The following is a 55,938-nucleotide window of genomic DNA, read 5'->3' as shown; positions in this document are numbered from 1 at the left end:
ATTGTTCAACGCGATCACATCCCGCTCGATCACGCGGGTGCGGAACGAAATGACGTTGCCGTCCCTCCACATCTCGGTACGCAGGGTTTCCCCGGGATAGACAGGTGCTGAAAAACGCAGCTTCAGCGCGCGGAACCTGCTGACGTCATAATCGCAGAAGGCGCGCAAAATGGCATGCCCGGCAACTCCGAGCGAGCACAGTCCGTGCAGGATCGGTGCATCGAACCCTGCCGCCTTGGCGAATTCGGGATCGGCGTGCAGGGGGTTCGGATCACCTGACAGGCGATAGAGCAGGGCGGCTTGCGGGATGGTCTTGAAGTCCCACGTTTGGTCCGGCTTCCTTTCGGGCAGGGCATGTGGCGCTGGCTGTGGTCCGCTTGGCCCTCCACAGCCGCCATTGCCCCGTGCAAAAGAAGTGCTTGAAAGCGTGGCATGTTTTTCGCCGGTCTCGGCGTTGATCAGGTCACGTTCCGTGAAAATCAGTGCGCCCTTGCCTTCGCCCTTGTCGATCAGGCCGGTTACACGCGTACGTGCCCTGAGCGTTGCTGCAGGCGGGAGGGGCGTGTGTATGACCATGCCTTGTTCGCCGTGCAGGATCTTTTGCCAGTCAATTCCCGTTGCAGGTTCACGCACCCAAAATCCCGGCCCCGCCAGAACGGCCGCCATGGTTGGCACGGCTGTCATGTCTGCCTCTTCGAAGACAAAGGGCAACTGACCGGCGTCGTGCGATGCCTGCCCAAATCCAACCCCGAGTGCGTAGATGATCGAGTCCTTCACTGTGTAGCTTTGTGTGACCTCTTCAAAAGGCCAGTTCATGATGGTGTCAGGCGAAAATGTCATCATGAGCCTCAGACCGGATCCCAGTTGAAGATTTCTGGCGAACGCTCGAGCGGATACATGGTGCTCTCAAGCGCCGGGAAGGCGTGGTTGATGACGGTTTCCGGCGTCCAGCCTTCTTCGCGTTGCATTCCACGCAAGGGGCGTGACTGGCCCATGAGGAAGATTTCGTTCGAGCGCACACATAGTATCTGGGCCGTAATGTGCTGTGCCGCATCCGAAGCCAACGCCACCACGGGCGGAGCGATTTTGTCCGGTGTCATGGTTTTCATCCGCTCGACGCGGATACGATCCGCCTCCGAGTTCACGGGGATCGTGCCCACGAGACGGCTCCAGGCAAAGGGGCCGATACAGTTTGACGTCACATTGTAGCGCGCCATGTCCAACGCGATGCATTTGGACAGTGCCGTGATCCCCATCTTGGCCGCACCATAGCTGGCCTGGCCATAGTTGCCGATCAGCCCGCTGGTCGAAGTCATGTGGATCATGCGGCCCGATTCCTGTTGGCGAAACACGGTCGCCGCATGGCGGGCGACGTTGAACGACCCCTTCAGGTGGACATCTACCACCATGTCCCAGTCGTCTTCGGTCATCTTGTGGAAAATCTTGTCACGCAGGATACCGGCGTTGTTGACCACAATATCCAGTCCCCCCAGTTCATCCTGCGCCTGTTCCACCATTTCCGCGGCAGCGCTGAACGAAGTGACCGAATGAAAGTTGGCCGCGGCTTCGCCACCAGCAGCCCTGATTTCCCTGACCACCTCATTCGCAGGGGACATGTCCGCATCTTCGCCCTGGGGGCTGCCGCCGAGATCGTTAACCAGCACTTTGGCGCCGCATTTTGCCATCAGCAGCGCGATCTCGCGCCCAACGCCTCGGCCTGCTCCGGTGATCAGGGCCACTTTTCCGGCCAGCAAATCCTGTGATGGCATCATTACCTCGAGTTTGGTTGTGTTCAGTTATTCGGCTATTGTTCGAATATACGCTAGACCCTACTTGGATTCTCGGTATTATCAATCGGAATCTTCGGGTCAGGTCTCGGGATGGCGCGAAAAGGGGAGGAAATGGCAGTGGTAGGCATACACCGGTTCGGGGGATATGTGCCGCAGTCGCGTTTGTCGCGCGAGGTGATCGCCGGGGCACATAGCTGGTTCTCGCCGTCTTTGCAGGGGCTGGCCAAGGGCGAGCGCAGCATGGCCAACTGGGACGAGGACACCGTCACAATGGCTGTCGAGGCGGGGCGTGATTGCCTTGCTGGTACGGCGCGCGACGGAATTACGGCGCTGGCGCTCGCATCAACGAGCTTTCCTTTTCGGGACCGCCAGAATGCCGGGGTCGTCAGCGATGCCTTGTCTCTGGGGCGTGATTTGATGACGCTGGACCTTGCGGCGTCGCAACGTGCGGGCACATCGGCCCTTATGGTCGGGTTGCAGTTGGGTGCACGGGTTTTGGTCATTGGTTCGGAAAAGCGCAAAACTCAGCCAGGACACCCGTTGGAACTGACCACAGGGGATGCGGCGGCAGCATTGTTGCTGGATCAGGGTGACGGGATTGCGCGGTATCTGGGCGGGGCTTCGCACAGCGTGGACATGGTTGACCATTTCCGAGGCGAGGAAAGCACGTTCGACTATACTTGGGAGGAACGCTGGGTCAGGGATGAGGGATACCTCGGGATTCTACCCGCCGCTGTCGGGCAGGCTCTGGAGCAAACGGGTTTGCATGCATCGGATATCACCACGTTTTGCTGCCCGTTGCCGTCGGCACGGGTCGGCGCGGCCGTCGTGCGAAAACTGGGACTGTCCCCGGACGCGCTGGCCGACACCTTACAGATGCAGTGTGGCGATGCGGGGGCGGCGCATCCGCTGGTTTTGCTCTCACGCGCATTGGAAACCGCCAGTTCAGGCGACATTCTGTTGGTGGTAGGTTTTGGTCAGGGCTGCGACGCACTGATCTTTCAGGTGACCGATGCCATCACGGCAGACCGTGAAGCGCGCGGCATTTCCGGCTGGTTGGATCGGGGCAAACCGGAAAAAAACTATCACAAGTTTCTCGCTTTCAATCACCTGATCGACATGGATCAGGGCATTCGGGCCGAGGTCGACAAAAACACGGGCCTGACCACGCATTATCGCAACAAGGATATGACACAGGGCATGATTGGTGGGCGCTGTAAGGAGTGCGGCACCAATCAGTTCCCCAAGGCTCGTATCTGTGCCAACCCCGACTGCGGTGCCACGGACAGTCAGATAGACGAACCCTTTGCGGACAAGCCTGCGGTGCTGAATTCATTCACTGGCGATGCGCTAACCTTTTCACCAAACCCGCCAAACTACTACGGCATGGTCCAGTTCGAGTGCGGTGGTCGCCTGATGAGCGACATGACCGATATCACACCTGACACGGACCTGCGTGTTGGCCTGCCGATGCGCATGGTGTTCAGGGTCAAGGATTATGACCATCAACGCGGGTTTCGTCGTTACTTCTGGAAGGCGGCTCCGGCCTGAGTGGCCGGTTCGTGTTTCACGCCAAATAGGGATTGCATCATGGCAACAGGGATCAAGGACAAGGTCGCCATTCTGGGCATGGGATGCTCGCGGTTTGGCGAACGCTGGATGGACAATGCCGAAGACCTCATCGTCGAGGCCTTTACCGAGGCATTGGAAGATGCAGGCATCGAGAAATCCGAGATCGGGGCCGCATGGTTAGGCACGGGCATTGATGAGCAGCATCTGGGCAAGGGGGCTATCCCCTTGGGTACGACCCTGCGGTTGCCCTATATCCCGATCTCGCGCGTCGAAAATTTCTGCGCCAGCGGGACCGAAGCGCTGCGCGGGGCGACCTATGCCGTGGCCTCGGGCGCTTGCGACATTGCGCTGGCCGTGGGTGTCGAAAAACTGAAGGACACCGGATATGGCGGTTTGCCGCAACGCGGACGTGGCTCGTTCAATGATCTGTACTGGCCCAGCCTGTCGGGTCCGGGTGCATTTGCGCAACTGGCCAGTGCTTATTCCGCCAAACATGGCGTGGGTATGTCTGATCTCAAGCGCGCCATGGCGCATGTGTCGGTCAAGAGCCACGCCAATGGGGTCAAGAACCCCAAGGCGCACTTGCGCAAGGAAATCACAGAAGAGGCGGTTTTGAACGCGCCAATGGTGGCGGAGCCGCTGGGTCTGTTTGATTGCTGCGGCGTCAGTGACGGGGCCGCCTGCGCCATCGTAACGACACCCGAGATCGCCAGATCGCTGGGCAAATCCGACCTTGTAACCATCAAGGCGCTGCAGCTGGCGGTGTCTTCGGGGGCGGAAGCCCAGTTCAATGACTGGGACGGTAGCCATCTGGTGACCACCCGTCAGGCCGCCAAACGTGCCTATGCCGAGGCGGGAATCACCAATCCACGCGACGAGGTCAGCCTGTTCGAAGTGCATGACTGCTTTTCCGTGACCGAACTGGTGACCATGGAAGACCTCTTCATCTCGGAAGAAGGGCGCGCGGTGAACGATATCATGGATGGTTTCTTTGATGCAGATGGCAAGGTGCCCTGCCAGATCGATGGTGGTCTCAAGTGCTTTGGCCATCCGATTGGCGCGTCAGGCATTCGCATGGTCTATGAGATGTATCTGCAGTTGCAGGGCCGCGCCGGAGATCGTCAGTGCCAGCAGGATCCGGTGTTCGGCATGACCCATAATCTGGGCGGCTTCCCGCATCAGAATGTGGCTTCGATCACAATTGTCGGACGGAAAGGGGCCTGAACCATGGAGGTGCGTCTCGCAGGCTGGGCCCACACGTCCTTCGGGCGTCTGGACGGGCGATCCATGGAGAATCTGATTGCAGAGGTTGCGGGTGCCGCGATTGTCCATGCCGCGATTGCACCCGAGGCGATTGACGAGGTGATCGTCAGCAACTTTAACTCTGGCATGGACCCGCAAGGGTTTCCGGCCTCCCTGCCGATATCCTCGGTGCCAGAACTGCGGTTCAAACCCGCGATCCGGGTTGAAAATGCCTGTGCCAGTGGGTCGGCAGCTGTGCATCTGGGGGCGCGGGCCATTGCGTCGGGACAGTCACGGGCTGTTCTGGTGATTGGCGTGGAAAAAATGACGGCGGCCGCTGGTGAAGATATTCGCAAGGCGCTGATATCAGCCAGTCATGTCGCGACCGAGGCCGGACCGCAGGACAGTTTCGCGGGGCATTTCGGCACGATTACACAGAGCTACTTTGCCGAACATGGTGATCAATCCCGGGCACTAGCCCTGATTGCCGCCAAGAACCATGCCAACGGGGTGCACAATCCTTTGGCGCACATGCGCAAGGATTTGGGCTTTGATTTTTGCAACACGGCCACGAACAGCAACCCCTATGTCGCGAAACCGTTGAAGCGCACGGATTGCTCCATGGTGAGCGACGGTGCGGCGGCGATGGTTATGACTTCGCCCGCCATTGGGACGCCTGTCGCGCCTGATATTCGGTTCCGGGCCATGGCACAGGTGAATGACGCCTTGCCCATGGCGGGCCGCGACATGACGCGCTTCCAGGGGTGTGCTCTGGCATGGGCCCATGCTCTGGATCAGGCGGGACTCACGCTGGATGATCTCGACTTTGTTGAAACCCACGACTGCTTTACCGTCGCCGAGTTGATCCATTACGAAGCAATGGGGCTGGCCGAGGCCGGTAAAGGTGCCACGCTTCTTGAAGAAGGCGTTACCCACGCGGGAGGTCGTCTGCCGGTCAACCTGTCCGGGGGGCTCAAATCCAAGGGGCACCCCATCGGGGCTACCGGTGTTTCAATGCATGTCATTGCGGCCATGCAACTGGCCGGAGATCCTGCCGGACTGGCCGCTGCGGACCCGAAACTTGGTGGCATCTTCAATATGGGCGGGGCTGCTGTGGCCAACTACTGCTCTATCCTCGAACGCCGCTCCTGAATTCCTGAAAGGACCAATCATGCCTCAACGCCCTAGCTGGATGACCGAAGAGCTGGATATTCTCAGCGATCACGCGGCCCGTTTCTATGCAGCGGAGATGGTCCCGAACGAGGCCCGCTGGCAAGAGCAGGGTCACGTGGATCGCGACTTCTGGCGCAAGGCGGGCGCGGCAGGCATCCTCTGCGCGTCGGTCCCGGAAGAATACGGCGGTGCGGGTGCATCTTTTTTTCATGAGGCCGTTCTGATCACGGAACAGTTCCGCGCCACCGGCGTGTCGGGTTTTTCCAACAGCGTGCATTCCCAGATCAGCGCGCATTACATCCTGAACTATGGCACCGAAGAGCAGAAACGCCGCTGGCTGCCGAAAATGTCCAGTGGCGAGATGGTTGCCGCCATTGCCATGACTGAACCCGGAGCGGGATCGGATCTGCAGAGCGTGCGGACGACGGCCAGGCTGGAAGGCAATGCCTATCGTCTGAATGGATCCAAAATGTTCATTACCAATGGGCAGCTGGCCGATCTGATTATTGTCGTTTGCAAGACCGATCCAACTGAGCGCTCAAAAGGTATCTCGCTTCTGGTGGTTGAAACAGAGAGCGCCGAAGGGTTTCGGCGTGGGCGCAACCTCGACAAGATCGGCCAGAAAAGCTCGGACACGTCAGAGTTGTTCTTTGACGATGTTCAGGTCAGCCCGGACAATTTGCTTGGGGGTGTCGAAGGGCAGGGCTTCTACCAGTTGATGCAGCAATTGCCACAGGAGCGTCTTGTTCTTGGTCTCAAGGCAGTTGCCGTGATGGAGCGTGCGGTAGAGGGCACCGTTGAATACACGCAAGGGCGCGAAGCCTTTGGTGGTACTCTTTTTGATCTGCAAAACACACGCTTCAAGCTGGCTGAGGCCAAGACCATCGCCCATATCGCCCGCGTATTTATCGATGATTGCGTCGAAAAACACGTGCGCGGGGAACTCGATGTCGCGACGGCTGCCATGTTGAAATGGTGGTGCAGTCAGATGCAGTGCGATGTAATCGACGAATGCCTGCAACTGCACGGCGGCTATGGTTATATGACGGAATATCCGATCGCTCAGATGTACGCTGACGCACGAATTCAGAAGATTTATGGCGGAGCGAACGAGGTGATGAAAGAGTTGGTGGCAAGATCTCTCTAGGGGGCATTGTCAGAGCGATGGTGCTTGAGAGCGGCAGGGCAGTTGCGTAGCGTTGTTTCATCACCAAACGCAGCCCATTTCGCTACTTTAGAGCGTATCCAGAAGTAATCCGCTTGGCCGTGATGATGTATATCCGGTTTCCTCTGTCGCTCAGGAACGCCGAAGATGTATAGCATGACCGCTGGCGTCATAAGGCCAGCAGCCCCGAACACCAAAGCCCGGGCAGGGGTGTCTCTCGTCTCAGTCATCCTGGAAGGTCGCCAACCAGCACATCTAACGGCGAAGTTCTTCGCGACCTTCCTGAGTTGCCGCTGCACTGGAAAAAACAGCGTTAGATTCTTGGGTTTCAACAGACCCGAAACCACCGATAGGTCTCAAGACCTCACGCGAAACTAACGCGCTGAGATTTTCTCCGAAAACAACCGCAAAATTCTCTGATTGGAGCTCAACCTTGAGATTTCTGCCGCTCTGGTTGATCGTGACCTATTGAAATCAAGCCACTATTGGTAGCAATTGAGAAAGCTCAGGTTCATGGGGGAGAAAGTGGTGGGCGACCCTGGAATCGAACCAGGCGTGCGTCTCCGCGAGGGAGTTACAGTCCCCTGCCACACCTTGCGGCCTGTCGCCCACTGTCAGGCGTTGCACCTGACGTGGAGGCGTGATTACTAGCGCGCCAAAGGAGCGTCAACAGGAAAATTCCGCTTTGGCGCAGGAAACTCACTCCAGGGCCCGGAGGCCGATACAGATGAAAAAACCCAAATGGGTCGTGGAAAAAGAACAGGCGCGCAAGGCGGCAGCAACCGACACGGTTTGGCTGTTTGGCCTGCATGCTGTTCGTGACGCATTGATGAACCCCAAGCGGCAGAAAATCCGGCTGATCGTGACGCTTAACGCCAAGGGGAAACTGGATGAAGCCATTGATTTCGCCGGAATCGACCCCGAGGTCGTCGATCCGCGAAAATTCACGGCTCCGATTGATCCGGGTTCGGTGCATCAGGGGGCCGCACTTGAAGTCAGGCCGCTGGACTGGGGCGGGCTGGCCGAAAACTGCATTGGGCGCGAGCATCCGCGTGTCATTCTTCTGGATCGCGTGACCGACCCTCATAATGTCGGTGCGATTCTGCGCTCGGCTGAGGTTCTTGGGGCCAGCGCCGTGATCGGAACCCGGCATCATTCGGCGCCCGAGACGGGGGCGCTTGCCAAGACGGCCAGCGGCGCGCTGGAGCGGCAACCCTACCTGCGTGTTCGCAACCTTGCCGACACTATCGTTGAACTTCAGGGCATGGGGTTTCTCGTGCTGGGTTTGGACGGCGAGGCGGAACAGACCATCGAAGCCGCAGTTGATGGCAGGCGCGACAGTCCGGTCGCTCTGGTTCTTGGGGCCGAAGGGCCGGGTTTGCGGCAAAAAACCAAGGAAACCGTTGATCAGTTGGTGAAAATTGACGCAGCGGGCGGGTTTGGTTCGCTCAACGTCTCAAACGCGGCGGCGATCGCCTTATATGCCTCAAGGAACAAGTGACAGGAGGCGACCATTTCAGGCCCATCCAAGATCGTAACCTGCTGTTATTGCGGCAGCCGCGCGGCGCTGGTACTGCGTGGCCGCGAGCGGCACGAGCTGAGTTGTTCCAGCTGTGGCGCTCCGCTGCACAATCTGAAAATGCTGCCGAAATCCAAAACCGCCAAGAAAGCAGAGCACAGCGTCTCTGCCGGTCGGGGCTATGCCAAGCCGAAGCAGAAAAAGAAGAAGCCGCGCAAAAGCATGTTCTCTCGTTTCGTGGACGAGGCATGGGACACGATCGAGGATATCTTCGACTAAACGGCCAGTGCACACGGTCCAATCACTTCCCTGTCAACGGGGTTTATAAATCTTCCAAAAAGCTGCATTTTACGGGTCTCCAAGTAACTGTACCCGTAATATGATGATCTCAAGACGTTCCCTGCTGGCCGGTATGACGGCCACCCTTGTTCCCCACGTTGCCCGAGCCGAGTCGCCGATGTATTTCACAGATGGCGGTGCGGCGATTCATGGATACGATACGGTATCCTACTTTCAGGCCGGCACACCCGTTCGCGGCGCGCCGGAAATTGCCGTGATGTGGAAGGGGGCGACCTGGCATTTTGCGTCACAGCAAAACCGCGAAGTGTTCGAGGCAAACCCAAGGGCCTTTGCGCCGCAGTTCGGTGGGTATTGTGCCTATGCCGTTGCGCGCGGGTATCTGACCAGTACGGATCCGAATGCCTGGCAGATAGTGGATGACAGGCTGTATCTGGTTCACTCGCAGCAGATCGAAAGGCTGTGGAGCCGGGATGTCGAAGGAAATATCCGCTCGGCCGAAGGAAACTGGCCGCGCGTTCTTAATAAATAACCGGCTGATTTCCGCCAATTGTGATTTGTCATCACATTTTTACTCGACCCCTCTTCTTTTTTCGAAACTTATGCCTAAATGTCACAGTGACCGCGGAACGGAACTGCCGCGGGTCATTTCACTGTCCCTCGTTCCATAACTGGCGCCCAGGATATTCCTGGGCGCTTTTTTCTTGCCCTTCGGGCGGGTAGGGTGCCGACATGTCCGACTATTCCGATACCTTTCTCAAGACCGTATTGCAGCGCACCAAAGTGGTCGCTGTTGTTGGCGTTTCCATGAACCCGGTGCGTCCCAGTTACTACGTGGCACGATACCTTGGGCTTAAGGGATTTCGGGTCATACCGGTCAACCCCGGCCATGCGGGGAAACAGCTGTTTGGGGAAACAGTGCGGGCCACGTTGTCCGAAATCACCGAGCCGGTGGATATGGTCGATATTTTCCGCCGCTCAGAAGCGGTTCCGCCCATCGTGGACGAGGCGCTTGAAGGGTTTCCGGCCCTGCGCACGATCTGGATGCAGATCGGAGTCGAGCACGCGGATGCAGGCGCCAAGGCGCAGGCGCGGGGCGTTGACGTGGTGATGAACCGCTGCCCCAAGATCGAATATCAGCGCCTGTTCGGAGAGCTGCGCATGGGTGGATTCGCCACCGGCATCATCTCATCGAAACTCTGACCGTAACTGGGTCAGCCCGTTGTCAGGGATGCCCGCTGTTTTAGCAGTTTCTGCTCTTTGTTTCTGAGAACCTCTATGCGGGGCGCCCAGTTATACCGCGTGTCCTCTCGAGTCGGCGCCCAATACAGGGCTCCGCCGTTCCGCCACCCGTCCAGTACGACGCCATCATACATGTCATCGCCACGCTTGCTGATGATTGCGGTGCTGTGGTCGATCCGAAACGGGTTTTCGGGGTCGGAAATGGCGCGGTGCATCTGCAATGTGCGGAACTGCTCTTGATTGAGGCGTCTTTCGATGTCTTCCGCCCAATGCCAGCACAGGCCACGATCGCGGAACCCGTTATTGACCTTGGCGTTGTGCACAAGCGGTGAATCGGTGACCTGATACTCCTCGCGCAATTGCAGAGCATAGTCATAGGCGATCCGAGCGGCGCGCTCGGCCTCTTTCGGGTCCACTTCGGGGCCCAGTTGCTGCAACTCTTGCGCAAGCCCGTAGATGTCGCGCTGATCAACTTCTGGCTTTCCCGTGCAGCCGCTGACAAGCACCAGCGCAAGCGCCATCACAGCAAAAGCAAATTTACCGATCATCCAAGTATTCCCGATTGTTCGCGCCCCGGATCAATGTGTCCGTTGGCCATAAAGGTTAACGGCCTGTCATGGGGGATTCAATCGCCCTTTCGGGCTGCCTTCTCCGCGATGCCGCTGATGCCTTGACGTTGAGCGAGTTCTTGCAACACGGCATCCAGTGGCACGTCGCGCGCGGCCAGCATGACCAGCAGATGGTAAAGCACATCCGCCGCCTCAGAGGTCAATCCGGCCGTGTCACCCTTTACCGCCTCGATTATGGCCTCCACGGCCTCTTCGCCGAACTTCTCGGCGCATTTCTCGGGGCCTTTGGCCAGCAGCTTGGCGGTCCAGCTTGAGTCGGGATCGGACCCTTTGCGGTCTTCGATAGTTGCCGCAAGATCGTGCAGGATGCTCATGTCAGCCTCATGGGGATGCCGGCGGCGGCCATATGTTCCTTGGCTTCCTGAATGGTGTATTCGCCAAAATGAAAGATCGACGCGGCCAACACCGCGCTTGCGCCGCCTTTGGTTACGCCATCGACAAGATGGTCCAGATTTCCAACCCCACCCGAGGCAATGACCGGCACGTCGACCGCATCCGAAATGGCGCGAGTCAGTGGCAGGTTGAACCCGGCTTTGGTGCCGTCCCTGTCCATCGAAGTCAGTAGGATTTCGCCAGCTCCTTTGGCGACGACGGTTCTGGCAAACTCGACCGCGTCTATGCCGGTCGACCTGCGCCCACCATGGGTAAAAATTTCCCACTTGCCGGGGCTGACGGTCTTGGCGTCGATGGCAACCACAATGCACTGGCTGCCGAACTGACCGGCCGTTTCCGCCACCACGTCCGGATCGGCGACCGCTGCCGAGTTGAAGCTGACCTTGTCCGCGCCTGCCAGCAGCAGGGCGCGCACATCCTCGCGCGTCCGCACGCCACCGCCAACGGTCAGCGGAACAAAACACTGTTCGGCCGTCCGGCGCACCACGTCAAACATCGTGCCGCGATTTTCGTGGGTGGCATGGATGTCGAGAAAACAAATCTCATCCGCGCCTGCCGCGTCATAAGCCTTGGCCGATTCCACCGGATCGCCCGCGTCGCGCAGGCCTACAAAGTTCACACCTTTGACGACTCGGCCGTCAGCGACATCCAGACAGGGAATGATGCGGGTTTTCAGCATGGGGTATCCTTTGTTGCGGCACTCCTAACGGCAAAGCCTTGCCGATGCCAGACTTGTGATTGTCACATCGGTCAAAGCTGTGAAAACTATCGGCAAATTCATCAGGAGAATATTGCGATGCGCAAACTATTTCTGACAACCGCGTTCATTTTGGGAGGGACCGTCGAAGCAATGGCGGATGATATCATCAAGGTAAACACGGCCAAATCTGTGCCCGAGGCAATGGATGCGCTGGAGGCCGCGGTAGGCAACGCCGGTGCAACGGTCTTTGCGCGTGTCGACCATGCGGCAGGTGCAGAAAAGGTCGGCATGACCATTCCTGCCAACCAGGTTCTGATCTTCGGCAACCCGGCTCTGGGTACGCCCGCCATGCAGATTGACCCGCGCGCTGGTCTGTTCCTTCCCCTCAAGGTGCAGGTCTATGAAGACGCCAACGGTCAGGTTTGGCTGGCCTACGAGGATCCCAAGGAAACCATGGACGAGTTTGACGAGGTCGAGAAATCACCGGTCATCGAAAAGATGCGCGGCGCGCTGGCCAAGCTGACTTCGGTGGCGGCGCAATAATCAAACGAATGTGCCAGAAGCATTGGCCGCTGGCACATCTTCTCCTCCGCAATTTGTTTGATTGCCCGGATTATGCTAAATTCCGGGCATTTCAATCATGTTTTGAGAGGGGCTATCAATGAAACCTTCATTGAAAACAATATGGATTGCAGGCGCATTTTTTGTGGCCGTTGCGGGCGCTGCTCAGGCGCAGAATTTCATGACGCAAAAAGAGCTGCTGGCGACTATTCCGGGTTCAACACTTTACGGAATTTCAAACAACGATGGTAAAACCCAATGGGCTCAGGCCTATGGAAAAGGTCGCAAAAAGGGGAAAATTGCTGGCAACTTTGGAGGCGACAAGTACGAGGCCGAATGGTTTGTTGACGGCGATCAATGGTGCGAGAACTGGGGAAGTGGCAGCGATTGCTGGCAAATGGTGCGCACCGGCAACAAAGAACTGCAACCTTACAAAGGCGGAAAGCCTTTGAAAAATCCTTGGAAAATGAAGTAGCAGTTCTTGTTTGTTGAAGTTCAGATCAGGCTTGGCTTTTCAGAGCTGACAAGGCCTCTTTCAGGTCGATTGCCCCGTCATACAACGCTCGGCCGGAAATCGCGCCGTTCAGGGCGACACCGCAATCGCGCAGGGCAATCAGATCATCCAGAGAGCTCACGCCGCCTGACGCGATCACCGGGATCGACACGGCGCGGGCCAGATCAGCAGTTGCTTCGATATTCGGACCCTGCATCGCGCCATCGCGATTGATGTCGGTGTAGATGATGGCGGCAACGCCCGCGTCCTCGAAACTGCGCGCCAGATCGGTCACCTGAACGTCGGTCTCTTCGGCCCAACCCTTGGTGGCAACCAGCCCGTTCCGGGCATCAATGCCTACAGCGACCTTGCCAGGGAAGGCTTTGGCGGCTTCGCGCACCAGATCGGGGTTTTCCACCGCGACCGTACCCAGAATAACGCGGGCGAGGCCTTTCTCGATCCAGGTCTCAATCGTCGCCATGTCGCGAATGCCACCGCCCAGCTGCGCAGGTACATCACAAGCCTTCAGGATGGCTTCGACCGGTGCGGCATTGACTGGCTCACCGGCAAAGGCGCCGTTCAGATCCACCAGATGCAGCCACTCGCAACCGGCCTCGACAAAGGCGCGGGCCTGAGCGGCCGGGTCTTCGTTGAACACGGTGGCCTTGTCCATCTCGCCGCGCAGCAGGCGCACGGCCTGACCGTCTTTGAGGTCGATAGCAGGATAAAGGATCATGGTCTGGCGGCCTTTTGCTGATATTCGCGGGGGATATGGCACGGCTGGGGCAGGGGATGCAACGCGACCCAAAGTCAGGCTTGCTCGATTCTTCGCCTCCGGTCAGACTGGAGCCAAAATTGGGAGAGTTTTCATGAAGAAGATGACATTTGCAGTCGCCGCGATCTGTTCGGTATTTGCCACGGCGGCTCTGGCGGATGATCCGGTTGACGGTCTGTGGAAAACCCAGCCGGGCGACACGGGTGGCTATCTGCATGTATCCATCGGGCCTTGCGGCAGCGCAATTTGCGGGACGATCGACAACGCCTTCGATGCAGAAGGGAATGAATCGCTCGACTATGAGCATCTTGGCAAGAACATCATTTGGGACATGATCCCCGAAGGGAATGGTGCCTATGCGGATGGCAAGATCTGGGCACCGGATTCGGACAAGACCTATAACTCGAAAATGTCCCTCGACGGCAATTCACTGACCGTCAAGGGCTGCGTCGCTGGTGGCCTGATCTGTCGCGGTCAGGTCTGGTCGCGAATCGAGTAACACGCGGCCCGACCTGCGGCTTCACGGTTTCCAGTTCAGGAAATTTCCGATCATCCGCAGACCCACATCCTGACTTTTCTCGGGGTGGAACTGCATCCCGACCATCGTGTCGCGGCCGACAACGGCCGTGACATCCCCACCATAATCTACGTGGGCCAGCCGCTGGGCCGGGTCGTTGACGCGGAAATGGTAGGAATGCACGAAATAGGTGTGATCGCCGCTTTCTACGCCGTCAAAAATCGGGTGTACGTGCTCGATCACCAGATCGTTCCAGCCCATATGGGGCACTTTCAGGCCATCGCCTGACGGTTCAATCCGCACCACGTCTCCGGCGATCCAGCCCAATCCATCGGTTTCGCTGTATTCGTGGCCCTTTGCAGCCATCAACTGCATTCCGACGCAGATGCCCAGAAAGGGACGCCCCTTCTGTTCGACCGCCTCGACCATTGCGTCATGGATGCCTTTATGGCCACGCAGTTCGGCGGCACAGGCGGGAAAAGCCCCGTCGCCGGGCAGAACCAGCCTGTCCGCACGTGCAACGACCTCGGCGTCCGACGTGACCACAACCTCACCTGCATTCAGTTCGCGCGCCATGCGCTGAAACGCCTTTTCGGCCGAGTGCAGGTTGCCGCTTTCGTAGTCGATGATGGCCGTCAGCATCTATAGCGCGCCCTTGGTCGATGGGATCGCATCCGCTTTGCGGGGGTCGGTTTCCACCGCCAGACGCAGTGCGCGGGCAACGGCCTTAAAGGCCGCCTCGGCGATGTGGTGGCTGTTGAAGCCGTGCAACTGGTCGATATGCAGCGTGATGCCGCCATGGGTGCTGAGCGCCTGAAAGAACTCGCGCACAAGTTCGGTGTCGAAGGTGCCAATCTTTTGTGTCGGCAGGTCCACGTTCCAGATCAGGAATGGGCGGGCAGACAAATCCAGCGCACACCGCACCTGCGCGTCATCCATGGGCAGGTGACACTCGCCATAGCGGCGGATACCTTTTTTGTCGCCAAGGGCCTGTGTCAGGGCCTGACCCAGCGCGATGCCGGTGTCTTCGACCGTGTGGTGGTCATCAATGTGATAATCGCCCTTGGCCCGGATCGTCATGTCGATCAGCGAGTGGCGCGCCAGCTGATCCAGCATGTGATCGAAGAACCCGACACCCGTCTGGTTGTTATAGGCACCGGTCCCGTCGAGATTGATTTCGACCGTGATCTCGGTCTCGGCGGTCTGGCGGCTGATCGTGGCGCTGCGCATGGGCGAATTCCTTTTGCTACAGGCGTGCTTATAGACGCGGATCGCAAAAGATATCCAGCCCGCACCGCCCGCACGCGGCGATGTGTTGCGATGAAATCAGGGGATTGCACGCGCCCTGCCGTCATGTCAGCCTGACCGCAAATCAAACAACAAGGCCCATGGCATGAGCACCTGCGTTTTTATCCAGATTCGCTGCAAACCCGGCACGACCTACAAAGTGGCCGAAGAAATCGCCCTGCGCGAAATCCACTCGGAATTATATTCGACCAGTGGTGAATATGATCTGCTGCTGAAGCTCTACATCCCCGAGACCGAGGATGTGGGCCATTACATCAACGAACATTTGCTGGTGATCCCGAATATCGAACGATCACTGACCACTATGACCTTCAAGGCGTTCTGAGTCTCAACCCAGTTCAAACGTCGTGATTCCGTAAATCCGATCCAGATCGATATCCGGCGCGTGGCTGGAATACATGCGCCCGGTCTCGAACACCTTGGTCAGGCCAAGGTTATGGGCCAGTTCCATTGCGCCGGCGTTGGGGTTCGGCATATCGATGAACACGTCGCTGTCCAGTTGATCGGCTGGAAGCGTCGCCAAAAGCGAGGCCAGAAGGGCCTGCGCAATATCCGTATTGTCCGCAAACAACGGTCCAACCTTATATCCGCTCAGGCATCGCCGCAGCGTCGCATAGCCCCTGATCCGCCCATTTTCCTGAAATACCCGAGAGATATGGGTTGGCGCGTCCAGCCAGCCCTGCAGGAACGTATCGCGGGGGGCGGGGAACAGGTGCCGGTCATAGGTCCGCACCTCATCAGTCAGGGTGCTTAACGGGGTAATGTTGCCATTCCCGGCCTGATTCAGCCCCTTCAGGATGCTGCGGGCCGTTCCGGAAAACCGATAATTGTCATAGGCTAGGGTGAACCCGAATTTGCGATAGTTGTCCTGCTGCTCGACAACACCATCCATACCCATATTGCGATCCTGGCAATGGGCTTTGACCGCCTCGGCCACCTGAAGCCCGTAACCAGACCCGCGAAATTCAGGTCGGACGATGTAAAAGCCCAGAAACGAATAGGCGTCGTCGTAATTCACGGCCGAAGCGGATGCGATCATCCGGCCATCCAGAAATCCGCCTTTGAAACCTTCGGGATCAGAACCGTGAAAACATGCAGCATCGTGCAGCCCGGGATTCCATCCTTCGTGCCCCGCCCAGTCGACGACCGTTTGAAGTTCGTCCGGCGTCAAAGCGCGAATTTCATACTCGGGCATGGGCGCATCTCCGTAGCGATTGCGTTTCAGGCCACAATGGCGCAACGCCCGACAAAGAACCAGCATGTTCGGAGAGTTTGGTATCTGGAGCGGGCGAGGCGATTCGAACGCCCGACCCTAACCTTGGCAAGGTTATGCTCTACCCCTGAGCTACGCCCGCATCAGATACTTTCAGCGACCTTTCGGTCTCTCATTGGAGCGGGCGAGGCGATTCGAACGCCCGACCCTAACCTTGGCAAGGTTATGCTCTACCCCTGAGCTACGCCCGCACCGTTGAGTGAGGCGTGAAGTATAAATTCTGGCGTAAAGCTGCAAGGGGAAAAACGCACGAAACGAAAAAAATTTCCCATGTCCGAGGGTGACGCGCGAGCAAGCGCCGATTTCTCGATCCCCTCGCGTGGGGCTTAACAGGTAGCCAATAGCCGCAGAGAAGCACAATTTTGCCATAATAATTAGTGTTGTTAATGGTAGTGTGTTTTTAACCCCACTCTTATTGCTACTATTGCGAAGAATTTGGCTGGAATTGATGGATATTGGAGGCTTTATGAAAACGGGTTCGATGCTTCGAATAGCGATGACCTCGCTGATGTTTGCGGGTGTTTTTGGTTTTGCAGCCGGGTTTGTTGCGCCGGACGTTGCCTATGCCAAGGATGGCAATGGAGGTGGCAACGGCGGCGGTAATGGAGGTGGTAACGGCGGCGGCAATGGGGGTGGTAACGGCGGCGGCAATGGAGGTGGCAACGGTAACGGCGGTGGCAACGGTAACGGTAACGGTGGAGGCAACGGCAAAGGCGGTGATGGTGCCAGTGGCAAGGGCGGCAACGGTGCTGGAAAAGGCGGAAACGGCGGCGGCAAGGGCAAAAGCGCGGAGGCCGGTTTTGGTAAAGGCACCGGCAAATCCTCTGGCGGTAAGGGAGTGTTTTCCGGACTCGGTTCAGGCAAAAGCTCTGGTAAGTCCAACAACAGCAAGGGCGTATTTGCCGGGCTCGGACTGGGTAAAGGAAAATCGAAGAGTAGCGAACGCGGACTGGCCGCCAGTGCGGATCGTCTGGGAGACAAAATCTCTGGTTTATTCAATGGCAAATCAAAAGATCGCACTTCCAGATCGAAGGCTGCTGTAAAATCTGACACAGTGACGAAGTCTCAGGGCAAGATAGCCTCGGAACTCAAAGGGCTGAATGCCGCGCACGCCAGCGCGCAAGCATTTGCGAATGCAGCCCCCAACAGCCGGGTTGGTTCCATGGTCGATTATCGTGACTCGCTGGCGGAACTTGGCATTGCCGAAGACGACCTTGCCGAATCCCTCGACAGCCTCGCCGAAGCCCAAAGCGAACTGGACGCTCTCGAAGGGCTTACAGATGACGAAATTGCCGACCAGTTCGACTCGGTCGACGACTATAATGATGCGGTCAGTGACGCACAAAAGTCGGTGGAGGATGCCGAATCCGAAGTGGCCGAAGCGCAGGAGGCGGTAGATACGGCATCAGAAACCAGCGAAGAGGCGCTTGCAGATCTGACCGGTGATCAGGAGCTTTCCGATGAAGCAGTTTCGGCGCTGAACGACATGCTTTCCGAATAAGTCCAAACAAAACGCCGCCGGATTGAGTGCCGGCGGCGTTTTGCGATTTTGTTGATTGTAGGCGGCTTGCGCCGCCCAAATTATTCCAGTTCGACGAGCAGGTCTTTCGCGTCGATCTGTCCGCCGGGCTGGACGTGGACGGCCTTGACCACCGCGTCACGCTCGGCGTGGATGCCGGTTTCCATTTTCATCGCTTCGATGGTCAGCAACATGTCGCCTTCCTTGACCTCTTGCCCGGCGGTCACTGCGACGGTTGCCACGACCCCCGGCATCGGTGCGCCGATGTGGTTGGCGTTGCCGGCCTCGGCCTTAGGCCGGGCTTGCGTGGATGAGGTCACCAGACGATTCGGCACCCGGATGACGCGGGGCTGGCCGTTGAGTTCAAAGAACACTTTGACCTCGCCCTTTTCATCGGTCTCGCCGATGGCCTGACAACGGATTTCCAGTGTCTTGCCCGGATCGATCTCGGCGGTGATCTCCTCGCCCGGCTCCATGCCGTAGAAGAAGGTGCGCGTGGGCAGGGTGCGGACCGGGCCATAGGTCCGGTGACGGCCCATGTAATCCAGGAACACCTTGGGATACATCAGATAACCGTTCAGGTCCTCGTCATCGACATCCTTGCCTTCCAACTGCTTCGACAGGTCGGCACGGGTGGCTTCCAGATCGACCGCGGGCACGTCCTTGCCGGGGCGCTGGGTGTTCGGGGCCTCGTCCTTGAGAACCTTCCTGATGATCGTGTCCGGGAACCCGCCCGGTGGCTGGCCCAGATTGCCGCGCATCATGTCGACGACCGAGTCGGGGAAGGCCACATCTGTTGCCGGGTCCTCGACCTGTTCGCGGGTCATGTTCTGGCTGACCATCATCAGCGCCATGTCACCGACCACCTTGGACGACGGTGTCACCTTCACGATATCGCCGAACATCTGGTTCACGTCGGCATACATCTGCGCCACTTCGTGCCAGCGCTCCTCCAGCCCCAGCGAACGCGCCTGCGCCTTGAGGTTGGTGAACTGGCCGCCCGGCATTTCGTGCAGGTACACTTCCGATGCAGGGGCCTGCAGGCTGGATTCAAAGGCTGCGTACTGGCCGCGAACGGCCTCGAAGTAATCGCTGATCTCGCGGATGGCCTTGATGTCCAGCCCGGTGTCACGCTCGGTATGGCGCAGCGCCTCGACCACGGTGCCCAGCGTTGCCTGAGAGGTGTTGCCGCTGAAGCTGTCCATCGCACAATCCACCGCGTCCACGCCTGCCTCGGATGCGGCCAGAATGGTGGCGCTGGCGATACCGGCAGTGTCGTGCGTGTGGAAGTGGATCGGCAGGCCGACCTCTTCCTTCAGCGCGCGGATCAGGATTTTGGCCGAGGCCGGTTTCAGCAGGCCCGCCATGTCCTTCAGGCCCAGAATATGCGCACCCGCGTCGCGCAGCTCTTTCGCCATGCCGACATAGTATTTCAGGTCATACTTGGAACGGTCCGGGTCCAGAATGTCGCCGGTATAGCATACGGTGCCTTCACAGACTTTCCCGTTCTCGATCACCGCGTCCATGGCGACGCGCATGTTCTCGACCCAGTTCAGCGAGTCGAACACGCGGAACACGTCGATCCCCTTGGATGCCTGACGCACGAACTCCTGCACCACGTTGTCGGGATAGTTGGTGTAACCAACCCCGTTTGCACCACGCAGCAGCATCTGGGTCATCAGGTTCGGCATCGCCTCGCGCAGGTCGCGCAGACGCTGCCACGGGCATTCCTGCAGGAAACGGTAGGCCACGTCGAATGTCGCACCGCCCCAGCATTCGACCGAGAACAGCTGCGGCAGGTTGGCCGCATAGGTCGGCGCCACCTTGATCATGTCGATCGAGCGCATCCGGGTCGCCAGCAGCGACTGATGCCCGTCACGCATGGTGGTGTCGGTGATCAGCAACTGACGCTGCGCCTTCATCCAGTCGGCAACCGCCTGCGGGCCTTTCTGTTCCAGCAGGTTGCGGGTGCCCATCTGCGGCTCGGCTTTCAGCGCGGGGGCTTTGGCCTCTTTCAGATCGGCGCGCGGTTCCGGGCGATCCTTGGTTTCGGGATGCCCGTTCACGGTGATATCCGCGATATAGGTCAGAACCTTGGTGCCCCGGTCGCGGCGACGCTTGAAGGTGAACAGGTCCGGCGTCGTGTCGATGAACTTGGTGGTGTATTCATTCGACAGGAATGTCGGGTGCTTCAGCAGGTTGATGACAAAGTCGATATTGGTGCTGACGCCACGAATGCGGAACTCGCGCAGTGCCCGGTCCATCCGGGCAATCGCGGCCTGAGGCGTCGGCGCCTTGGCGGTCACCTTGGTCAACAGCGAGTCGTAATAGCGCGTGATCACCCCGCCCGCATAGGCGGTGCCGCCATCCAGACGGATGCCCATGCCGGTGGCCGAGCGATAGGCGGTGATGCGGCCATAGTCGGGGATAAAGTTGTTCTGCGGGTCCTCGGTGGTGATCCGGGTCTGCAGCGCGTGGCCGGTCAGATGTACATCCGCCTGGCTGGCGGCACCGGTCGCCTCGGCCAAGGTCTTGCCTTCGGCAATCAGGATTTGTGCCTGAACGATGTCGATTCCGGTGACCTCTTCGGTGACGGTATGTTCCACCTGCACGCGGGGGTTCACCTCGATGAAGTAGAACTTGCCCGTTTCCATATCCATCAGGAATTCGACGGTGCCGGCGCATTCATAGTTCACATGGGTGCAGATCTTGCGGCCCAGTTCACAGATCTCGGCACGCTGTTCCTCGCTTAAGTATGGGGCAGGGGCGCGTTCGACGACCTTCTGGTTGCGGCGCTGGACCGAGCAGTCGCGTTCGTAAAGGTGATAGATCTCACCATGCTTGTCGCCCAGAATCTGCACCTCGACGTGGCGGGCGCGGGTGATCATCTTTTCCAGATACCCTTCGCCGTTGCCGAATGCAGCCTCGGCCTCGCGGCGGCCTTCCAGAACTTTCTCTTCCAGCTCATCCTCGGATTCGATCGGACGCATGCCGCGTCCGCCGCCGCCCCAGGACGCCTTGAGCATCAGCGGATAGCCGATTTCCTTCGCCTCGGCCCGGATCGCATCCATGTCATCGCCCAGAACCTCGGTCGCGGGGATGACCGGAACGCCAGCCTCGATGGCAACACGCCGCGCGCTGGCCTTGTCGCCAAGCGCACGCATGGTTTCCGCCTTGGGGCCGATGAAGGTGATGCCGTTCTTGACGCAGGCATCCACAAAGTCCGGATTCTCGGACAGCAGGCCGTAACCGGGGTGGATCGCATCCGCGCCGCATTCCTTGGCAACGCGGATAATCTCGTCAATGGACAGATAGGCGGCAACCGGCCCCATCCCTTCGCCGATGCGATACGCCTCATCCGCCTTGAAGCGATGGAGGCCCAGCTTGTCCTCCTCGGCAAAGACAGCAACGGTTTGTTTACCCATCTCGTTCGCCGCGCGCATCACTCGGATGGCGATCTCGCCGCGGTTCGCGATCAGGATTTTCTTGAAGTCGGTCATGGCAGGTCCCGGTCTTTTCTAGCTTGGCCGTGGTAATAGGCGGACAATACGCGCACGTACATCTGTAGTTCTGGGTAGAACCGGCATGTTATCGCTCGCAAACGCCGTTCAGTAACAGATTTATGTCTGGCGTTGCTGCAATGCAGCATATCCGAGGTCAATTGCAGGCGGCAAATCGGCCAGCGTGGTCGCGCCCAACTGTCCCATATTGGATATCATGTCCTGTTTCAGTATGTCGACCACATGGGCAGGCCCGGCCTCACCCAATGCGGCCAGACCATACAGGAACGCCCGCCCCAGCATTACGAAGTCAGCCCCCAGCGCAAGCGCGCGCAAAACGTCCAGCCCGCCCTCGACGCCGCTGTCAAATATCACAGGCAGGTTCGTCGCGGCGCGTATGTCGGGAAGTGCCTCGATACTGGCGGGGGCACCGTCGAACTGACGCCCGCCGTGATTCGACACCCACAGCGCATCGACGCCTGTTGCGGCCAGCCGCTCGGCATCTTCGGGCCGCATCACACCTTTGACGATGAATGGCCCGTCCCAGTGATCGCGCAGCCAGTGAACATAGTCCATGTCCGGAGAGGTTCGCAGCAGATAACCGATATGGGCCGTCGGCGGCAGGTTCCCCCGGTTCTGTATGTATTTGTCCAGTGTCCGCATCCGCGGCATCCCCGCCCGTGCCATCCCAAACGCCCAAGCCGGACGCAATGCGATCTGCGACAGCAGGCGCGGCGTCAGTTCTGGCGGATGTGTCAGGCCCGACCGTGTTTGACGCTCGCGTCGCGATGCGACGGGAACGTCCACCGTCAGCACCAAGGTCGAAAAGCCGGCCGCACGCGCCCGCTTCAGAACGTCCATCCGAATGTCGGGGTCCCTTGGCGGATACAGTTGGAACCACGCATCAGGACCCAGGCAGTGCGACAGATCCTCGGGGCTCTGGCTGGCAACTTTCGACAGGGTAAACGGAATTCCCGCCGTTGCGGCCTGACGGGCGAGTATCTTTTCGGCACCCGGCCAGATCAATCCGCACATACCAATCGGCGCGATTCCGAACGGCAGCGCAAAATCTCGCCCCAGAAACTGGGTGGCAGTGCTGAACTCCAGCTCACCATGCAGGATCGAAGGTGCAAAGCCGATCCGGTCCAGCGCGGCGCGGTTTCTGGCCCTTGCCGTTTCGCTGCCAGTGCCGCTGTCCAGATATTCCCACACGAAATGTGGAACCCGACGACGCGCGCGCCTTTTCAGGTCTTCTATGCCCGGATATCTGTTGCCAAGGTCCATGCCATTTGATCGGGCCTGCCCGTCGATTCGGCAAGCCGTCAGTGGAAAGCCGACACCGGATGCAACCTTTCAGAGTCGGAACAAGGCATGAACAAACCCTTTCCCTTTCCCCGTTTCCGGCGTAGTTTGCAGCAATGAGCAGTTTCGACGAAATGGACGCCTTTGAAGGCGCATCGCTGTCGGCGCGGGCCATGCCTGCGCGTCAGATGGATTATCTGAACGATCTCAATCCCGCGCAGCGCGAGGCGGTCGAACGGCTTGATGGCCCGGTCCTGATGCTTGCGGGGGCGGGGACAGGTAAAACCAAGGCGCTGACCGCCCGCATCACCCATTTGTTGCGCAGCGGCAAGGCCCGCCCGAACGAGATTCTGGCGGTGACCTTCACCAACAAGGCTGCGCGCGAGATGAAAGAGCGTGTGGGCCGGATGCTGGGCCAGCCCGCCGAAGGGATGCCGTGGCTTGGCACCTTCCATTCGATCTGCGTCAAGCTGTTGCGGCGTCATGCGGAACTGGTCGGGTTGAAGTCGAACTTCACCATTCTGGACACGGATGATCAGAAGCGGCTGCTTAAACAACTCACTCAGGTCGCCAATATCGACGACAAACGCTGGCCCGCGCGGATGCTGGCCGGAATCATTGATGATTGGAAAAACCGCGCCCTGACGCCTGATAAGGTGCCCGCTGCGGATGCAGGGGCCTATAACCACAAAGGTATCGAGCTTTATGCTCAGTACCAGACCCGTTTGCGCGAGCTGAACGCGGTGGATTTCGGTGACCTGCTGTTGCACATGGTCACGATCTTTCAGACCCATACAGACGTGCTGGAGCAATACCAGCGCTGGTTCCGCTATATCCTTGTGGATGAATATCAGGACACCAACGTCGCCCAGTACCTCTGGCTGCGCCTGCTGGCCAGGGCACACAAGAACATCTGCTGCGTGGGTGATGACGATCAGTCGATCTATGGCTGGCGCGGGGCCGAGGTGGGCAACATCCTGCGGTTCGAAAAGGATTTCCCCGGCGCTTTTGTGGTGCGACTGGAACAGAACTATCGCTCGACCCCGCATATTCTGGCGGCGGCCTCGAACGTCATTCGCGGCAATGAGAATCGTTTGGGCAAAGAGCTTTGGACGGTCGCAGAAAGCGGTGAAAAGGTCTGCCTAATCGGCCATTGGGATGGCGAGGAAGAGGCCCGCTGGATCGGAGAGAAGATCGAAGACCTAAATAATGGTAGTTCGCCTTTTGCCAGGAATCGAGAAAACTCTCGATCAGAGCAAATGATGAGGGAAATAAAACGTCTCGGAGAACGGGATGCATTAGAAGGGCTTAATAGCAGAGAGCAAGTACTGGATCGGTTGAGAAAGCACGGGAGCTTCTTGGCCGATGAAGGGAGGGAGGGTCTCATTTGGGAATTGACAATGAGACAGCAAGAAGGGCGATCTTTAGAACCGGCTTTCCAAAAATACGATTTCGACGAAATCGCCATCCTTGTCCGTGCATCACACCAGATGCGCGCGTTCGAGGATCGGTTCCTGACCATCGGTCTGCCCTATCGCGTCATCGGTGGTCCGCGATTCTATGAGCGGATGGAGATTCGCGATGCCATGGCCTATTTCCGGCTGGTCATCAGCCCCGAGGATGATCTGGCCTTTGAGCGGATCGTGAACACGCCCAAACGCGGACTTGGCGATAAGGCGCAGCAGACGATCCAGATGACCGCGCGGGAAAACGGCGTGTCGTTGGTTGACGGGGCGCGGATCGCTGTTGATCAGGGGTTGATCAAGGGCAAGGGCGGCGCTGCTTTGCGGCAGTTGCTCGAAGGGCTGGCGCGCTGGAACGCGATGACGCGCGGGCCACGGATTGAATTGGACGACGATTCGGTCATCGATGACGGGGCTGCACCGATCCAGTACGGCGAACCCGAGACCTCTCATATCGAACTGGCGCAGATCATTCTGGACGAATCCGGCTATACGGCCCTTTGGCAGAACGAAAAGACCCCCGAAGCGCCGGGGCGGCTGGAAAACCTCAAGGAACTGGTCAACCAGCTGGACAATTTCGAGAACCTGCAAGGGTTTCTGGAACATGTCAGTCTTGTCATGGATAACGAGCAGGAATCGGACGGAGCCAAGGTCTCGATTATGACGTTGCACGCGGCCAAGGGGCTGGAATTTCCTGCCGTTTTCCTGCCGGGTTGGGAGGATGGGCTGTTCCCCTCACAACGGTCAATGGACGAATCCGGGATCAAGGGCCTCGAAGAAGAGCGGCGGCTGGCCTATGTCGGCATTACCCGCGCCGAAGAGGTCTGCACCATTTCTTTCGCGGCCAACCGGCGGGTGTTCGGGCAGTGGCAGAACGCGATGCCTTCCCGATTCATAGATGAGCTGCCCGAGGATCATGTCGAAGTGCTGACACCGCCGGGTCTCTATGGTGGCGGGCAGACTACGACAACAATCGAAACCCGCGCGGCCGAGGCAAACGTCTATAACTCGCCCGGCTGGAAGCGGATGCAGGCTCGGCAGGGTCAATATGGCATGTCGCAGCCGCGCGAATCCCGCAACACAATGATCGACGCAACCGCAGTGGCCAGTTTCACGCTGGGCGAACGCGTGTTCCACCAGAAGTTTGGCTATGGCGCCGTGACTGGTATTGAAGGCGACAAGGTCGAGGTTGATTTCGACAAGGCGGGTCTCAAGAAGGTTGTGTCTCAGTACCTGACCGCCAAGGACGACGTGCCGTTCTGATCAAGCCGAATGTGCCTGCGGGCACATACTTGATTTCTTTAAAGGCGCCCGGCTCAGGCCGCGGCGCTTTTTTCGTGTTTATGGAAAAAGAAACGGCGGTTCCCAGGGAGGAGGAGGGGAACCGCCGTTCTTTGCAACATCAGGGCAGGGAGGAGGAGAGCCCCGATGTATCCGAACCCGGGTTTGATCCCGGTATGAAGTCGCGGCGATGCCAGGGAGGAGGAGGGCATCGCCGCGCGCTTGCAACACCGGGACAGGGAGGAGGAAGCCCGGCGTATCAGCTCCGGCGTTCAGGGCCGGTATAGGGTGCGGCAACGTCAGGGAGGAGGAGAGACGTCGCCGCTGAAATACAGACCCTCAGGGAGGAGGAGGGCCTGATCTCGGTTGTTTCTGTTGCGCTTAGCGCGCGATCTGGTCTTCGGCCGCCTGCTGGGCCACACGCCGGATCATCGAACGGTGCAGGCCCAGATCGGCCAGCTCACGGTTCGACAGCGACGAAAGTTCGTTGACAGTCTGGCGATACATCCGGTTCCGCAGAAAGCGGTCTTTCGCTGCTTCGAACAGCGACGCGATGCCAAATGAATGTGCGCCTTTCAGCGTGCTCTGTGCGCTTGTTACTGCCATTTTCGTATTCCGTATCTTTCGTTTCGCCACCATGTTGCGGCGCTTGCTTGAGCATCAAAATAGGCAAATGCTGCAACTGCACAATACCTCTCGTGATCAATGCCGCTATGCAGCAAGTGCATAGATTGAAGGTGGAAAATCCAACGAGGCGCATAGGTGCAGGAAAATAAGGCTTCCTGGCGCATTTCTTAAAAACCCAGGTGATGCCCTTTCGGAAATTTTCCTTTTGACTGTTGAAAATTTGGGCGGCCCCGGTGGAATTTTCGGCGTTCTGACAGCCCCTCCTGATCTTGATGGAGGGAATTACGGGATTTTATGGGAAGCGGTACCTAGTGGGGCGATCTCTTGGTTTTTTGTCGCGAAGTGGACTGGTTTTGGGGAATGATTCGCGGCGGCAAATAAGAACAAAAATCGAACATGCGTGAGGGAATTGGTGAAATATCTACTTTTTTGGGAAATCGTGGGAAAAAATTGCACCTACTAAGCGCACACCATATATAGTGATCGGTCGTATTGATTATTCTATTTGTGGACAAATTAGCTCAATCGGTTGCTCTGTTGGCGCTCAAATTGGCGCCCAAGGATATATTTCATTGAATAAATCAGTTGATTTCCATGAATTCCCATGTCATCCCTTATGCATCCGATGAGGACGAGGCAGATGGGGCACCAAACGACCCCGACCAAAAACAAACAGGTTTCATACAGGCATCTCGCTTTTCATCAGACACCAAGATCCGGCGCGCGAGCGAGCAGACATCCCCCCAGGTGGCGCGCGCAGCTGGACTTCCCGCAAAGCGGGCGAATGCGGCGGGTTGATCAGTGGCAGCAGATCAACCCGCCGTTTTTACCTTCGGGGGGAACGTGAATTTCAAGTGGGGCGCAAGCGAAAGGGACAGTCGTCTTGGCGCGCAGGTTCAGAGGCGAAAGCCACCATAAGGTGGATACGAAGGGCAGGGTGTCGATCCCGGCCTCTTTTCGCCGTGTGCTTGAAGCCTCCGATCCCAACTGGCAGTCGGGTAGCAATCCGGAACTCGTGATTGTTTATGGCGACCACCGCCGCAAATATCTTGAATGCTACACGATGGAGGCGATCGACGAAGTTGACGCCAAGATCGATGCACTCCCGCGTGGTTCCATGCAGCGCAAGATGCTGCAGCGCATGTTCCATGGTCAGTCCTTTCCGACCAACGTAGACGAAACCGGTCGTCTGGTTCTGCCCGCCAAGCTGCGCAGCAAGATCGCACTAGAGGGCGAGGCGTTCTTTATCGCCGCCGGTGATACCTTTCAGATTTGGAAACCCGAGACTTACGAGGCCGAAGAACTGGCCAAAGCCGAAGAATGGCTGGACGAACTGCCGGACGATTTCGATCCGATGGAGTTCCTCGATGGTCCCGGGGATGCGTGACGGCATGGCCGGTACGCAAACTCCTTCCGACAAACCTCACATTCCCGTTCTGTTGCGCCCGTTGTTGGCCGCAGTTGAACCTGTTTCGGGTACCTGGCTTGACGGAACCTTTGGCGCCGGCGGCTATACGCGCGGCTTGCTGGATGCCGGTGCCGACACGGTTATCGGCGTTGACCGTGATCCGCTGGCCTTTGATATGGCGGCAGATTGGGCCGGTGAATATGGCGACCGGCTGGTGATGCAGCCCGGTGTGTTTTCGCGTTTGGATGAATACGCCCAGGATCTGGATGGCGTTGTGCTGGATCTTGGCGTCTCGTCCATGCAGCTGGATCAGGCCGAGCGCGGTTTTTCCTTTATGAAGGACGGTCCATTGGACATGCGGATGAGCCAGGAAGGCGAAAGCGCGGCCGATCTGGTCAACACCGCGACAGAGGCGCAGCTGGCAGATATCCTGTTCCACTACGGTGAAGAACGCGCCAGCCGCCGTATTGCCAAGGCGATCATAAAGGCACGGGACGAGGAGCCGATTACCACAACACTGCGTCTGGTCGAGATTATCGAATCCTGCCTGCCGCGTCCCAAGCCGGGGCAGTCGCATCCTGCGACGCGCAGCTTTCAGGGCCTGCGCATTGCGGTGAACGCAGAGTACGAAGAGCTGTTTCAGGGCCTCATGGCGGCTGAGCGTGCTTTGAAACCCGGCGGGCAACTGGCGGTGGTCACGTTCCATTCCATCGAGGACCGGATGGTTAAGCGGTTTTTTCAGTCTCGGGCGGGCAAAACCGGCCGTGCGAACCGTTATGCGCCCGAGGTGCAGCAGGAACAGCCGCAATTCACATTGAAAACGCGCAAGGCCGTTGGGCCGGATGCGCAGGAATTGGATGAAAACCCACGTGCGCGGTCTGCCAAGTTACGGGTCGCGGTTCGCACCGATGCTCCGGCGGGGGAAATAGACGCCCGCGCCATCGGCATGCCGCAACTGGGGGGAAGGGCAAGATGAAGAGTATTCTGTATGTGTTGACCGCTCTGTCCGTATTTGGTCTGGCCCTCTGGGCCTATCAGGAAAACTACCGTACGCAGCAGGTTCTGAAAGAAACCCGGTCTCTGCAAACTCAGATCGGAGCCGCGCAGGCCCGGCTGGCCGTATTGCGCGCAGAATGGGCTTATCTGAATCGCCCCGACCGGTTGCGCGAGCTGGCGGACCTGAACTTTGAACGCCTTGGCCTGCTGCCGCTGCGCGCCGAACAGTTCGGGCGCGCGGATCAGATCGCTTATGCCGAAGATCCCGACCTGCCGGAGATCGATCCAAATGACCTGACCGCGATCACCGATGTTCAGGCCCTGGGCGAGGTGCAGATCCCATGACGCGTACACCGATTCGCCCTTTGGCGCAGGTGCTTGATGCCCGAGCGCGCGGTGAAAACCCCGACCTGATCGAGCGCGAGAACATCCACAAGCGCCACGAGGAAATGAAGGATCGGTCCCGCGCCCGCGCAGAGGGCCGGTTGCTGGTTCTGGGCGCGTTCTTTTTTGTGGCGTTTGCGGTTGTCGGCGCACGCATGGGTATGTTGGCGACGTCCGAGGCAAAGGAACCCCTTGCCAGTGCCTCCGGTGCAACCATCGCGATGCAGCGCGCGGATATCGTGGACCGCGAAGGGCGCATTCTGGCAACGAATCTCGAGACTTATTCGGTCTACGCCCAGCCACCTCTGATGATCGACCCGGTCGCAGCCGCGGATCAACTGGTCAGAATCTTCCCTGATCTGGACAAGGATCGTCTGGTCAAGGATTTCACCGGCAAGCGCAAGTTTCTGTGGATCAAGAAACGCATTTCGCCGGAACAGAAGCAGGCTGTGCACGATATCGGCGATCCGGGCATCCTGTTTGGTCCGCGCGAAATGCGCCTTTATCCCAATGGCCGCCTTGCGTCCCATATCCTTGGTGGGGCTGGGTTTGGCCGCGAGGGGGTGGATGCTGCCGAAGTCATCGGCGTTGCCGGCATTGAAAAGCAGTTCGACGGCTATCTTCGCGATCCCGCCAACGGCACCAAGCCCCTGCAACTTTCGCTGGACCTTACCGTTCAGGCGGCGGTCGAACAGGTTCTCTATGGTGGCATGAAGATCATGAACGCCAAAGGCGCCTCGGCAGTGCTGATGAATGCTCACACGGGCGAAGTTATTTCCGCCGCTTCCCTGCCGTCATTTGATCCGAATGACCGGCCAAGGCCGCCGACATCGGGGTTTGATCCGTCTGACAGCCCGCTGTTCAACCGGTATGTGCAGGGCGTCTATGAACTGGGCTCGGTTTTCAAGATTTTCACGGCGGCACAGGCCGTTGATCTGGGTCTGGTAAACTCGGAAACCATCATCGACACTTCGGGCCCGATGAAAATCGGGCGGTTCCCGATTGGCGAGTTTCAGGGCAAGAACTATGGCGATCTCAGCGTCGCTGACATCATCGTCAAAAGTTCGAACCGGGGCACCGGACGGCTGGCCCTGCAAATCGGCGGGCTACGTCAGCAGGATTTTCTGGCCGGGCTGGGCATGTTCGAACCCACCCCGTTCGAGATTGTCGAGGCTGCGGGTGGCGAGCCTCTGAAGCCAAAGAAATGGGGTGAACTCAGCACCGTCACGATCTCTTACGGCCACGGCCTTTCCACCAGCCCGATGCATCTGGCGGCGGGCTATGCCGCCATCGCCAACGGTGGCCACTATGTCAGTCCGACGATCCTGCGCCGGAACGGCCCGCAATACGGCCCGCGCGTGATGTCCGAGAACGCAGCCCGTCAGGCGCAGAAAATGCTGCGCAAGGTTGTCACCAGCGGCACCGCCAGCTTTGGCGAAGTGCCGGGCTATGACGTTGCGGGTAAAACCGGCACTGCCGACAAGCCCAAACCGCGTGGTGGGTATTACGACGACAGGGTGATCGCGACATTCGCCACACTCTTCCCGGCATATGATCCGAAATACGTTCTGGTGGTCACACTGGACGAACCCTCGATCGTGGCCTACGGCGAAAAGCGGCGCACCGCTGGCTGGACCGCTGTGCCCGTGGCCGCAGAACTGATCGGTCGGGTCGCTCCGTTGCTGGGGCTGCGTCCTCGGCTTGAGCCTGATGCGGGCGCTGCTATAACGCTGACCTCGAATTAGGCAGTCCGAAAAGGTGGGTCATGGGCGCAAAGTCAACGAAACTTAGCCAACTGGCCCTGACCGCGCGGGGCGGCAAGGACCTGGACATTACTGGACTGGCGGTGGACAGCCGCGACGTCAAGGATGGCTATCTGTTCGCGGCCCTTCCCGGAACGCGCGTTCATGGTGGTGAATTCATCCAATATGCCCTGCGTATGGGGGCGGCCGCCATACTGACCGATGCCAAAGGTGCAGAAATCGCGGCTGATGAACTGGCCGCATCCGATGCTGCGTTGATCGTCGTCGAAGACCCGCGTCAGGCGCTCGCCTACACGGCGGCGCTGTGGTTCGGGGCGCAGCCTCAGACCATGGTTGCGGTCACGGGGACCAATGGCAAAACATCCGTGGCAACCTTCGTGCGCCAAATCTGGACCGAACTTGGCCATGCTGCGGTGAACCTCGGCACAACCGGTGTCGAAGGGGCATGGACCGCACCGCTGGCCCATACCACGCCCGAGCCGATCACTCTGCACCGCTGCCTTGCCGAGGCGGCGGCCAATGGCGTGACCCACGCCGCGATGGAGGCATCGTCCCACGGGCTGGAACAGCGTCGCCTTGATGGCGTGCACCTGACAGCGGCCGGGTTTTCCAACTTCACGCAGGATCATCTGGACTATCACGACACGTTCGAGGCCTATTTTATCGCCAAGGCCGGCCTGTTCACGCGGGTCCTGCCGCCCGATGGCACGGCTGTCATCAACATCAGCGATCCCAAAGGCCCCGAGATGCGCGACATCGCCCTGTCACGCGGACAAAAGGTGCTGACGGTCGGGCAGGCGGACACGGACCTTTGTCTGCTGAACCAGCGTTTCGACGCGACCGGTCAGGACCTGCGGTTTTCATGGCGTGGTAAAACACTTCAGTCCCGCCTGAACCTGATCGGAGGGTTTCAGGCCGAAAACGTGCTGCTGGCCTGTGGTCTGGCCATTGCCAGCGGGGATGATCCGGAACGGGTCTTTGAAACCCTGCCGCACCTGACCACTGTTCGCGGGCGGATGCAGCTGGCCGCGACCCGTGACAACGGGGCGGCAGTTTTTGTCGATTACGCACACACACCGGATGCCGTGGCGACTGCGCTCAAGGCCATGCGCCCTCATGTGATGGGGCGTCTCATCGCCATCGTGGGCGCAGGCGGGGATCGCGACGCCACCAAACGCCCGCTGATGGGCCAGGCGGCGGCTGAGAATGCGGATATCGTCTTTGTCACCGACGACAACCCGCGTAGCGAAGACCCTGCAACAATCCGCGCTGCCGTGATGCAGGGCGCGCCGGAAGCGACCGAGGTGGGCGACCGGGCCGAGGCGATCCTGCGCGGCGTCGATGCCCTGCAGCCGGGCGACGCGCTGCTGATCGCGGGCAAGGGGCACGAATCCGGTCAGATCGTCGGTGATCAGGTTCTGCCGTTCGACGATGCCGAACAGGCCAGCATAGCCGTGGCCGCTTTGGACGGGAGGGTGGCATGACGCTCTGGACTGCAGCCGAGGCCGCTGATGCAACCGGTGGACGTGCCACCGCCGACTGGGTGGTTAACGGCGTCTCCATCGATACCCGCACGATACAGCCGGGTGATCTGTTCGTCGCGCTGAAGGACGTGCGGGACGGCCATGACTTTGTGGCGCAGGCGCTTGAGAAAGGCGCGGGCGCTGCACTGGTCTCACGCATTCCGGACGGAGTGTCCGAGGACGCGCCGCTGCTGATCGTGGACGACGTTCAGACCGGGCTTGAGGCGCTGGGGCAGGCTGCCCGCGCCCGAAGCGACGCGCGCGTCATCGGCGTGACCGGCAGTGTCGGCAAGACCTCGACCAAAGAAATGCTGTCGACAATCCTGTCCATGCAGGGAAAGACCCATGCCAGTGTTGCCAGCTATAACAACCATTGGGGCGTTCCGCTGACATTGGCGCGAATGCCGCGCGACACCGAATACGCGGTGATCGAGATCGGCATGAATCATCCGGGTGAGATTGCGCCTTTGGCCCGACAGGCCCGCCCGCATGTGGCGCTGGTCACGACCGTTGCGGCGGTTCATCTTGAGGCGTTCGAGTCGGTTGCGGGCATCGCCCATGAAAAGGCGGCGATTTTCGAAGGGCTGGAAAGTGGCGGGGCCGCGATTGTGAACGCCGACATCGAACATGCGGACATTCTTCGTCAGACCGCACAGGACCATGGTGCCGGGATCGTCGATTTTGGCCGCGATGCCAAAGACTACAGTCTGAAGGATGTGACACAAGGGGGCGAATCGGTTCAGGCAAGCGCTTCGGTCGGGGACACGCTGATAACCTACGACGTGCAATCCGCGGGCACTCATTTTGCCATGAATGCGCTGGGCGCTCTGGCGGCCTGCGTTGAGATGGGCGTCAATCTTGATGAGGCCATTGCCGGTCTGCGCCGCTGGTCGCCGGTCAAAGGACGCGGCGTGCGCGAAACGTTGCCATTGGCGACTGGTGGGCAGATCGAGTTGCTGGATGACAGTTACAACGCCAACCCGACCTCAATGGAGGCTGCGCTGGATGTTTTGGCCGCCTCGCAAGGCGCGCGCCGGATCGCGTTTCTGGGCGACATGAAAGAGTTGGGCGCGCAGGAAGTCGCAATGCATGCCGGTATGGCGGATGTCGCGGCGATGGCGCAGGTCGATCAGGTCCACTGCATTGGCCCGCTGATGAAGGCGCTGCACGACGCGCTGCCTGCCGAAAAGCGCGGGCGGTGGAGCGAGACCAGCACCGAGATGGCGGGGCACCTGCCGGACCTGATCCGCGCGGGCGACACGGTTCTGGCCAAAGGGTCGCTCAGCATGGGGCTGGCGCGGATTGTTGACGGTTTGCGGAAAATGGGGCAAGGGAGCGCGCTTGAACCATGATCGGCGTTTGGGAAAGGTTTTGAGATGCTCTATTGGTTGACCGCCCTGTCGGACGGAGGGGATTTCTGGAACCTCTTCCGCTATATCACGTTCCGTGCAGGGGGCGCCTTTCTGACCGCACTGATCTTTGGCTTTCTGTTTGGCAAGCCGCTGATCAACGTGTTGCGCAGAAAACAGGGCAAGGGCCAGCCGATCCGTGACGACGGCCCCGAGGCGCATTTTTCCAAGGCAGGCACACCAACCATGGGCGGGCTGTTGATCGTCGGCGCGCTGGTCACATCCACCCTGATCTGGGCGCGGTGGGACAACCCATATGTCTGGATGGTTCTGTTCGTGACACTGGCCTATGCGGCTATCGGCTTTGCTGATGACTATGCAAAGGTTTCCAAGCAGAACACCAGTGGCGTTCCGGGTCGATTGCGTCTGGCGCTGGGCGTCATCATTGCCGTGCTGGCCGCATTCTGGGCCACGCTTCACCATCCGGCTGACCTGCAGAACCAACTGGCGCTGCCGGTTTTCAAGGACACGCTGATCAATCTGGGTCTTTTCTATATTCCGTTTGCCATCGTCGTGATCGTCGGTGCCGCGAATGCGGTGAACCTGACAGATGGTCTGGATGGTCTGGCGATCATGCCCGCGATGATTGCGGCCTCGACGCTTGGGATCATTGCCTATGCCGTGGGCCGGGTCGACTTTACCGAATATCTGGATGTGCATTACGTGCCGGGAACGGGTGAGATATTTATCTTCACATCAGCTCTGTTCGGCGCCGGGCTGGGATTCCTTTGGTACAACGCCCCGCCGGCTGCCGTGTTCATGGGCGACACCGGTTCGCTGGCGCTGGGCGGCGCGCTGGGGGCCATCGCCGTTGCGACCAAGCACGAGCTGGTGCTGGCGGTTGTCGGCGGATTGTTCGTCGTCGAGGCGCTGAGCGTCATCATTCAGGTTCTCTACTTCAAACGTACAGGCAAACGTGTGTTTCTGATGGCGCCGATCCACCATCATTATGAGAAAAAGGGTTGGGCTGAGCCGACCATCGTGATCCGGTTCTGGATCATTTCCCTGATCCTCGCGATGATCGGTCTGGCGACGCTGAAGGTAAGATAAGTCAAGGTTTGGAAAACATGATTAACGGAAGAACAATAAAAAAACTGCTTTTTGCCCCGTTTCCTGAGTGGTTAGAAGACTCAGTACAGGGCGCTGTAGGCTTGCTCGGATTGGCGCTCGCATTGATCGGCACTATGGACGGTATTGGATCTGGGACATTTTGGCTTGGGGTGATATTGTCAGCGACTAGTATCGCTCCACTTGGAAGCAAGTACTTTGGACTGGGAGAAAAAGCAGACCGCCCAGCAGGCTTTCTTTGGTCGTTAGCCATTTGGGTAGTTATTATGGTCCTTTTGGCGTTGCCTATCGGCAAGTTAATTCAAGCTTTTACTTAGAGGTTCATTGAATGATCCCGGTCAAAGGGTTTTCAGGGCAGAAAGTAGCGGTTCTGGGGCTTGGCCGGTCAGGTCTGGCGGCGGCACGGGCTCTGCGCGCTGGGGGCGCCACGCTAATATGCTGGGATGACAATCCGGCGGCGCGGGAAGCGGCTGCGGGTGAAGGGTTCGATTGCGTAGATTTACGGCGGCAGGGCGCTTTTGAGGATATCGAGACGTTGATCGTGTCGCCGGGCATCCCGCACCTCTATCCCGAACCCAACCCGGTCGTGGCAGCCGCGCAGGATGCCGGGGTGCCGGTGGACAACGACATCGGCCTGTTCTTCCGCTCGTTTGCAGGGCCGGAATGGGAAAAGTTCGACACACCACCGCGGGTAATTGCCGTGACCGGTTCGAACGGTAAATCGACCACCGCCGCCCTGATCCATCACATTCTGACCGAGTCGGGGCGCGAGGCACAGCTGGCCGGAAATATCGGGCGCGGCGTGCTGGATATCGACCCCGGTGACGATGGATCAGTCGTGGTGCTGGAACTCAGCAGTTATCAGACCGAGCTGGCGCGTGCGTTGACGCCGGATGTGGCCGTGTTCACCAACCTGTCCCCCGATCATCTGGACCGCCATGGCGGTATGGGTGGATATTTCGCCGCCAAACGCCGGTTGTTTTCCGAAGGCGGGCCGGATCGTGCCGTGATTGGCGTGGATGAGGCCGAAGGCGCCTTTCTGGCGGGGCAGATGTCCGAGGGGCCGTCGGATGACCGGGTCATCCGCATCTCGGTCGAGCGGAAACTGACCGGCCCCGGCTGGCAGGTTTTTGCGCGAAAGGGGTTTCTGTCGGAATACCGCAAAGCGCGTCAGACAGGATCGATCGACCTGCGCGGCATCAAGGGGTTGCCGGGTTCCCATAATCACCAGAATGCCTGCGCCGCCTATGCGGCCTGCCGCTCGCTGGGGCTGGCGCCGCGGGTGATCGAGGCCGCGTTGCACAGCTATCCGGGCCTGCCTCATCGCAGCCAGATCATTGCCGAGGCAGAGGGCGTGACTTACGTGAACGACTCCAAGGCGACCAATGTGGACAGCGCGGTAAAGGCGCTGAGCGCGTTCAGGAAGATACGCTGGATCTGCGGCGGTCTGGAGAAAGAGGGGGGGCTGTCGGCCCTGAATGGCGCAAGCAGCGAAGTGCTGAAAGCCTATGTGATCGGGCGAGAGGCGGCAGGCTTCGCCATGCAGCTGGAGGCCGAGGCCGAAGTCTGCACCACCATGGCCGAGGCAGTGGACCGCGCGATGGCGGATGCTCAGGAAGGCGAAACCGTGCTGCTGGCACCCGCAGCCGCAAGTTTTGATCAATACGACAATTTCGAGCAGCGGGGCGAAGATTTTGTGGCCGAGGTTCGCAAGCGGCTGGCGGGCTAAGACGCGTCTGATTGCTCTGAAACGCCACCGGGGGCGCTGCCCCCGTCTTGACCTTCGGCCAATTCACCCCGCCTTATTTTGTTACGAGAAGAAGAGGGATCAGCGCCCCGAGGCTATGGCCGTTCCGGCGGCATGGCCCGACGACCAGGCCCATTGGAAGTTGTAGCCGCCCAGCCAGCCGGTGACATCCACCGCTTCTCCGATGGCATAGAGGCCCGGCACGTTCTTTGCAGCCATGGTCTTTGACGACAGGTCATCCGTATCGATCCCGCCCAGTGTGACCTCGGCGGTGCGGTAGCCCTCGGTCCCGGATGGGGTCAGAGACCACGCACTCAGCGCCTCGGCAAGCGCGGTCAGGCTGGAATCTGACTGGTCCGCCAGATTGCCGTTCATCGGGATTTCCCCCTGAAGGTAGTCCACCAGCCGGGCAGGCAGGTGACGCGCAAGTTCCGTCGTCAGCGCCTTGCGCCCCGAAACCTGCCGTTGCTCGCGCAGCAGATCCAGCAGCGGCAGATCTGGGATCAGGTTGATGGAAATGGCCTCGCCTTCACGCCAGTATGATGACAACTGCAAAACCGAAGGGCCGCTGAGACCGCGATGGGTGAACAGCAGCGCCTCGTCAAAGCCGGTGCGAGCGTTTGAAAGGCGCGCGGGCAGGGAAACACCGGACAGGTCTTTGAACCGGCCATCCGGGAATGTGAAGGGAACAAGGGCGGCGCGGGTGTCGGTCATGCGTAACCCGAACTGGCGGGCAATGTCATAGGCCAGTCCGGTCGCGCCCATCTTGGGGATCGATTTGCCACCAGTCGCCAGCACAAGATTGGTGCATGTCAGGTTTTGCCGCTTGCCGTCGCGCTCCACTTCCAGCGCAAAGCCGGTTTCCGTCTTGCGCAGGTCACAGACCGTGCTGCGCACCCAAAGCTCGGCCCCGGCGCGCTCCATCTCGGCCAGCAGCATGGCGATGATCTGTTTTGATGAGCCGTCGCAGAACAGTTGCCCCAGTGTCTTTTCATGCCAAGTGATGTCGTGGCGGTTCACCAGATCGATGAAATCCCACTGGGTATAGCGCGCCAGCGCCGATTTGCAGAAATGCGGGTTCTGCGACAGAAAGTTCTCCGGGCCTGCGAACATGTTGGTAAAGTTGCAGCGCCCGCCGCCCGAGATACGGATTTTCTCTCCTGCGGCTTTCGCGTGATCGATCACCAGAACCCGCCCGCCGCAATGGGCAGCGCACATCATGCCGGCGGCGCCGGCGCCAAGGATGATCGTGTCGTATCTCATGCGCTGCGCATGGCGCGGATTGCAGGTAAAGGCAAGAGGGCGCCGTTTGGAGCAGCCGGGACGATAGTCACCCTAGGATGTGGCTTCTTTCCAACCGGTGGCGCAGGGCACGGCCACCGCTAGGCGCCATTCCTCTCCGGATTGGCGAATAACGTAGTGGCCATCAATGATTTCCAAAATCGAACCGTCTTTCTTGAATCTGCTGACGTCCCGCGCGTCCAATATTGCAAGTCCGTCGCCGCACGGATGGGCCTCGATTGCACCGATTGTCGTATGGCTGAAACCTGCGGCTTCCAGACCGTCGAAAATTCTCCCGATCAGTTCCACCAGTGCCTGCCGGTTTGGCAGACTTACCGGGCCGGTAGGAAGAACGAACATTGACGGCTCGTCGAAACAGGCCGCGACGCCCTCGAAGTCTCGATTGTTCCAGCACTCCAGATATCGCGCAAAAAGGGCTTGGGCTTCGTTGGAAATGTCTTTCATCGGAGTCTCCACCAATAAATCGATTGGATTACAATGAAGCGTATTGTGGGGGCAGCTTTCCGGCAACCCACGCCTGCACCTGATATGGTTGGGTGCCTAAGAAATCCGAAACGCGTAGCGAGTTTCTTGGGCCCATACGCAGTGACTTTGCCGCATCAGTGTCATCCCTCTAGCCCAAACGCAAAAACCCCTGTAGACTCTCACACACAGACCCCGAAAACGGGGCGTTAACGAGGCAGATAGTGGCGGTAATCTCATGACTGAGATGGTGTATGGCGCGGTCCCGGACCGGCGTGGTGAACCGATCCTTCCGAAATGGTGGCGGACGATCGACAAATGGACGATGTCCTGTGTTCTGATCCTGTTTGTCATCGGGTTGTTGCTTGGGCTGGCCTCGTCCCCGCCGCTTGCCGGACGAAACGGGTTCGATCCTTTCCATTATGTCGAGAGGCAGGCGTTCTTCGGCGGAATGGCGCTGGTTGCGATGTTGCTGACCTCGATGATGTCGCCCACGCTGGTGCGGCGTCTGGCGGTGCTGGGCTTTGTGGCAGCCTTTGTGGCGCTGGCTTTTCTGCCGGTCTTTGGCACTGATTTCGGCAAGGGTGCGGTGCGCTGGTATTCGCTGGGCTTTGCGTCGCTTCAGCCATCCGAATTTCTGAAGCCCGGATTTGTCGTCGTTGCTGCGTGGCTGTTCGCCGCTTCGCAGGAAATCAATGGCCCGCCGGGGCGTCTGTGGTCTTTTGCGCTGTGCATGGCCATCGTTGGTATGCTGGTGATGCAGCCGGACTTTGGGCAGGCCTGCCTGATCCTGTTCGGCTGGGGTGTGATGTATTTCGTGGCCGGCGCGCCGATGCTGCTGCTGCTTGGCATGGCCGGAGCCGTGGTTCTGGGTGGGATGGTCGCCTATTCCAACTCGGAACACTTCGCACGCCGCATCGACGGCTTTCTCAATCAGGAGGTCGATCCGACTACCCAGCTGGGCTATGCCACTAATGCCATCCGCGAAGGCGGGCTGTTCGGTGTCGGCGTCGGCGAGGGGCAGGTAAAATGGTCGCTGCCAGACGCCCATACCGATTTCATTATCGCAGTCGCGGCCGAGGAATACGGCCTGATCCTGGTGCTGATCATCATCGCGCTCTACTCGATCATCGTCGTGCGGTCGCTACTGCGCCTGATGCGCGAGCGCGATATGTTCATCCGCCTGGCGGGTACCGGTCTGGCCTGCATGTTCGGGGTTCAGGCGATGATCAACATGGGTGTCGCCGTGCGCCTGTTGCCCGCCAAGGGCATGACGCTGCCTTTTGTCAGCTATGGCGGTTCTTCGCTGATCGCGGGGGGGATTGCGGTTGGCATGCTTTTGGCCTTTACCCGCACCCGACCACAGGGCGAACTTGGTGATATTCTGCGCGGAAGAGGATAATGGGAAAACCCTATCTGTTGATTGCGGCTGGCGGCACCGGGGGGCACATGTTCCCCGCTCAGGCTCTGGCCGAATCCATGCTGAAAAAAGGCTGGCGCGTGCGCCTGTCCACCGACGCGCGTGGTGCGCGTTACACCAGCGGCTTTCCTCACACGACCGAGATCGTCGAAGCCTCATCCGCCACCTTCGCGCGGGGGGGGCTGGCCGCCAAGGCAATGGCCGGGCCCAAGATTGCAGGCGGCGTGACCGGCATGGTCTTTCAGATGATGCGGGACAAACCGGATGTCGTGGTCGGTTTCGGCGGCTACCCGTCGATCCCCGCACTCAGCGCGGCAACCATGCTGGGCATCCCGCGTATGATTCACGAACAGAACGGTGTTCTGGGCCGGGTGAACCAGCTGTTTGCAACCCGCGTTGCCTATGTGGCCTGCGGTGTCTGGCCCACCGACCTGCCGGAAGGCGCCCATGGGGTGCACGTCGGCAACCCGGTGCGCGCGGCAGTGCTGGAACGCGCGGCGGCGGGATATATCCCACCCGGTGAGTACCCGATGTCGGTTCTGGTGATGGGCGGCTCTCAGGGCGCGCGCATCCTCAGTGACGTGGTTCCGGCGGCAATCGCCGGTTTGTCCGACGATCTGCGCAGCCGTATCCGCGTGGCGCATCAGGCCCGGGACGAGGATGGCGAGCGCGTCACCGCCTTTTATTCCGATCACGGCATCCGCGCTGACGTTCAGCCCTTTTTTGACGACGTGCCCCGCCGCATGTCAGATGCGCAACTTGTCATTTCGCGCTCCGGCGCGTCCAGCGTTGCCGATATCTCGGTCATTGGCCGCCCTTCGATTCTAGTCCCCTTCGCCGCCGCGGCGGGGGATCATCAAACCGCCAATGCGCGCGGACTTGTGCAGGCGGGCGGCGCGATCATGATTCCCGAAAACGTCCTTGACGTTTCTTCGCTGACGCAGCAAATCACCACGGTTCTGACCAACCCCGAAGCCGCACAGAAAATGGCCCATGCCGCCCTTTCGACCGGTGCCCCCGACGCGACCGAGCGTCTGACGGCCCTTGTCGAACAACTGGCGCAGAAGGAGACCGCATGACACCCGCAACCAAACTGCCGCAGGACGTTGGGCCGATTCACTTTGTTGGAATCGGCGGGATTGGGATGTCGGGTATCGCCGAGGTGCTTCTGAACCTCGGCTACCGGGTGCAGGGATCGGACCTCAAGGCGTCCAAGATCACAGATCGACTGGCGGGGCTGGGTGCTGAAATCTTTGTCGGCCAGCGCGCCGAAAACCTGAAAAACGCCGCCGTTGTCGTCACTTCGACCGCGATCAAACCGGGCAATCCCGAACTGGATGAGGCGCGCGCGCAAGGGCTGCCGGTGGTTCGCCGTGCTGACATGCTGGCGGAGCTGATGCGCCTGAAGTCAAACATCGCCATCGCCGGAACTCACGGCAAAACTACCACCACCACGATGATGGCTGAGCTGATGGTGGCGGGCGACTTCGACCCGACGGTGATCAATGGCGGCATCATCCACGCCTATGGCAGTAACGCCCGCATGGGGCAGGGTGAATGGATGGTGGTCGAGGCGGATGAGAGCGACGGCTCGTTCAACCGACTGCCCGCCACCATCGCCATCGTCACCAATATCGACCCCGAGCATATGGAGCACTGGGGCGATTTTGACAGATTGCGAGCGGGCTTCAACGAGTTCGTCTCGAACATCCCGTTCTACGGCCTCGCCGTCTGTTGCACCGATCACGCCGAGGTGCAGGCGCTGGTGGGCCGCATCACTGACCGCCGCGTGCGCACCTATGGTTTCAACGCGCAGGCCGATGTGCGGGCCGTGAACCTGACCTACAAGGCGGGCGTGGCCCATTTCGACGTTCACCTGCAATACGAGGACAAGGTGATCGAAGGCTGCACGCTGCCGATGCCCGGCGATCACAACGTCTCGAACGCGCTGTCTGCCGTGGCTGTTGCCCGCCATCTGGGCATGAAGGCAAGCGAGATACGCGAGGCGCTGGCCAATTTCGGCGGCGTTAACCGTCGCTTTACCAAAGTGGGTGAGGTCGATGGCGTCACCATCATCGACGATTATGGCCACCACCCGGTTGAAATAGCCGCCGTGCTGAAAGCCGCCCGTCAGGCGACCGAAGGCCGCGTCATCGCAGTGCATCAGCCGCACCGCTACACCCGCCTGTCGCATCTGTTTGATGATTTCTGCACCTGTTTCAACGACGCCGACGTGATCGCCATCGCTGACGTATTTTCCGCAGGCGAAGACCCGATCGAAGGCGCAGGACGCGACGATCTGGTCGCTGGGCTGATCCGCCACGGCCACCGCCACGCCCGTGCGATCCTCAACGAAGATGATCTCGAACGCCTCGTCCGCGAACAGGCGCGCCCCGGCGACATGGTTGTCTGTCTGGGGGCAGGCACAATCAGCGCCTGGGCCAACGGGTTGCCGGAGAGATTGCAGAGAAAACAAGCCGTTTGACGTCGGACCTCATTTGGCGCACAACCTGAAAGTGTGGTAGTATGCCAGAGGTTTCCGTGCGTCCTGGGAGGGGTGAATGGGCTATTCGATGATCTTTGCCGCGATCTGGGTGATCTGCGCGACGATTGTGGCGCTGCTGCCTATGCGGCTGCAATTCCCTCCGGGCATTCTGCTGCTGATTTGCGCGCCGGTACTGATTGTCTGGCTGGGCTATGACTACGGCTGGTTCATCTCTGCGCTGGCTTTTGCCGCCTTCGTATCCATGTTCCGCAATCCCATCCGCTATTACTGGCGTAAATGGACCGGGCAGGAGGTCGCGGAATGAACTGGTCCATCGCCCTTGCCTGTCTTTGGGGGCTGGCTGCGAATGTGCTGGCCATGATCCCCAGCAAGGATCACCACTGGACCCGCGCCTATATCCTGATAGCCATCGGAATCCCTCTGCTGGGCTACGTCACCTACGAAAACGGCCCATGGATCGGCCTGATCGTGCTGATCGCAGGGATGTCGGTGTTGCGCTGGCCTGTTATTTACCTGACCCGTTGGACAAAGTCGAAATTGCAGGGCAAGAAGGCAACCGGAAAATAATCGACCAGATCAGGAGGTCCGCCATGGGGAACATCGCAACGTTCGCCTACCTGCCGCTTACAGCATTTGTTTTAGGGGCCATCGCCGGTTTTGCAGCGGGACGCTGGATCGGCCTGCGCGGGCTTTTGTGGCTGATCGGCCTGACATCCTGTGTGGCGTTGGCACTGATCGTCATGTTGACCACGGTCGGAACCGGTGAAGAAGAACGCGCGTTTGCCCCCTTTGTCTGGCTGACCGGCGGCGTTTTGCCTTTCCTGTTCGCGGTCATCATGGGCGGCGTCGGCGGGCGCAGCGTGGCAGCCCGCGCCGACTTATGATCCAAATACCGTCCATACGGGGGCGTTTGTCCCCCGACCGCACTTTATCCGACCTCACCTGGCTGCGTGTGGGTGGTCCTGCCGACTACCTGTTTCAACCCGCCGACCGCGAAGACCTGCAGGAGTTTCTGAGTAACCTCCCGTCAGACGTGGCGGTTTTTCCCATGGGGGTCGGCTCGAATCTCATCGTCCGCGATGGCGGGCTGCGTGCGGTGGTGATCCGGCTGGGGCGCGGGTTCAACGGCATCTCGGTCGAAGGCAATACTGTCACCGCAGGTGCGGCGGCGCTTGATGCGCATGTGGCGCGCAAGGCGGCGGATGCGGGCGTGGACTTGACATTCCTGCGCACCATTCCCGGCTCGATCGGCGGTGCAGTGCGGATGAATGCGGGTTGCTATGGCAGCTACACGGCGGATGTGTTCCAGTCCGCCACCATCGTCACCCGTGACGGAGAGGTGGTCGAACTGACCGCCGAGGACCTGAATTTCCGCTATCGCCAGTCCGACCTGCCTCAGGGCGCGGTGCTGATCGAGGCTAAGTTGAAGGGTCCGTCCGGCGATGCCGCGGAGCTGCACGCACGCATGGACGCCCAGCTGAAAAAGCGCGACGAAACCCAGCCCACCAAGGATCGCAGTGCCGGGTCCACCTTTCGCAATCCGGCCGGGTTTTCGTCGACCGGGCGGGACGATGACGTGCACGATCTAAAGGCGTGGAAAGTGATTGACGACGCCGGAATGCGCGGCGCGATGCGGGGTGGTGCACAGATGAGTCAGAAGCATTCGAACTTTCTCGTTAACACTGGCGACGCCACTGCCGCCGACCTCGAAGGGCTTGGCGAAGAGGTGCGAAAAAAGGTTTACGAAACAAGCGGTATCACGCTAGAGTGGGAAATCATGCGGGTCGGTGATCCGCTGAAGGAATAAAGCCCCAACCGTCAGACCAAAAACAGCAAATTCAGGCGGCGGATCAAAGGCATAAACGCAGTACGGACCACCACATAAGGTCCGGGGACATTGAGGCGCACGAACGTGGGTAGGTCGAGCAGGACAAGCCCCAAAGTGGCGGTATTGATGGGCGGACCCTCGGCAGAGCGCGAGGTGTCTCTCAGCAGCGGGCGCGAATGCGCAACCGCCCTCAGGGGAGAAGGTATCGAAGTGGTCGAGCTGGACGCTGGTCCCGACCTGCACGCGCGCCTTCTGGAAATCAAACCGGATGTGGTCTTCAACGCCCTGCATGGCCGCTGGGGCGAAGATGGCTGCGTTCAGGGTCTGCTTGAATGGATGGGCATTCCCTATACGCATTCCGGCGTGCTGGCCTCGGCGCTGGCCATGGACAAGCAGCGCAGCAAAGAGGCGTTTCGCGTTGCGGGCCTGCCCATCGCTGAGAGCGTAATCGTTCCCAAGGCGGATGTGATGGCCGACCACGTGATGGCGGCCCCTTATGTGGTCAAACCCAATAATGAAGGCTCCAGCGTCGGCATCTATCTGGTGCACGAAGGCGCAAATGGCCCGCCGAAGCTGGCTGATGACATGCCGGATCAGGTGATGGTCGAACAATATGTGGCCGGGCGGGAACTGACCGTGACCGTGATGGGCGACCGCGCCCTGACCGTGACCGAGATCATGACCGACGGCTGGTACGACTACGACGCCAAGTACAAGCCCGGCGGCTCGTGGCATGTGCTGCCGGCCGAAATCCCGTCCGAGATCTTTGATCTGTGCATGGACTATGCCTTGCGCGCCCATGATGTTCTGGGCTGCCGGGGCGTCAGCCGCACCGATTTCCGCTGGGATGACAGCAAGGGCGTTGCCGGTCTGTTTCTGCTGGAAACCAACACCCAGCCCGGCATGACGCCGACGTCGCTTGTGCCCGAGCAGGGCGAGCATGTGGGGATCACGTTCGGCCAGCTTTGCGCCTGGATGGTGGAGGACGCCTCATGCGACCGCTGACCGCTACCCGCGCTCCGGTGATCCACCGGTCCAAGGCCCTGTCCGGGCCGGACGCGGCCTTTGAAACCGGCGCTGCCGACGAAAATTCTGATCCGAAGCTGCAGCTGAAGGGCGGCAAGCGATTTGGCCGCGCGGCGCGCAAGGCCGACCCCGCGCCATCCCGCCTCAGCTACAGATACCAGCGCTGGATGCTGACCCCCGGCATCCGCATGGGTCTGCGCATCGGTATTCCGATCTGTGTTTCGCTGGCCATTGGCGGGCTCTACTTCTCCTCTCAGGAACGGCGGGACGCGGTCAGCACCTTTGTGGCTGACATTCGCACCTCGTTTCAGGAACGGCCCGAATTCATGGTCAACCTGATGGCCATCGACGGGGCCGGGACCGGCCTGTCCGAGGATATCCGCGAAGTTGTGCCGCTGGACTTTCCGATCAGTTCCTTCGATCTGGATGTCGAGCAAATCCGCGATGTCATCACCGGCCTCGATCCGGTCAAATCCGCAACCGTCCGCATCCGCCCCGGCGGCATCCTGCAGGTCGATGTGGTCGAACGTCAGCCGGTCATAGTCTGGCGTAACCGCGACGGGATCGAACTGCTGGACGAAACCGGCGCGCATGTGGATGAGGTGGCGTCCCGCGCCAACCACGCCAACCTGCCCCTGATTGCGGGCAAGGGTGCCGATGGTCATGTGCCCGAGGCGCTGGAGCTTCTGAAAACCGCGCGCAGTCTTGGCGGGCGGGTCCGTGGCCTCGTGCGTATTGGCGAGCGGCGCTGGGATCTGGTTCTGGATCGTGGCCAGCGCATCATGCTGCCAACTGAACGCCCGGTGCGCGCACTGGAACGTGTGCTGGCGGTTAGCGAGGTACAGGATCTTCTGGAACGCGACGTGGCCGTGGTGGACATGCGGCTCGGATCGCGTCCGACAATAAGAATGAGCAAAGCCGCCAGCGAAGACTGGTGGAATACAAAAGTGACAGTGGGTAACGGGCAGTAATACGATGATGACCGATCTTTATCAGTCCCAGCGCGCAATGCGGCAGATGCGCAGGCAGGCCATGCAGCGGGGCGTCGTCGCCATTCTGGATGTTGGCAGCTCCAAGATTTCCTGCCTCGTTCTGCGCTTCGACGGCACCGGACGGCTGAGCGAGGACAACTCGATCGGCTCGATGGCCGGACAGACCGGTTTCCGGGTCATCGGCGCGGCCACAACCCGTTCCCGTGGGGTTCAGTTTGGCGAAGTGACCGCCATGCAGGAAACCGAACGCGCCATTCGCACCGCCCTGCAGGCCGCGCAAAAGATGGCCGAGATCCGCGTCGATCACGTCATCGCCTGCTTTGCCGGCGCCAACCCGCGCTCATACGGTCTGGATGCGCAGGTGGATCTGGAAGGCCAGCTGGTGACCGAAGCCGAGATCGGGCGTGTCCTCAACGCCTGCGATGTGCCGGACTATGGGGCAGGGCGCGAGGTTCTGCATGCCCAGCCGGTGAATTTTGCGCTCGACAACCGCTCGGGCCTGATCGATCCGCGTGGGCAGTTGGGGCAGTCTCTGGCCGTTGACATGCATATGCTGACCGTCGATGCAATCGCGATCCAGAATATCGTCCATTGTATCAAACGTTGTGACCTTGAACTCGCTGGGATCGCCAATTCGGCCTATGTGTCGGGCATTTCCGCGCTAGTCGAGGATGAGCAGGAACTGGGCGCGGCCTGTATCGACATGGGCGGCGGCACCACCAGCGTGTCGATCTTCATGAAGAAACACATGATCTATGCCGACTGCGTGCGCATGGGCGGCGATCACGTCACCGCCGACATTTCCATGGGGCTGGGCGTACCCGCCGCCGTGGCCGAACGGATCAAGACCTTTAACGGCGGGGTGCACGCAACCGGCGCCGATGACCGCGAGTTGATCGATATCGGCGGCGAAACCGGCGACTGGGAACATGACCGGCGCACCGTCAGCCGGGCCGAGCTGATCGGCATCATGCGCCCGCGCGTCGAAGAGATTCTGGAAGAGGTCCGCGTGCGTCTGGACGCGGCGGGCTTCGAGCATATGCCCACACAGCAGATCGTGCTGACCGGGGGCGGCAGCCAGATCATGGGGCTGGACGGTATGGCCAGCCGTATCCTTGGCCAGCGCGTGCGCCTGGGGCGTCCCCTGCGCGTGCACGGCCTGCCGCAATCGGCCACCGGACCGGGGTTTTCCTCGGCGGTCGGCCTCAGCCTGTTCGCTGCACATCCTCAGGACGAATGGTGGGATTTCGAGATTCCGGTCGACAATTACCCGTCCCGGTCGCTGCGCCGCGCGGTGAAGTGGTTCAAGGACAACTGGTAAAATGACGCTTCGGGGCGTTTGGGTGCTCGGTATGGCGTTGTTGGCAACGCCGGCTGAACCTCAAACGCTTATCACGCCCGATGATTTCCTCGAGGCATCTGTCGGAAAGACGCTGAGCTTTCACGAGATGAGTTCGGGTGAACTTGTGGGCAAGGAACAGTTTCTCAACCGCTCACTTTCAGTCTGGAAACGGCCCGGAGAGCAATGCGTATATGGTCAGATCAGCACCCGCCAAGGGCAGATTTGTTTTCTGTACGATAACGATATCGACGGATTGCCGGTGTGCTGGTGGCCGTTTCTGAACGGGGATCAGTTGATGGTGCGGTCGAGTATCCTCATCGGGGCCGAGACACAGGAAGTCCGGTCGATCACGACCGAGACGATTTCCTGTCCGAATGCTCCTCTGAGTTGAAGAATCAGGTTGCGATGCAAGGATTTATCCCGCAAAATATCGACAAGGCCCAACAGAGGTCATCGGCAGGACGAGCAGTCGCCTACGCCGAAAATATGTAAGTTCAGATGTGCGCTGCAAGGTTCTGGCTGCGCATCCGGTGTTGTTGCCTTGTGGTTTAATGGGTTTTTTCCGCAACATCTGGCGATGTTTGCGAAATACTGCTGGTTTGCGCCATGATTTCTCCACATTTTGTGGAATTCCGCGATTTTTGACGTGACGTTTGCCAATTGGAAATGTAGAATCACCTGTGGATAGGCAAGAAAAAGACCGCGTTTGCGGGATCATAAAAACAGGCGGACAGAGCATGACATTGAATCTTTCGATGCCCGGGCACGATGAATTGAAGCCTCGGATTACGGTTTTTGGCGTTGGCGGTGCAGGTGGCAACGCTGTCAACAACATGATTGAGAAACAACTTGATGGCGTCGATTTTGTGGTCGCCAACACCGACGCTCAGGCGCTGCAGCAAAGCCGCTCGCAATCGCGGGTGCAGCTTGGTGTGAAGGTGACCGAAGGGCTGGGCGCGGGGGCGCGCCCCTCGGTTGGCGCCAGCGCTGCCGAAGAAAGCATCGAACAGATCGTTGACCACCTGGCGGGCGCGCACATGTGCTTTATCACCGCCGGTATGGGCGGCGGCACCGGTACCGGTGCGGCGCCGATCATTGCGCAGGCCGCGCGTGAACTTGGCGTGCTGACCGTGGGTGTCGTCACCAAGCCTTTCCAGTTTGAAGGCGCCAAGCGGATGCGTCAGGCTGAGGACGGCGTCGACGCGCTGCAAAAGGTCGTCGACACGCTGATCATCATTCCCAACCAGAACCTGTTCCGTCTGGCCAACGAAAAAACCACCTTTACCGAGGCGTTCTCGATGGCGGACGATGTTCTGCATCAGGGCGTCAAAGGCGTGACCGACCTGATGGTGCGTCCGGGCTTGATCAACCTCGACTTTGCCGACGTCCGCGCGGTGATGGACGAGATGGGCAAGGCGATGATGGGTACCGGCGAAGCGACCGGCGAAGACCGCGCCATTCAGGCCGCCGAAAAGGCCATCGCCAACCCGCTGCTGGATGAAATCAGCCTCAAGGGCGCCAAGGGCGTGCTGATCAACATCACGGGCTCGCACGACCTGACACTGTTCGAACTGGACGAAGCGGCCAACCGCATCCGCGAAGAGGTCGATCCAGACGCCAACATCATCGTGGGCTCGACGCTGGACACCGACATGGAAGGCGGCATGCGCGTTTCGGTTGTTGCAACCGGTATCGATGCCACCGACGTTCAGTCCGACGCACCGGTTGCGCGCCGCTCGATGTCGGCGCCGCTGACCCGTACCGTTTCGGCAGAACAGCCGATCGAGGAACAGGCACCAGTTGCGGCTGAAATGTCGGAACCCACGCCCGAGCCCGAAGTCAGCCGCGAACCCTCGCTGTTCGAAACGGTCGATGAACCCGTGCGCGAGGACGCGATGTTCGAACCGTCACAAGCCGGTGCGGACATGGATGACGACGGCCTGCCGCCGCCAGCCTATCAGCCGCAGCGCGACGAGTACGAGCCGCAGCAAACCGTTGCCGAACAGGCACCGGAAAGCTACGTGGCCCCAAGGGCGCCCGGCAACCCGTCGCCAGAGGCATTGCAGCGCCTGCAGGCCGCCGTTCAGAACGTGCCTTCGGCCCGCCAGCAACGCCCGGCCCAACAGCCGCAGGAACAGCAGGTCCAGCCGCAGCAGGAACACCACGAACGTCCGCGTTTCGGGTTCAACCGCCTGATTGACCGGATGACTGGACACGCCTCCGACACACCGGCACAGCCGGTTCGTCAGCAGCCGACACTGCGCCAACATGACGCTACGGCACCCGCTCAGGATGAGTCCGACCCCGAGCAAGACCGGATCGAAATTCCGGCCTTCCTGCGGCGTCAGGCCAACTGACAGCGGTAACAAACTGAACAGATGGGGCTGCCAAATGGCGGCCCTTTTCTTTTTAAAATCAGTTCATTAAGTGCCGGTGAGCAGGGATTTGCCGATCTGTTACATACATGTTTCATTCGGTTACAAAGAGTGAATTGAGCCTTGACTGTCTCTCGCTTAACTCAGTGCCAACACGGCCCGCAGAGGCCGGACACTGCTCACAGAGGCCCACATTGCAACATACGCTCAAAGCTCCGGTCGCGTTCAAAGGCATTGGACTGCACAGCGGTAAACCCGCAACCATGGTTCTGCACCCGGCTGCTGCCGGCCACGGAATCTGGTTCAAGCGCACGGATATCGAGCTTGGCAATGCGATGATCCCCGCCATCTATGACATCGTCGAGCGGACGCCTTTGTGCACCCGTTTGGTCAATGATGCGGGCGTGTCTGTGTCGACCATCGAACATATCATGGCCGCGCTCGCCGGATGTGGCGTCCACAATGCCCTGATCGAGATCGATGGCCCCGAAGTCCCGATCATGGACGGCTCGTCGGTTGATTTTGTCCGTGGCATCATGGCCAAAGGTGTGCGTCGTCAGGCCAGCCCGGTTCTGGCGTATGAAGTCCTCAAGGAAGTGACTGTGGAACGCGAAGGCGCACGCGCCTCGATCCGGCCCTCCGACCGGTTGGAAATCGAGTTCCACATCGACTTTGACGATGCGGCCATCGGCAGCCAGACCATGACGCTGGACATGCGCAACGGCTCATTCGCCCGCGAACTTTCCGATTGCCGCACGTTCTGCCTGCGCTCGGATGTCGAAGCGATGCGCGAAAATGGCCTTGCCCTGGGCGGTACGCTGGATAACGCCGTCGTGGTCGATGGCGAACTTGTGCTGACGCCGGGAGGGTTCCGCCACAAGGACGAAGCCGTGCGCCACAAGATGTTGGACGCGCTGGGTGATCTTTATCTGGCGGGTGGCCCGATTCTCGGCCACTTCGTCGGGGAAAAGTCCGGTCATTCGATGACCAACACCCTGTTGCGCAAGCTGTTTGAAACGCCGGGTGCCGTGCGTCCGGTCCTGTGTTCACCGGAACAGACCGAACTTCTGCCGGGACAGGGGCTGATTTGGAACGAAATTCCCGAAGTTGCCTGATCTGACCGGAACTCGGTCAGCAATTCGGTCACAATGCCGATAAGGCGTTTTGCACCGGAATTTTATGTGCTAGACCGAAGCCCAATCCGGGGCGACCCCACGAGAGAAGACGACAAGGATGGGCGGTATGGTTGGCAGCAAAGCGGCAGTCAGGCTTGCGGGCGCGATTCTTCTGACAGCCACTTTGGCAGCGTGCAGCGGCGGGCTGTTCGGTGGCAGCAGGGTAGACCGGAATCAGAACCTCGAAGGCTACACGCCTGAACAGATTTTCACCCGTGGCGAATACGAGCTGTCGCAAAGCAACGCGGACAACGCCGCGTGGTATTTTTCCGAGGTCGAGCGTCTGTATCCCTATTCCGACTGGGCCAAGCGCGCCCTGATCATGCAGGCGTTTTCCTATCACTCCGACAAGAACTACGAAGAAAGCCGGGGTGCCGCGCAGCGCTATATCGACTTCTATCCGACGGATGAGGACGCGGCCTATGCCCAGTATCTTCTGGCGCTCAGCTATTATGACCAGATCGACGAGGTCGGGCGTGACCAGGGCCTGACCTTCCAGGCGCTGCAGGCACTGCGCACGGTGATCGAGGTTTATCCCGACAGCGAATACGCAACATCCGCGATCCTGAAGTTCGATCTGGCCTTCGACCATCTGGCCGGTAAAGAGATGGAGATCGGGCGCTACTACCTGCGCAAGAAACACTATACCGCCGCGATCAACCGTTTCCGTGTCGTGGTCGAGGATTTCCAGACCACCTCTCACACAGCCGAGGCGCTGCACCGTCTGGTCGAGGCGTATCTGTCCCTCGGCCTGGTAGAAGAGGCACAATCGGCGGGGGCTATTCTGGGTTACAACTACCAGTCGTCCGAATGGTATGACAGCAGCTACAAACTGCTGACGTCGCGTGGGCTGGAACTCAAGGACCGTGGCGACAACTGGCTCAGCCAGATCTACCGCCAGTCGATCAAGGGCCAGTGGTTGTAAGCGCGATGCGAACTGGCCTCGGACGGTGACACCCGATGCTGCGCGCCCTTGATATCCGCGATATGCTGATCATCGACCGGATGGAGCTTTCGTTCCAGCCGGGGCTGAACGTGCTGACCGGTGAAACCGGCGCGGGTAAATCCATCCTGCTGGATTCGCTGGGATTCGTTCTGGGCTGGCGCGGTCGCGCCGAACTGGTCCGGCAGGGGGCCACGCAGGGCGAGGTGGTGGCCGAATTCGAACTGTCCCCCGGCCATGCTGCCCATGCGATTCTGGACGAGGCCGGATTGCCCGGTGGTGAGGAGTTGATCCTGCGCCGGGTCAACACTTCGGACGGGCGAAAGACGGCTTGGGTCAACGACCGACGCTGTTCGGGCGAGGTATTGCGGGCGCTGTCCGAAACCCTGATCGAACTGCACGGCCAGCACGATGACCGCGGCCTGCTGAATCCGCGTGGACATCGCGCGATTCTGGATGCCTACGCAGACGTTGATGCCCAACTGACCGCGACCCGCGCCGCATGGGCCGACATGTCGCGCAAGCGCAAGGCGCTAACAGATACCGAAACCGCTTTGGCTGCCGTACGCGCCGAGGAAGATTTCCTGCGCCACGCCGTGGCCGAGCTGGACAAGCTTGATCCGCAACCGGGCGAGGATGCCGAACTCGACGCCCGCCGCCGTATGATGCAGGGGGCCGAACGCATCCGCGATGACGTGGCTCGCGCCTTTGCTTTGTTGGGGGCAGAAGGGGCCGAAGGGGCAATGGGCGACGCGGTGCGCTGGCTTGAAGGAGTGTCCGACAACGCAGGCGGCCAACTGGAAGAGCCGATTGCCGCCCTTGGCCGCGCTCTCATCGAACTGGGTGAGGCGCAGGATGGTGTCAACGCCTGCCTTGAGGCTCTGGATTTCAATCCCGCCGAACTGGAAGCCGCAGAAGAGCGCCTGTTCGCCATCCGCGCGCTGGCCCGCAAACATGACGCGGCCCCCGATGATCTGGGCAATTTTGCCGAAACTTTGGGCCAACGGCTGAAACAGCTGGACGCGGGTGAATCCGATCTGGCGGATCAGCACGCCGCACTGGTCGCTGCCGAAGCGGATTATGAGGCCGCTGCCTCCATCCTCAGCACCGCGCGGCGCAAAGCAGCCGGAAAGCTGGATCAGGCCGTCATGGCCGAGCTTGCTCCGCTCAAGATGGAACGCGCGGTGTTCGAGACCCACATCACCCCGTCCGAACCGGGGCCCGATGGGCACGACATGGTGGCTTTCACGGTCGCTACCAATCCCGGCGCTCCCGCCGGTCCGCTCAGCAAGATCGCGTCGGGTGGTGAACTCAGCCGCTTTCTGCTGGCGCTCAAGGTCTGCCTCAGTGGCGATGACAGCGGGCGCACGATGATCTTTGACGAAATTGACCGCGGTGTCGGCGGTGCGACCGCTGATGCCGTTGGTCGTCGTCTGGCATCTCTGGCGCAGGGCGGTCAGGTGCTGGTTGTCACCCACTCGCCGCAGGTCGCCGCCCGCGCATCCCATCATTGGCGCGTGCAAAAGATGGTGGCCGACGGGCAAACACTATCATCGGTGATCCCGCTATCCTCGGACGAGCGGGTGGATGAAATTGCGCGCATGGTCGCGGGCGACACGATCACCGACGAAGCCCGCGCCGCCGCCCGCGCTTTGCTGGACGCCTGATCCGCGATCTTGCCGCAACGCTTGGGGCACAGTGTCGTGAACCGACTTTTCTATGCTCTGCGCGTGGCTTACTAATGGTCGGGACATGACCCAAGTGGCCAGATGACCCAGTCAACCCGAACCGTATTACGCAACCAGCTTTCTCAGGCCATCGCGGCGCTCAAGGATGCGTGGCGGGTTATGCGTCGTCGTGGGCCCAGCCAGATCCAGTTCTGGTTCATCGCCCTTGCCATCGGTATTGCGGCCGGATTTGCCGCCCTGTTGTTCCGCAAGGGCATCGCGGCGCTTCAGGCCCGAATTTATGGCACCGAAGATATCCTTTTCCTGCACACCTTTGCCTCCAGCCTGCATTGGTTCTGGGTGCTTATCATCCCGATAGTCGGCGGACTTGTGGTCGGGTTCATTCTGCACCGGTTTACCGATGACGGGCGCGTGCGCTCGGTCGCGGATGTGATCGAAGGCGCGGCCCTGACGGACGGGCGGGTCGAGACAAAGGCGGGGATCGCCTCGATGTTCGCCTCGCTGATCACGCTCAGTTCAGGCGGGTCCACGGGGCGAGAAGGTCCGGTGGTCCATATGGCGGGTGTAATCTCGACTTGGGTCAGCCAAAGGATCAACGCCGACGGCATCACCGGGCGCGACCTGTTGGGCTGCGCCGTCGCAGCCGCTGTTTCCGCCAGCTTCAACGCCCCGATCGCCGGGGCGCTTTTTGCGCTCGAAGTTGTGCTGCGCCACTTTGCAGTGCACGCCTTTGCGCCCATCGTGATTGCCTCGGTCGCGGGTACGGTGATCAACCGACTGGAATACGGCGATGTCACCGAGTTCACGCTTAAAACTCCGGGGTCGCTGCAGTTCTACGTCGAATTGCCTGCCTTCCTGCTGTTGGGTCTTATCTGTGGTCTGGTCTCGCTTTTGCTGATGCGGTCGATCTTTTTTGCCGAGGATATCGGAACCCACATTCAGAATCGCCTGTCCCTTCCGCGCTGGCTGCGCCCGGCGGTTTCCGGCGCGATGCTGGGCCTGCTGGCCATCTGGTTTCCGCATATCATCGGTGTGGGCTATGAAACCACAACCCGCGCCCTCAGCGGTGATCTGCTGCTGTCCACGGCGATCCTCTATGCCGCCATAAAAACGGTGGCCTTGGCCATCACCATGGGCGGCCGCATGGGCGGCGGCGTGTTTTCTCCGTCGCTGATGATCGGCGCGCTGACCGGTCTGGCCTTTGGCCTGATCGCCACGGGCCTGCTGCCGGATGTGTCCGGCACCCATACACTTTACGCCTTTGCCGGAATGGGCGCCGTTGCCGCAGCGGTCCTGGGCGCCCCGATTTCAACCACGCTGATCGTCTTTGAACTGACCGGCGACTGGCAGATCGGGCTGGCGGTGATGGTCTCGGTTTCGATGTCCACGGCTCTTGCTTCGCGCCTTGTGGACCGGTCCTTCTTCCTGACCCAGCTTGAACGCCGTCATGTTCACCTTGCCGCCGGTCCGCAGGCCTATTTGCTGGCGATGATGCGTGCCGGTGCCGTGATGCGGCCGCTGGGTGATGCGCGCTCAATCGACAAGGAACAGGCGCTGGAACTGATCGAACAGGGGCTCTGCGTTCAGGCCAGCGCCACGCTTGAGGCTGCGATGCCCTATTTCGATCGCGATGACATCCCCTGCATCCCTGTCGTCATCGTTGAGGAGGACGGGTCGGAGACACCCGTGGGTGCGCTCTATCACATCGACGCGCTCAAGGCTTACAACCGGGCGCTGGCGGCCACAGCGGCCGAGGAACATTCGTGATAGCGCCGGATTGCGAACCGCACCGCCGGTGCGTGATGACTGTGACCAGTACAACAATCCGCAACTGCACGATGCGCATTCCGATTCAAATCAGACACAATGCGCGATAAGCTGTACCTGAGGTAGAAAGCAGGAGAGAACGATGCCAAAAATCGTCTTTACCATGTTCGCGGCGGCAGCATTCTGGGCGGTTGCGGGCACCGATCATGCACAAGCGGGCCCCAGTGGATTTTATGAGGTCGTCGGCGTCGAAGACGGTGACATGCTCAAACTGCGTTCGGGGCCGGGAACCGGGTACAGGGTCATTGTCGGCCTACCCAACGGCGCCGTTCTCAAGCTGCACGAATGCCAGCAGATCGGCAGCAACGAATGGTGCAAAGTGTCGCTCAGGGAAACGCGGGCGCTCAAGGGCTACGTGTCGTGGCATTATCTGCAAAAACTCTGAAATCGCTTCCCCGAACCGCGCAGCATCG

At 59.9% G+C, this 55,938-nt stretch carries 54 protein-coding genes, 3 tRNA genes and 1 pseudogene (1 of these 58 running past the window's edge); 41 read left to right on the top strand and 17 right to left on the bottom strand.

The genetic code is table 11. The features are described 5' to 3' along the window. Both ACR0NW_RS03495 and ACR0NW_RS03490 read right to left on the bottom strand, forming a co-directional pair. Positions 1-840, bottom strand: partial view of a MaoC family dehydratase gene (locus ACR0NW_RS03495; RefSeq protein WP_480448839.1) — the 5' portion only. 24 nt of this gene lie to the left of the window's left edge; only the first 840 of its 864 coding nucleotides appear in the window; its start codon is at positions 838-840; its stop codon lies beyond the left edge, outside the window. A gap of 8 nt (positions 841-848) precedes the next feature. Beyond that, positions 849-1,769, bottom strand: a complete 921-nt coding sequence (locus tag ACR0NW_RS03490; protein WP_480448840.1) for an SDR family NAD(P)-dependent oxidoreductase — start codon at positions 1,767-1,769, stop codon at positions 849-851. A gap of 132 nt (positions 1,770-1,901) precedes the next feature. On the opposite strand from ACR0NW_RS03490, the gene ACR0NW_RS03485 reads away from it, so the two are divergent. The 5 genes and pseudogenes from ACR0NW_RS03485 to ACR0NW_RS03465 form a co-directional block, all read left to right on the top strand. Continuing rightward, positions 1,902-3,341 (top strand): hydroxymethylglutaryl-CoA synthase family protein, encoded by a 1,440-nt coding sequence (locus ACR0NW_RS03485; protein WP_480448841.1) that lies wholly within the window; start codon positions 1,902-1,904, stop codon positions 3,339-3,341. 39 nt (positions 3,342-3,380) lie between these two features. After that, positions 3,381-4,586: an acetyl-CoA acetyltransferase gene (locus ACR0NW_RS03480; protein ID WP_480448842.1), complete on the top strand. Its 1,206-nt coding sequence runs from the start codon at positions 3,381-3,383 to the stop codon at positions 4,584-4,586. A 3-nt stretch (positions 4,587-4,589) separates the two neighbouring features. Next, positions 4,590-5,756 carry a thiolase domain-containing protein gene (locus tag ACR0NW_RS03475; RefSeq protein WP_480448843.1) on the top strand — a complete coding sequence of 389 codons (1,167 nt, stop codon included), beginning with the start codon at positions 4,590-4,592 and terminating at the stop codon, positions 5,754-5,756. Positions 5,757-5,775: 19 nt separating this feature from the next. Beyond that, a complete protein-coding gene (locus tag ACR0NW_RS03470) occupies positions 5,776-6,924 on the top strand; it encodes an acyl-CoA dehydrogenase family protein (protein WP_480448845.1) in 1,149 nt (382 codons plus the stop codon). Between the two features lie 59 nt (positions 6,925-6,983). Beyond that, positions 6,984-7,094, top strand: a pseudogene (locus tag ACR0NW_RS03465) (IS6 family transposase); the annotation flags it as partial. A gap of 374 nt (positions 7,095-7,468) precedes the next feature. Here ACR0NW_RS03465 and ACR0NW_RS03460 read toward each other — a convergent pair. After that, a tRNA-Tyr gene (locus tag ACR0NW_RS03460) sits at positions 7,469-7,552 on the bottom strand. 117 nt (positions 7,553-7,669) lie between these two features. On the opposite strand from ACR0NW_RS03460, the gene rlmB reads away from it, so the two are divergent. The 4 genes from rlmB (at position 7,670) to ACR0NW_RS03440 (ending at position 9,961) form a co-directional block, all read left to right on the top strand. Then, complete coding sequence (gene rlmB, locus ACR0NW_RS03455; RefSeq protein WP_480448846.1) at positions 7,670-8,443, top strand: 23S rRNA (guanosine(2251)-2'-O)-methyltransferase RlmB; 774 nt, start codon at positions 7,670-7,672, stop codon at positions 8,441-8,443. Positions 8,444-8,455: 12 nt separating this feature from the next. Then, a complete protein-coding gene (locus tag ACR0NW_RS03450; RefSeq protein ID WP_480449594.1) occupies positions 8,456-8,740 on the top strand; it encodes a hypothetical protein in 285 nt (94 codons plus the stop codon). 100 nt (positions 8,741-8,840) lie between these two features. Next, positions 8,841-9,290, top strand: a complete 450-nt coding sequence (locus tag ACR0NW_RS03445) for a YHS domain-containing (seleno)protein (protein ID WP_480791500.1) — start codon at positions 8,841-8,843, stop codon at positions 9,288-9,290. 200 nt (positions 9,291-9,490) lie between these two features. Beyond that, positions 9,491-9,961 (top strand): CoA-binding protein, encoded by a 471-nt coding sequence (locus tag ACR0NW_RS03440; RefSeq protein WP_480448848.1) that lies wholly within the window; start codon positions 9,491-9,493, stop codon positions 9,959-9,961. An 11-nt stretch (positions 9,962-9,972) separates the two neighbouring features. Here the strand turns inward: ACR0NW_RS03440 and ACR0NW_RS03435 are convergent, their stop codons facing one another. From ACR0NW_RS03435 to hisF, 3 genes are all read right to left on the bottom strand, one after another. Continuing rightward, a complete protein-coding gene (locus tag ACR0NW_RS03435) occupies positions 9,973-10,548 on the bottom strand; it encodes a hypothetical protein (RefSeq protein WP_170650789.1) in 576 nt (191 codons plus the stop codon). A 77-nt stretch (positions 10,549-10,625) separates the two neighbouring features. Beyond that, positions 10,626-10,943, bottom strand: coding sequence for a phosphoribosyl-ATP diphosphatase (locus ACR0NW_RS03430; protein ID WP_480448849.1), 318 nt, complete (start codon positions 10,941-10,943; stop codon positions 10,626-10,628). Further along, on the bottom strand, positions 10,940-11,701 hold the full coding sequence (hisF, locus tag ACR0NW_RS03425; protein WP_480448850.1) for an imidazole glycerol phosphate synthase subunit HisF: 762 nt from the start codon (positions 11,699-11,701) through the stop codon (positions 10,940-10,942). Before hisF ends, ACR0NW_RS03430 begins: the two co-directional genes overlap by 4 nt. Before the next feature lie 171 nt (positions 11,702-11,872). Between hisF and ACR0NW_RS03420 the strand changes: the two genes are divergently transcribed. Both ACR0NW_RS03420 and ACR0NW_RS03415 read left to right on the top strand, forming a co-directional pair. Beyond that, positions 11,873-12,265 carry a DUF302 domain-containing protein gene (locus tag ACR0NW_RS03420; RefSeq protein ID WP_170651266.1) on the top strand — a complete coding sequence of 131 codons (393 nt, stop codon included), beginning with the start codon at positions 11,873-11,875 and terminating at the stop codon, positions 12,263-12,265. A gap of 118 nt (positions 12,266-12,383) precedes the next feature. Further along, complete coding sequence (locus ACR0NW_RS03415) at positions 12,384-12,758, top strand: hypothetical protein (RefSeq protein WP_480448851.1); 375 nt, start codon at positions 12,384-12,386, stop codon at positions 12,756-12,758. A gap of 25 nt (positions 12,759-12,783) precedes the next feature. Here ACR0NW_RS03415 and hisA read toward each other — a convergent pair whose 3' ends face one another. Beyond that, complete coding sequence (gene hisA / locus ACR0NW_RS03410) at positions 12,784-13,512, bottom strand: 1-(5-phosphoribosyl)-5-[(5-phosphoribosylamino)methylideneamino]imidazole-4-carboxamide isomerase (protein ID WP_170650785.1); 729 nt, start codon at positions 13,510-13,512, stop codon at positions 12,784-12,786. A gap of 133 nt (positions 13,513-13,645) precedes the next feature. On the opposite strand from hisA, the gene ACR0NW_RS03405 reads away from it, so the two are divergent. After that, positions 13,646-14,050 (top strand): DUF2147 domain-containing protein, encoded by a 405-nt coding sequence (locus tag ACR0NW_RS03405; RefSeq protein ID WP_170650784.1) that lies wholly within the window; start codon positions 13,646-13,648, stop codon positions 14,048-14,050. Positions 14,051-14,071: 21 nt separating this feature from the next. Here ACR0NW_RS03405 and hisH read toward each other — a convergent pair whose 3' ends face one another. Together hisH and hisB are read right to left on the bottom strand one after the other, a co-directional pair. After that, complete coding sequence (gene hisH, locus ACR0NW_RS03400; protein ID WP_480448853.1) at positions 14,072-14,710, bottom strand: imidazole glycerol phosphate synthase subunit HisH; 639 nt, start codon at positions 14,708-14,710, stop codon at positions 14,072-14,074. Continuing rightward, a complete protein-coding gene (hisB, locus tag ACR0NW_RS03395) occupies positions 14,711-15,298 on the bottom strand; it encodes an imidazoleglycerol-phosphate dehydratase HisB (RefSeq protein ID WP_480448854.1) in 588 nt (195 codons plus the stop codon). It lies immediately after the preceding gene. 163 nt (positions 15,299-15,461) lie between these two features. Here hisB and ACR0NW_RS03390 point away from each other — a divergent pair, with 163 nt between their 5' ends. Then, positions 15,462-15,701, top strand: coding sequence for an Lrp/AsnC family transcriptional regulator (locus tag ACR0NW_RS03390; RefSeq protein WP_170650781.1), 240 nt, complete (start codon positions 15,462-15,464; stop codon positions 15,699-15,701). A 3-nt stretch (positions 15,702-15,704) separates the two neighbouring features. Here ACR0NW_RS03390 and ACR0NW_RS03385 read toward each other — a convergent pair whose 3' ends face one another. From ACR0NW_RS03385 to ACR0NW_RS03375, 3 genes are all read right to left on the bottom strand, one after another. Then, positions 15,705-16,571 carry a GNAT family N-acetyltransferase gene (locus ACR0NW_RS03385; protein WP_480448856.1) on the bottom strand — a complete coding sequence of 289 codons (867 nt, stop codon included), beginning with the start codon at positions 16,569-16,571 and terminating at the stop codon, positions 15,705-15,707. An 85-nt stretch (positions 16,572-16,656) separates the two neighbouring features. After that, a tRNA-Gly gene (locus ACR0NW_RS03380) sits at positions 16,657-16,731 on the bottom strand. A gap of 34 nt (positions 16,732-16,765) precedes the next feature. Further along, positions 16,766-16,840 (bottom strand) — tRNA-Gly (locus ACR0NW_RS03375). A 275-nt stretch (positions 16,841-17,115) separates the two neighbouring features. Here ACR0NW_RS03375 and ACR0NW_RS03370 point away from each other — a divergent pair. Continuing rightward, the gene (locus ACR0NW_RS03370; protein WP_480448857.1) at positions 17,116-18,150 is read left to right on the top strand and encodes a hypothetical protein; all 1,035 of its coding nucleotides are present in this window, start codon (positions 17,116-17,118) and stop codon (positions 18,148-18,150) included. A gap of 80 nt (positions 18,151-18,230) precedes the next feature. Here ACR0NW_RS03370 and ACR0NW_RS03365 read toward each other — a convergent pair whose 3' ends face one another. Next, complete coding sequence (locus ACR0NW_RS03365; protein WP_480448858.1) at positions 18,231-21,668, bottom strand: pyruvate carboxylase; 3,438 nt, start codon at positions 21,666-21,668, stop codon at positions 18,231-18,233. Between the two features lie 120 nt (positions 21,669-21,788). After that, positions 21,789-22,952, bottom strand: coding sequence for an alpha-hydroxy acid oxidase (locus ACR0NW_RS03360; protein ID WP_480448859.1), 1,164 nt, complete (start codon positions 22,950-22,952; stop codon positions 21,789-21,791). A 134-nt stretch (positions 22,953-23,086) separates the two neighbouring features. Between ACR0NW_RS03360 and ACR0NW_RS03355 the strand changes: the two genes are divergently transcribed. After that, entirely contained in the window at positions 23,087-25,696 is a 2,610-nt protein-coding gene (locus tag ACR0NW_RS03355) for an ATP-dependent helicase (protein WP_480448860.1), read from the top strand. Positions 25,697-26,095: 399 nt separating this feature from the next. Here ACR0NW_RS03355 and ACR0NW_RS03350 read toward each other — a convergent pair whose 3' ends face one another. Then, positions 26,096-26,320 (bottom strand): DUF1127 domain-containing protein, encoded by a 225-nt coding sequence (locus tag ACR0NW_RS03350; RefSeq protein ID WP_170650774.1) that lies wholly within the window; start codon positions 26,318-26,320, stop codon positions 26,096-26,098. Positions 26,321-27,224: 904 nt separating this feature from the next. Between ACR0NW_RS03350 and mraZ the strand changes: the two genes are divergently transcribed. Genes mraZ through murD form a run of 9 tightly spaced genes read left to right on the top strand, consistent with a single transcriptional unit; the run spans position 27,225 to position 36,621 of the window. Further along, positions 27,225-27,728 (top strand): division/cell wall cluster transcriptional repressor MraZ, encoded by a 504-nt coding sequence (mraZ, locus tag ACR0NW_RS03345; RefSeq protein ID WP_170650773.1) that lies wholly within the window; start codon positions 27,225-27,227, stop codon positions 27,726-27,728. Between the two features lie 4 nt (positions 27,729-27,732). Then, positions 27,733-28,725, top strand: a complete 993-nt coding sequence (rsmH, locus tag ACR0NW_RS03340; protein WP_480449595.1) for a 16S rRNA (cytosine(1402)-N(4))-methyltransferase RsmH — start codon at positions 27,733-27,735, stop codon at positions 28,723-28,725. After that, positions 28,722-29,090 carry a cell division protein FtsL gene (gene ftsL / locus ACR0NW_RS03335; RefSeq protein WP_170650772.1) on the top strand — a complete coding sequence of 123 codons (369 nt, stop codon included), beginning with the start codon at positions 28,722-28,724 and terminating at the stop codon, positions 29,088-29,090. Before rsmH ends, ftsL begins: the two co-directional genes overlap by 4 nt. Then, a complete protein-coding gene (locus ACR0NW_RS03330; protein WP_480448862.1) occupies positions 29,087-30,874 on the top strand; it encodes a peptidoglycan D,D-transpeptidase FtsI family protein in 1,788 nt (595 codons plus the stop codon). The genes ftsL and ACR0NW_RS03330 overlap by 4 nt, the downstream gene beginning before the upstream one ends. 20 nt (positions 30,875-30,894) lie before the next feature. Further along, a complete protein-coding gene (locus ACR0NW_RS03325; protein WP_480448863.1) occupies positions 30,895-32,376 on the top strand; it encodes a UDP-N-acetylmuramoyl-L-alanyl-D-glutamate--2,6-diaminopimelate ligase in 1,482 nt (493 codons plus the stop codon). Continuing rightward, a complete protein-coding gene (locus tag ACR0NW_RS03320; RefSeq protein ID WP_480448864.1) occupies positions 32,373-33,767 on the top strand; it encodes a UDP-N-acetylmuramoyl-tripeptide--D-alanyl-D-alanine ligase in 1,395 nt (464 codons plus the stop codon). Before ACR0NW_RS03325 ends, ACR0NW_RS03320 begins: the two co-directional genes overlap by 4 nt. 24 nt (positions 33,768-33,791) lie before the next feature. Beyond that, on the top strand, positions 33,792-34,874 hold the full coding sequence (mraY, locus tag ACR0NW_RS03315; RefSeq protein ID WP_170650768.1) for a phospho-N-acetylmuramoyl-pentapeptide-transferase: 1,083 nt from the start codon (positions 33,792-33,794) through the stop codon (positions 34,872-34,874). Between the two features lie 8 nt (positions 34,875-34,882). Continuing rightward, a complete protein-coding gene (locus ACR0NW_RS03310) occupies positions 34,883-35,209 on the top strand; it encodes a hypothetical protein (RefSeq protein ID WP_480448865.1) in 327 nt (108 codons plus the stop codon). Between the two features lie 11 nt (positions 35,210-35,220). Next, positions 35,221-36,621 (top strand): UDP-N-acetylmuramoyl-L-alanine--D-glutamate ligase, encoded by a 1,401-nt coding sequence (murD, locus tag ACR0NW_RS03305; RefSeq protein WP_480448867.1) that lies wholly within the window; start codon positions 35,221-35,223, stop codon positions 36,619-36,621. Between the two features lie 99 nt (positions 36,622-36,720). Here murD and ACR0NW_RS03300 read toward each other — a convergent pair whose 3' ends face one another. Further along, a complete protein-coding gene (locus ACR0NW_RS03300) occupies positions 36,721-37,902 on the bottom strand; it encodes a BaiN/RdsA family NAD(P)/FAD-dependent oxidoreductase (protein ID WP_480448868.1) in 1,182 nt (393 codons plus the stop codon). A gap of 72 nt (positions 37,903-37,974) precedes the next feature. Then, positions 37,975-38,385: a nuclear transport factor 2 family protein gene (locus tag ACR0NW_RS03295; RefSeq protein ID WP_480448869.1), complete on the bottom strand. Its 411-nt coding sequence runs from the start codon at positions 38,383-38,385 to the stop codon at positions 37,975-37,977. Between the two features lie 256 nt (positions 38,386-38,641). On the opposite strand from ACR0NW_RS03295, the gene ftsW reads away from it, so the two are divergent. From ftsW to ACR0NW_RS03210, 17 genes are all read left to right on the top strand, one after another. Next, positions 38,642-39,805, top strand: a complete 1,164-nt coding sequence (gene ftsW / locus ACR0NW_RS03290; protein WP_170650764.1) for a putative lipid II flippase FtsW — start codon at positions 38,642-38,644, stop codon at positions 39,803-39,805. Continuing rightward, positions 39,805-40,902 (top strand): UDP-N-acetylglucosamine--N-acetylmuramyl-(pentapeptide) pyrophosphoryl-undecaprenol N-acetylglucosamine transferase, encoded by a 1,098-nt coding sequence (locus tag ACR0NW_RS03285; RefSeq protein ID WP_480448870.1) that lies wholly within the window; start codon positions 39,805-39,807, stop codon positions 40,900-40,902. The genes ftsW and ACR0NW_RS03285 overlap by 1 nt, the downstream gene beginning before the upstream one ends. Continuing rightward, positions 40,899-42,308: a UDP-N-acetylmuramate--L-alanine ligase gene (murC, locus tag ACR0NW_RS03280; protein WP_480448872.1), complete on the top strand. Its 1,410-nt coding sequence runs from the start codon at positions 40,899-40,901 to the stop codon at positions 42,306-42,308. The genes ACR0NW_RS03285 and murC overlap by 4 nt, the downstream gene beginning before the upstream one ends. Before the next feature lie 76 nt (positions 42,309-42,384). Beyond that, the gene (locus tag ACR0NW_RS03275; RefSeq protein WP_480448873.1) at positions 42,385-42,633 is read left to right on the top strand and encodes a DUF2484 family protein; all 249 of its coding nucleotides are present in this window, start codon (positions 42,385-42,387) and stop codon (positions 42,631-42,633) included. Next, on the top strand, positions 42,630-42,896 hold the full coding sequence (locus ACR0NW_RS03270; protein WP_170650760.1) for a DUF2484 family protein: 267 nt from the start codon (positions 42,630-42,632) through the stop codon (positions 42,894-42,896). The genes ACR0NW_RS03275 and ACR0NW_RS03270 overlap by 4 nt, the downstream gene beginning before the upstream one ends. A gap of 23 nt (positions 42,897-42,919) precedes the next feature. Beyond that, the gene (locus ACR0NW_RS03265; protein WP_480448874.1) at positions 42,920-43,213 is read left to right on the top strand and encodes a hypothetical protein; all 294 of its coding nucleotides are present in this window, start codon (positions 42,920-42,922) and stop codon (positions 43,211-43,213) included. Next, on the top strand, positions 43,210-44,136 hold the full coding sequence (gene murB, locus ACR0NW_RS03260) for a UDP-N-acetylmuramate dehydrogenase (protein WP_480448875.1): 927 nt from the start codon (positions 43,210-43,212) through the stop codon (positions 44,134-44,136). Before ACR0NW_RS03265 ends, murB begins: the two co-directional genes overlap by 4 nt. 105 nt (positions 44,137-44,241) lie before the next feature. Next, a complete protein-coding gene (locus ACR0NW_RS03255) occupies positions 44,242-45,162 on the top strand; it encodes a D-alanine--D-alanine ligase (protein WP_480448876.1) in 921 nt (306 codons plus the stop codon). Beyond that, a complete protein-coding gene (locus ACR0NW_RS03250; protein ID WP_480448877.1) occupies positions 45,150-46,154 on the top strand; it encodes a cell division protein FtsQ/DivIB in 1,005 nt (334 codons plus the stop codon). The genes ACR0NW_RS03255 and ACR0NW_RS03250 overlap by 13 nt, the downstream gene beginning before the upstream one ends. Positions 46,155-46,161: 7 nt before the next feature. Beyond that, positions 46,162-47,496, top strand: coding sequence for a cell division protein FtsA (gene ftsA / locus ACR0NW_RS03245; RefSeq protein ID WP_170650755.1), 1,335 nt, complete (start codon positions 46,162-46,164; stop codon positions 47,494-47,496). Position 47,497: 1 nt separating this feature from the next. Then, positions 47,498-47,908 carry a hypothetical protein gene (locus tag ACR0NW_RS03240; RefSeq protein WP_480448878.1) on the top strand — a complete coding sequence of 137 codons (411 nt, stop codon included), beginning with the start codon at positions 47,498-47,500 and terminating at the stop codon, positions 47,906-47,908. 346 nt (positions 47,909-48,254) lie between these two features. Then, entirely contained in the window at positions 48,255-49,874 is a 1,620-nt protein-coding gene (gene ftsZ / locus ACR0NW_RS03235; protein WP_480448879.1) for a cell division protein FtsZ, read from the top strand. Positions 49,875-50,086: 212 nt separating this feature from the next. Next, positions 50,087-51,007 (top strand): UDP-3-O-acyl-N-acetylglucosamine deacetylase, encoded by a 921-nt coding sequence (gene lpxC / locus ACR0NW_RS03230; protein ID WP_480448880.1) that lies wholly within the window; start codon positions 50,087-50,089, stop codon positions 51,005-51,007. 127 nt (positions 51,008-51,134) lie between these two features. Continuing rightward, positions 51,135-51,992 (top strand): outer membrane protein assembly factor BamD, encoded by an 858-nt coding sequence (locus ACR0NW_RS03225; protein ID WP_170650751.1) that lies wholly within the window; start codon positions 51,135-51,137, stop codon positions 51,990-51,992. A gap of 35 nt (positions 51,993-52,027) precedes the next feature. Further along, the gene (recN, locus tag ACR0NW_RS03220) at positions 52,028-53,677 is read left to right on the top strand and encodes a DNA repair protein RecN (RefSeq protein WP_480448882.1); all 1,650 of its coding nucleotides are present in this window, start codon (positions 52,028-52,030) and stop codon (positions 53,675-53,677) included. 102 nt (positions 53,678-53,779) lie between these two features. Beyond that, a complete protein-coding gene (locus ACR0NW_RS03215; RefSeq protein ID WP_170650749.1) occupies positions 53,780-55,465 on the top strand; it encodes a chloride channel protein in 1,686 nt (561 codons plus the stop codon). Between the two features lie 142 nt (positions 55,466-55,607). Next, entirely contained in the window at positions 55,608-55,910 is a 303-nt protein-coding gene (locus tag ACR0NW_RS03210; RefSeq protein ID WP_480448883.1) for an SH3 domain-containing protein, read from the top strand. The last annotated feature ends 28 nt before the right edge of the window (positions 55,911-55,938 follow it).

It is taken from the genome of Ruegeria sp. CF5 (genome assembly GCF_056537325.1).
This window is presented reverse-complemented; position numbering and strand designations above follow the sequence as displayed.

Excerpts from the sequence above, each read along its gene's own strand:
- ACR0NW_RS03490 (WP_480448840.1), bottom strand. The coding sequence starts at position 1,769 with ATGCCATCACAGGATTTGCTGGCCGGAAAAGTGGCCCTGATCACCGGA.
- ACR0NW_RS03485 (WP_480448841.1), top strand. The coding sequence starts at position 1,902 with ATGGCAGTGGTAGGCATACACCGGTTCGGGGGATATGTGCCGCAGTCG.
- ACR0NW_RS03480 (WP_480448842.1), top strand. The coding sequence starts at position 3,381 with ATGGCAACAGGGATCAAGGACAAGGTCGCCATTCTGGGCATGGGATGC.
- ACR0NW_RS03475 (WP_480448843.1), top strand. The coding sequence starts at position 4,590 with ATGGAGGTGCGTCTCGCAGGCTGGGCCCACACGTCCTTCGGGCGTCTG.
- ACR0NW_RS03470 (WP_480448845.1), top strand. The coding sequence starts at position 5,776 with ATGCCTCAACGCCCTAGCTGGATGACCGAAGAGCTGGATATTCTCAGC.
- rlmB (WP_480448846.1), top strand. The coding sequence starts at position 7,670 with ATGAAAAAACCCAAATGGGTCGTGGAAAAAGAACAGGCGCGCAAGGCG.
- ACR0NW_RS03445 (WP_480791500.1), top strand. The coding sequence starts at position 8,841 with ATGATGATCTCAAGACGTTCCCTGCTGGCCGGTATGACGGCCACCCTT.
- ACR0NW_RS03440 (WP_480448848.1), top strand. The coding sequence starts at position 9,491 with ATGTCCGACTATTCCGATACCTTTCTCAAGACCGTATTGCAGCGCACC.
- ACR0NW_RS03435 (WP_170650789.1), bottom strand. The coding sequence starts at position 10,548 with ATGATCGGTAAATTTGCTTTTGCTGTGATGGCGCTTGCGCTGGTGCTT.
- ACR0NW_RS03430 (WP_480448849.1), bottom strand. The coding sequence starts at position 10,943 with ATGAGCATCCTGCACGATCTTGCGGCAACTATCGAAGACCGCAAAGGG.
- hisF (WP_480448850.1), bottom strand. The coding sequence starts at position 11,701 with ATGCTGAAAACCCGCATCATTCCCTGTCTGGATGTCGCTGACGGCCGA.
- ACR0NW_RS03420 (WP_170651266.1), top strand. The coding sequence starts at position 11,873 with ATGGCGGATGATATCATCAAGGTAAACACGGCCAAATCTGTGCCCGAG.
- ACR0NW_RS03415 (WP_480448851.1), top strand. The coding sequence starts at position 12,384 with ATGAAACCTTCATTGAAAACAATATGGATTGCAGGCGCATTTTTTGTG.
- hisA (WP_170650785.1), bottom strand. The coding sequence starts at position 13,512 with ATGATCCTTTATCCTGCTATCGACCTCAAAGACGGTCAGGCCGTGCGC.
- ACR0NW_RS03405 (WP_170650784.1), top strand. The coding sequence starts at position 13,646 with ATGAAGAAGATGACATTTGCAGTCGCCGCGATCTGTTCGGTATTTGCC.
- hisH (WP_480448853.1), bottom strand. The coding sequence starts at position 14,710 with ATGCTGACGGCCATCATCGACTACGAAAGCGGCAACCTGCACTCGGCC.
- hisB (WP_480448854.1), bottom strand. The coding sequence starts at position 15,298 with ATGCGCAGCGCCACGATCAGCCGCCAGACCGCCGAGACCGAGATCACG.
- ACR0NW_RS03390 (WP_170650781.1), top strand. The coding sequence starts at position 15,462 with ATGAGCACCTGCGTTTTTATCCAGATTCGCTGCAAACCCGGCACGACC.
- ACR0NW_RS03385 (WP_480448856.1), bottom strand. The coding sequence starts at position 16,571 with ATGCCCGAGTATGAAATTCGCGCTTTGACGCCGGACGAACTTCAAACG.
- ACR0NW_RS03370 (WP_480448857.1), top strand. The coding sequence starts at position 17,116 with ATGAAAACGGGTTCGATGCTTCGAATAGCGATGACCTCGCTGATGTTT.
- ACR0NW_RS03365 (WP_480448858.1), bottom strand. The coding sequence starts at position 21,668 with ATGACCGACTTCAAGAAAATCCTGATCGCGAACCGCGGCGAGATCGCC.
- ACR0NW_RS03360 (WP_480448859.1), bottom strand. The coding sequence starts at position 22,952 with ATGGACCTTGGCAACAGATATCCGGGCATAGAAGACCTGAAAAGGCGC.
- ACR0NW_RS03355 (WP_480448860.1), top strand. The coding sequence starts at position 23,087 with ATGAGCAGTTTCGACGAAATGGACGCCTTTGAAGGCGCATCGCTGTCG.
- ACR0NW_RS03350 (WP_170650774.1), bottom strand. The coding sequence starts at position 26,320 with ATGGCAGTAACAAGCGCACAGAGCACGCTGAAAGGCGCACATTCATTT.
- rsmH (WP_480449595.1), top strand. The coding sequence starts at position 27,733 with ATGGCCGGTACGCAAACTCCTTCCGACAAACCTCACATTCCCGTTCTG.
- ftsL (WP_170650772.1), top strand. The coding sequence starts at position 28,722 with ATGAAGAGTATTCTGTATGTGTTGACCGCTCTGTCCGTATTTGGTCTG.
- ACR0NW_RS03330 (WP_480448862.1), top strand. The coding sequence starts at position 29,087 with ATGACGCGTACACCGATTCGCCCTTTGGCGCAGGTGCTTGATGCCCGA.
- ACR0NW_RS03325 (WP_480448863.1), top strand. The coding sequence starts at position 30,895 with ATGGGCGCAAAGTCAACGAAACTTAGCCAACTGGCCCTGACCGCGCGG.
- ACR0NW_RS03320 (WP_480448864.1), top strand. The coding sequence starts at position 32,373 with ATGACGCTCTGGACTGCAGCCGAGGCCGCTGATGCAACCGGTGGACGT.
- mraY (WP_170650768.1), top strand. The coding sequence starts at position 33,792 with ATGCTCTATTGGTTGACCGCCCTGTCGGACGGAGGGGATTTCTGGAAC.
- murD (WP_480448867.1), top strand. The coding sequence starts at position 35,221 with ATGATCCCGGTCAAAGGGTTTTCAGGGCAGAAAGTAGCGGTTCTGGGG.
- ACR0NW_RS03300 (WP_480448868.1), bottom strand. The coding sequence starts at position 37,902 with ATGAGATACGACACGATCATCCTTGGCGCCGGCGCCGCCGGCATGATG.
- ACR0NW_RS03295 (WP_480448869.1), bottom strand. The coding sequence starts at position 38,385 with ATGAAAGACATTTCCAACGAAGCCCAAGCCCTTTTTGCGCGATATCTG.
- ftsW (WP_170650764.1), top strand. The coding sequence starts at position 38,642 with ATGACTGAGATGGTGTATGGCGCGGTCCCGGACCGGCGTGGTGAACCG.
- ACR0NW_RS03285 (WP_480448870.1), top strand. The coding sequence starts at position 39,805 with ATGGGAAAACCCTATCTGTTGATTGCGGCTGGCGGCACCGGGGGGCAC.
- murC (WP_480448872.1), top strand. The coding sequence starts at position 40,899 with ATGACACCCGCAACCAAACTGCCGCAGGACGTTGGGCCGATTCACTTT.
- ACR0NW_RS03275 (WP_480448873.1), top strand. The coding sequence starts at position 42,385 with ATGGGCTATTCGATGATCTTTGCCGCGATCTGGGTGATCTGCGCGACG.
- ACR0NW_RS03270 (WP_170650760.1), top strand. The coding sequence starts at position 42,630 with ATGAACTGGTCCATCGCCCTTGCCTGTCTTTGGGGGCTGGCTGCGAAT.
- ACR0NW_RS03265 (WP_480448874.1), top strand. The coding sequence starts at position 42,920 with ATGGGGAACATCGCAACGTTCGCCTACCTGCCGCTTACAGCATTTGTT.
- murB (WP_480448875.1), top strand. The coding sequence starts at position 43,210 with ATGATCCAAATACCGTCCATACGGGGGCGTTTGTCCCCCGACCGCACT.
- ACR0NW_RS03250 (WP_480448877.1), top strand. The coding sequence starts at position 45,150 with ATGCGACCGCTGACCGCTACCCGCGCTCCGGTGATCCACCGGTCCAAG.
- ftsA (WP_170650755.1), top strand. The coding sequence starts at position 46,162 with ATGACCGATCTTTATCAGTCCCAGCGCGCAATGCGGCAGATGCGCAGG.
- ACR0NW_RS03240 (WP_480448878.1), top strand. The coding sequence starts at position 47,498 with ATGACGCTTCGGGGCGTTTGGGTGCTCGGTATGGCGTTGTTGGCAACG.
- ftsZ (WP_480448879.1), top strand. The coding sequence starts at position 48,255 with ATGACATTGAATCTTTCGATGCCCGGGCACGATGAATTGAAGCCTCGG.
- ACR0NW_RS03225 (WP_170650751.1), top strand. The coding sequence starts at position 51,135 with ATGGTTGGCAGCAAAGCGGCAGTCAGGCTTGCGGGCGCGATTCTTCTG.
- recN (WP_480448882.1), top strand. The coding sequence starts at position 52,028 with ATGCTGCGCGCCCTTGATATCCGCGATATGCTGATCATCGACCGGATG.
- ACR0NW_RS03215 (WP_170650749.1), top strand. The coding sequence starts at position 53,780 with ATGACCCAGTCAACCCGAACCGTATTACGCAACCAGCTTTCTCAGGCC.
- ACR0NW_RS03210 (WP_480448883.1), top strand. The coding sequence starts at position 55,608 with ATGCCAAAAATCGTCTTTACCATGTTCGCGGCGGCAGCATTCTGGGCG.